A 57,036-nucleotide genomic window follows, 5' to 3' on the forward strand; every position below is an offset into this window, starting at 1 on the left:
CAGGGCGTTCTGGAGCGAGCCGGGCTATCTTGGCCATGATGAACCGCAGTTCGTCGAAAATGATGTGATTGATGTGGAGGCAACGGTCGCCCGCGTACTCACCGCGAGGGATCTGCAGGAAAATACGGAGTTCGCCGATCCAGCACTGCAGGCTCTGGCCTATCCATCGATTTTCATCGCAATGCTCAATCAGACCATGGATCTGCCGATGGCGATCCAGTTGGAAGGGGTCGGCAGCGGGTATCGGCGCGGCGCGGGCGTCTATGTCCAGACCGGCGAGGCAGCCGGCAGGCGCCTGTATGCGATGGGAGAATCGAACGACATCTTCTTCCTGGATGGCCGGGGTGAGGCGAACCTGCTCCGCGCGACCGGCGTCAAGGCCGGCGACAAGGTGCGGGTCGATAATCGACCCTTCCTTGCATTCTGCTATTATTATCGTCACCATATCAGCGACGATCCGATCTGCGATTTCCTGCGGATCGACGGAAAGCCGATCTACCCGCAGCATGCCGTGCCACTCGCCTCTCCGTTGATGGGAGTCCCCTATTGCGGGCAGTATGAGGGCAAATTGATGTGGATTCACGCGACCCACGATTCGTCGCTGTGGCCGCCCCAGGGACTGACCTACAAGCGCGCGGTCGAACAGGCGCAGGGGCTGGAGGGCGCCCAGGAGAATTTCCGCATTCGCTGGACCGAGAATGCCGAGCATACGCCCCCGATGATGGTGCCGATGCAACCCAACAGATCGGCCGCGAACTGGCTGATCACCTTTCAGGGGCTGGTCGAACAAAGCCTCAAGGATCTAATCGATTGGGTGGAGCAGGGCATCGACCCCGCCAGCACGCAATTCACCTTCTCCGACGGCAAGATCAACCTGCCGAAATCCGCCGGAGAGCGCGGCGGCATCCAGCCGGTCATCGCGGTGACCGCGAACGGGGCCGCCCGGATTGAGACGGCTGTGGGGGAAAAGATAACGCTCGAGGTGATCGCGGAGGTTCCGCCCGGCGCTGGCACGATCATCGCGCTGGAATGGGACTTTGACGGGAAGGGCACCTATCCGGTCAAGGAAGAGGTCACTGGCACCGATGCACGGATGCGGAGCATGGTCACGCACGCCTTTGACACAGCCGGAACCTATTTCCCGACGGCGCGGGTGACGTCCCATCGCGATGGCGACTGCGCTGCCGTGACGCGACGCATCGAAAATCTCGCTGCCGCCCGTGTCATAGTATCCTAGGCGCATGACGCGCGTGCAGGAAGGACGCGGCCCGATGGCGTCAAAATGGATCCTCCTCCTCGTTCTGCTGGCCATTCAGGCCATGTCGACAGGAGCCGTTGCCTATAGTTTCGGCCTGTGGGTGGATCCCGTCGCCACAGAGTTCGGCGTAGAGCGCAAGGCCGTGCTGGGGATATTGGCGGCCTTCGGCATCGCCTCATGCGCGGCGTCTGCAATATTCGGCCGCATGCTCGATCATGGCGCGCCGCGAACCTTGCTGCTGATCGGAGTGGCTGCGCTCGGGGGCGGGCTTATCCTCGCGTCCGTCGCTCCCAATCTGTGGAGCCTCTATCTGGTCTTCGCGATCATATTTCCAGCCTCGGTCGTGTTTGCCGGATCGCTGATCGCGATCAGCTTGATTACGCGCGCATTCGAGCAAAGACGCGGACTCGCCCTGGGCGTCGCATTGACCGGAGGGTCCATCGGCGGGGCGATCATCCCCAATATCTTCGCGGCGTTGCTGGCGGATCATGGATGGCGCGGCGCCAACCTGTATCTGGGCGCATTCACGATCATCGTGCTTCTGCCGGTCATTCTGTTGGTGGTGCCGGCGGGCGGCGCGGTTGCAAGAGCGCCACGCGGCACCGAAAGCTTGACGGCGCGCAGCATCTTCGGCGCCCCGCAATTCTGGCTATCCGTGTTGAGCGTTCTCGCCTTCCTGGCCGTCGCCGCAGCCATCCAGCCGAATATCGCGCCCTATGCCGCCGACCTGAACGTCGGCCTCAAGCCGGCGGCGCTCCTGATAACGACCTTCGCCTTTGCCATCATCGTTGGTCGCGTCCTGAGTGGCTATCTGTCGGACAAGGTGGCGCTGCCGACGCTTTGGATGGTTGTGGCAGTCATCCAGATGGTTGCGCTGGCATTGCTTTCGAACGAACCAGGCCTCCCACGCCTTCACATGGCTCTGGTTCTGGTTGGTTTGGGGTCCGGTGCGGTGGCGCCCATGCAGGCGGTCCTTTTCACACGCCTGTTTGGCGCGCGATCGGTGGGAAGGGTGATGGGGCTCGCCGTCCCCTTCTTCGCGGTCGTTTCCGTCACAGCGCCGCTGGCTGCATGGGTGAGGGAACGGACGGGAAGCTACGACCCGGTTTTCTACGCCGCGATCGTAATCACCCTGCTCACGATTCCCCTGATCATGATGATGGGGCGACCCAACACACGGTTGCAGACTGCGGAACCCTCGGGCTGATCAGCACGGGGGGCACCTATCATGCCGGGTGAAAGGCGGCCCTGACGAGCATCGTCAATTCGTCATGCAACCGGTCCGCGAGCAGGAGGTCTCCTTTCTTCGCGGCCTCGATATGATCAGCCAGCCCGCGCTGTACCCCCGGCATGCCTTCCATCGGGACCGCACAGACGTCGTTGGAGAGGCGGACCTGGCAGCCGGTCAGCGCCTGGGCGAAGATACGCAGGATGGGGTTGTCGATAATCTCCCAATCGAGGCGGACCCACTGGGAAAACATGTTGATTCCGCCCCATGTATGACCGCAATCGACGAGACGTTCATATTCCTTGAAATGCTCAGGCCCTGCCTTGGCCGCAACGAGAATCCGGGTCAAACGGCCCATGGCCGAACATGCCGCCCGAACATTCGCTTCGTCGATCCGCATCGATGACAACAGCGCGACGACGGCTTCAGCCGCGACTGTGGACTCTGGATCGGTCACGGATATCCCATGCGTTCGACCGCGTCTGCTCTCGACGGTTCCCTGCGATTCGAGAATACGCACCGCCTGGCGAACGACCTGGCGACTGACCCCCATGCGCTCGCCGATCTCAGCCTCGGTGCCCAGCCGCTGGAGATCATGACTATCTCCATTCCTGATCTCCTCGACGATCCGTTTCGCGACAAGGCTCGCCAGGCTCGTCTTCGGCCGGTTCGCGGGAACGCGAATATTCATCTCGTCGCTCGCCGCAGGAGCATCGGTCAGGGCAACCAGCCGAGAGAAGCGATCGAGAGAATCGTTTAGGAAATCGATGATCGGATCGCCCGGCGGTGCGGGGTCCTGAATGGCGCCAGCGGCGACAATATTTGCAAGTGGATCCTCACGGCGCGTCGTTGCCAATCCGCGCGTGAAATAACCGTTGAAGACTTCAAGCGCTGCCGGACCCCGGCGATGAAGACGGAGATAATCCGCGATAATGCGGATAACGAGCCGCGCTTCCCGGATGTGCGCCACCGTCGTTCCTGCCGCAACGAAATGCTCGTTCAGCAACTTCAACGAACGGCTGCGACACACTTCAAGAACGATCAAACCACCGCCAGGGCCTCTACGCATTCGCGCAATTCCCCGGTCCTCCAGCAGGCGGACGGCTTCCACCAGCGTCCTTCGGCCGAGTCCATAACGTTTCGCCAGTTCCGGCCGATCCGCAAATACCCGCCCGACCAACCAGCCGTTCAGTCGGATATCCCTTTCCAGCAGCCGCGCAGCCGCGATTCCGCGCTTTGTCTCCCTGTCGGACATCAAGTCCGAATAAAGTTCAGACCAATCGATCTGGACTGGCATATTAGCCATCCTCACCCTCCGCATTGCCGACCTTGCCCGACATTCTGAAGATGTCTGTCGTCGGATTGCTGGCAACAGAGTGTGTCAAGTAGATCGGAGAATCAATGGGGGAGTCTGAAAGTGTGCGAAACTCAAGCGACAGTGCGCTTTAAGTTCCAGCCAGTGTTTCGGCAATTACGCATATAGGCGCTCGCATTAAGTCACTGGATCAAGCCCTGTTCCAGCAAAGCCCAATTCCCACCGAAACCGCTTTTCAGGCCCTGCCGGTAGATTGATAATGTTGAGGAGGATTGCGTGACGCCAAGCTAAGGACACCATAGGCCGGGCCTTCATCCAGCAATTGGTTCAGCATCACTTCGCCGCTTGGCGTGACAAGTGGCGTAAATGCCTTGCGTAATACGCCGGTGATATCGACAGATTGGTCATTGCCATACAACATGCCGAAAACGATCGGTTCATAGGCCGTCACGGCCATGATCGCATATGCCAAATTATCGCTGCCCAGCGGCCGGAGCAGATTGTGCTGCACGCACGCATCAATCTGTGGTTCCAGAATCGCTATCACTTTGCCACATTGCTGCTCTGCCAGATGATCGACCAGCGTCCGGGCGGTGTCTATCTGACCTGAAATGGCGCGAACCGCGCCGCGCACGACCGGGCTGGACAGACTCCGGACCCGCGCTTCTGCAAAACTGACAAGTCTGCAAAGCGCCGATCGGTTATTGAGTCTGACTTCGGGCACCTGGGTTTGAAGCAGATGAGTCATCGCTTCCAGAAACAGCCCCTCCTTGTTCCCGAAGATGGCATAGATGGTGGTCGTGGAGCATTGCGCCGCTTGGGAAATCTCAGCAACGGTGACTTCATTGAATTTTCGAAATGCGAAAGCCCTTGCGGCGACCTCTACAGCTCGTTTGACCGAATGCACCTTCTTGTCAGACATATGTCAGAAACTCTCCTCCCCCGGCTTTTATTATCGAGATCCGCCGATTGCTAAAGCCTAAGGACGGCACCTTGCTTTGGCAAGATTGCTACAGCATCCCGCTTTCGCCTGGCCCACTGACGTCTTTGTCCAATCCTGCTCCTTAGCGAAACGGGACGAAAATAATTGCCCGGTTCTCCGTAGGGAAGCCGTCTTTTAAATCGCCGTTTCAGCTTGTTCCCGCTTCAATCGTCCAACTGCGCCTGCAGCGCGGCGCCCAGGCGCTTGACCAGAAGCTCTTCGTCACCCTCGGCAAATCCCGGCATGAGGATGACGTTACGCAGCAGGTCGAAACCCACAAGGATTGCCAAAATCATCTCGGCCCGGATCGCCGCATCGCAACCACCCAGTTCGCGGGCAAGCGGAGTCAGCCACAGCGTCATGCGCTCGCGCAGAACCGCCTGGGCGGCTGGCTGGCCCGCCGAGCGCAACACCACCAGCATCGGATCGAACGCGAAATTGGCTTTATTGCGTCGCGCGTTCAGCACTCGGCGCGCAAGATGCATACCGAAATTGTCACGATCCGTCATCAAAGCCTGCAGCGAGGAATCACTGGCCTCCGCATCGACCGGCCGTGTTTCCAGCACGGTGCGGAACAGCATTTCCTTGGTACCGAAATAGCGGTTGATCAACGCAGCGGTGACCCCGGCCTTCGCGGCAATCTCACGCAGGCCGACATGCTCATAATCATTGGCGACGAAACATTCGCATGCCGCCGCCAAAATGGCGTCGCGCGTCGCTGCGGCGTCGCGTGTCCGCTTGCCCTCTTCCTGCATCATAGCATCGGTCATTGGCCCATCGTCCCGTTCATGAGTAAACGAGTGTTGACACTCCTCTGCACACAGGTCAAATAAACACCTGTTTACAACCGCGGGGGTTGATGTGCTGTTTTGTCCTGTATTGCCCCCGCGCGTCGGTCGGAGGGGCCTCATCGTGATGGTCCTGACGGCGTCGGCCCTTGGCGGATGCGCGGTGCATCCCGTCCGCACGCCCGCCATCGCCCTGCCACCTGCCTATGAAAGGCCTGCGGCTTCCAACGCCGCCCCATTTGCGCTCGACCGCTGGTGGACCTTGTTCGGCGATGCCCAGCTTTCTCAGCTAATCGATGCAGCCCTGATCGCCGCGCCGGACGCACGCCGTGCGCTCGCCGTGCTCGCAGAAGCGCGGGCAGAACGCAGTCGCGCCCTGGCAGCCTTCGATCCGCAAGGCTCGCTTACGGCCTCGGCCAAAGGGCAGCATCAGGAGATCAGCGGTATCGGCTCTTTACCGGGGGCCGGAGTCCAGCTTGGCGCAGGCGATTCGACCACGCTCGCCGGGGGCTTCAGCCCCAGTTGGGAAATCGATCTGTTCGGACGGCGCGCCGCCACCGCGCGCATGGCACAGGCCGATGTTCAGGCGGCCCAATTCGACTATGAGGCGTCCCGCCAAAGCCTTGCCGCCGATGTCGCGCTCAACCTTTTCGAAGCGCGCGGTCTGGCTGTACGCATACAGCAGGCGCGCGACACTTTACACATATTGCGGGGGCTCGCCGATCTGGGTGCCCGCCGAGCAGCGGCAGGCATCGGCGCACGGGCGGATGCCGACGCGCTTGCCGCCGACGCGGCCACGGCTGCGGCGGATTTATCCGCGCTTGATGCCGCCTCGGCCGTGTCCAGACGATCCCTGCTCGTCCTTGTCGGTCGCGGTGCCGATCCTCTCGATTCGCTTCCTATCGCCGCGGATCTGGGCACGCCTCCCGCGATTCCGGCGACGGCGCCCGCCGAATTGCTGGTCCGCCGGCCCGATTTACGGGCGGCGGAAGCCAGGCTCGCCTCGGCCATAGGACGGCTCACGCTGGACCGGTTGGCGCTTTATCCTACCATGAACCTGCTGCCCACGGCATCCGCCACCCGCAATACAGGACCGGTCGATTATAATACCAGCCTCTGGTCGATTGGCGCCGGACTTACCTTGCCGATCCTCGATCGAGGTCGCCTGCTCGCCCAGATCCGTGCACAGGATGCCCGCACCGAACAGGCGGTGATCGCCTATGAGGCTGCGGTCCAGCGCGCCTATGGCGAAGCCGAAAACCGACTGACGACCCTCGCGGCTGATCAGCGACGGCTGACGGATCTACAAACTGCCGAAGGCCGCGCGCGCGCGGCGTTCGGCGCGCAGCAAAAGGGTTATCGCGTCGGCATCATCGATCTGACCGCGCTGTTGACCGCCGAACGGACCTGGCGTGGCAATCTCGCGGCGCTGACCGGGCTTCAGGTCACGACGCTTCGCGATACCGTCGATACATTCAAGGCGCTGGGCGGGGGCTGGACACCAGATACCGCAGGCGCCGCAGACAAGGACATGCCCTGATGCGCCGCCTGCCCTCAACCGCTCTGGCGATGCTGTTGCCGATCACCATTGCTGGATGCAGCAAGAGCGTGCCGGAGTCGCCAGCCGCGCAGCCCCGCGCCGTACTGGTGGCGCCAGTGGCGCTGCGGCCGCTCGCAAGCGACAGCATGGTGTCCGGTCGACTCGTACCGCGTGAGGAAGCCGTCGTCGCGAGCCAACTTTCCGGTTATCAGGTCGTGGCCGTCCTGGTTGATCAGGGCGACATGGTGCGTGCCGGCCAGGTTCTTGCCCGGTTGGATGACAGCCTGTTGCGTGCCGACATCGCCGAACAGCAGGCCAACCTCGTCCAAAAGGAAGTCGCCGCGAAAAAGGCCGAGCAGGATGCCGATCGTGTCGCCGGACTTGACGACAGCGGCGTCCTCTCCGACGAGGCGATCGAAGGGCGGCGCATGGCCGCCCGATCCGCACGCGCGGCGGTCGCACAGGCGCAGGCGCTGCTCGATGCACAACGGGTCCGTGCACGATTAATGGAAGTCCGCGCACCGGTCAGCGGTCGTATTCTCGAACGGTCGGTGCGGCCGGGCGACGTATCCTCGCCCTCCACACCCATGTTCCGTATCGCACGCGGCGACCTGATCGAACTGGATGCCGAGGTGCCTGAACGAATGATCGGCCTGATCCGGCCGGGCCAGACGGCAGATGTCGTTCTGCCGACGGCGACGCGGATTAGCGGGACGATCAGGCTTGTAAGTCCAGAGGTGAACCGGGACACCAATCTTGGCAGGGCACGCATCCTGCTGCCGCCACGTCCCGATCTGCGGCCCGGCGGATTCGCTCAGGCGATATTGGGTCAGGCGCAGGCCCCGCTTGTGTCGTCGGTTCCCACCGCGGCAGTCCAATATGGCGCATCAGGCGCAACGGTGATGACCCTTGGCAAGGGCAACACCGTCACCACGCGAACGGTCAAGACCGGCCGCAGCGGCGGCGGCTATATCGAACTGGTCGACGGGCCGCCGCCGGGCACCCGCGTACTGCTCGGCAGCCAGGGCTTCCTGCTCGACGGCGACAAGGTGACGCCGCGCCTGGCCGGAACCGCCCAATGAGTATCAAGGTCTCCGCCTGGGCGATCCGCAACCCTATCCCGGTCGTCCTGGTGATGATCGCGCTCACCATTGCGGGCTTCGGCGCCTATGCGGTGCTGCCGATCAAGCAAACGCCGAACATTGAATTCCCGCTCGTGGTGATCTCCGTCACCCAGAATGGCGCCGCGCCCGCCGAGATCGAAACCCAGATCACGCGCCCGATCGAGGATAGTCTTTCGGGCATTTCAGGCCTTCGCCACATCAGTTCGACCGTGGTGCTTGGTGCGTCGACCACCACCGCCGAATTCGAAATCGGGGCCGACATGCAAAAGTCGGTCGACGATGTGCGGACCGCGGTGGAAAAGACCCGCGCCATCCTGCCTGCGGGGATCGACCCACCCAGCACACGGCGGATCGATGTCGCCAATGCGCCGATCCTCACCTATGCGGTCAACAGTCCGAAGATGAGCGACGTCGAATTGTCCTGGTTCGTCGACGACACCATCGCCCGCGCGATACAGGCGCAGCCGGGGGTCGCCCAGGTATCGCGCGTCGGCGGGGTCGCGCGGGAAATAAACGTCACGCTCGATCCGCAGCGGCTGACCGCCTATGGCGTCACCGCCAGCGCGGTCAACCGTGCGCTTGCGCTCTATAATCGAGACGATCCCGGCGGCCGCGCCGATATCGGCCGACGCGAGCAGGTAATCCGCGTCCTGGGTTCGGCCGCGACGGTCGAGGAACTGCGCGGGATGATGATTCCCGTTTCAGCCGGCCGTTATGTCCGCCTGGACGATATCGCTACGGTAGCCGACGGCACGGCGGAGCAACGCTCCTTCGCGCGGCTCGACGGGCGGCCCGCAGTCGCATTTCAGGTCAGCCGCACAGCCAACGCCAGCGAGGTCAGCGTCGAGGACGAGGTCGACAAGGCTATTGCGAAGCTGATGGCCGACCATCCCGAGGTCAAGATCACCACCATCGTCTCGACGGTCAAGCAGACACGCATGAGCTATGTCGCGACGGTCCATGTGCTGATCGAAGGCATGATCCTCGCCGCGTTGGTCGTGTTGCTGTTCCTGCGTAACTGGCGCGCGACCGTCATCACCGCGCTGGCGATGCCGTTGTCGCTGATCCCTACCTTCGCGGTCATGAAGGTGATGGGCTTCAGCCTCAACATCATCACCCTGCTGGCGCTCACTCTGGTGATCGGCATCCTGGTCGACGATGCGATCGTCGAGATCGAAAATATCGAAAAGCGCATAGAACGTGGCGAATCGCCCTACCGCGCCTCGCTGATCGGCGCCGACATGATCGGCCTTGCCGTCATCGCCACCACGGCGACCATCGTCGTCGTGTTCCTGCCTGTGTCCTTCATGTCCAGCCAGGTTGGCCAGTTCTTCCGCGAATTCGGCCTGACCGTCGCGGTCGCGGTTCTGTTCTCGCTCCTCGTCGCACGCTTCGTGACGCCGCTGATGGCCGCCTATTTCCTGCGACCGGTCGCCCACAGCAGGCCGCGCCCACCAATCAACCCCCTTTATGAAAAGGCGCTGGACTGGGCGCTAGCCCACCGCTGGCGTTCGGTAATCCTGGGCGCCCTCGCCTTTTTCGGCGCCCTCGCCATCGCCGCGACGATGCAAGTGGGTTTCCAGCCCGTGCGGGATGCGGGTTTCCTGTACCTGACGGTCGAAGGACCACGCGGCGCCACCACGCGTGACATGGATGCGGCCTTCAGGAAGGCCACCACCTTGCTCCAGGCCCGGCCGGAGGTGACGCGTGTGTTCGCGCAGACCGGCGTCGCCAGTTCCAGCCTCTTGCAGGCCGGGCCGAGCGATGTCAGCACCGGCACGATCACCGTGTTGCTCGATCCCGATCGGAGCATGACGACAGAGCAGTTCACGCGCTCCATCGCCCCGATGCTGCGCAGCATTCCGGATGCGCGCATCACCGCCCAGTCCGAATTCGGGCGGGCGGGCATCGAAGTCGTGCTGACCGGCGACGATTCGGCCGCACTCGAAGCGGCGCAGCTTCGCCTGTGGCGCGAAATGCGTACCCTGCCGACCTTGATCGAGCCGCGCCCCTCGCCGCCGCCGGCTTCACCCGAACTGGTCATCCGTCCCAAGGCCGACGCCGCCGCCCTGCTGAACGTCTCTTCCGCCGCGATCGCGGAAACCGTGCGGGTCGCAACGATCGGTGACATCGACGCCAATGTCCCCAAATTTTCGGCCGGTCGCCAGCGCCTGCCGATCCGCGTCCGCTTGCCGGAAGATGCGCGTGCCGATCTTGAAACGCTCGCCAACCTGCGCGTTCCCACGATAAACGGCGGCGTCACCGCGCTGTCGAACGTCGCCGACCTGTCATTCGAAGCTGGCCCGGGCGAAATCCGCCGCTACGACCGCGAACGGCGAGTTTCGGTGCAGGCCGACATGAACGGCGTAACCCTGGGCACCGCGCTGCGGGATATTCACACCTTGCCCTTCTTCAAGAATATACCGGCCGGCGTGCATGAAACCCCGACCGGCGATACCGAGGCGTTGGGCGAGCTTTTCACCGGCATCATCGTCGCCATGGCATCGGGCATCGCGCTCATCTATGCGGTGATGGTCCTGCTGTTCCGCAGTTTCTTCAAGCCCGTGACGATTCTTTCCGCGCTTCCGCTGACGATGCTGGGCGCGTTTCTGGCGCTCAAGATCGCGGGGCTCGCCATCACCCTGCCGGTGCTGATCGGCATGCTGATGCTACTGGGCCTTGCCGCCAAAAATTCGATCCTGCTGGTCGAGTTCGCAATCGAGGCTGAACGCGCCGGCCAATCCCAGCGTGACGCGATCGTGGAAGCCTGTCGGGAACGCATGCGTCCCATCGTCATGACCACGGTCGCCATGGCCGCTGGCATGTTGCCGACGGCGCTCGGCATTGGCGAAGGATCGGATTTCCGCCAGCCCATGGCCGTGGCGGTAATCGGCGGCCTTATCAGTTCGACCATCCTGTCGCTGCTGCTGGTGCCGACCGTCTACGAAATCCTCGATGATATCGAAATGCGCCTGCGGCCCCGCCTAGCCAGATTACTGACGCCCAAGGCTCCGGGTGACGACGCGCCGATCCCCGAAAGCTGACCCGGCCTTTTGGACCGGCGCGTCGCTGCATATCCCGGCGACCAGGAACAAGGCGAATCTTCTTTGGCGCGAAATGTCGTCGCGATGGAAGAACCGCCGGGTGCCTATGCGACCGTGGAGCAGTGCTCTCGCTTGTTCGAGAATGGTGCACCCAAGATGATGAAGATGAGAACTGGTTGATCATCGTGTGATGATCGGAAATTGAACGATAAGGGCAGATTTACGCCCAGTTCCTACCATTCGCAAACAGCAACGACCAAAAGCGATCGCTCCGCCACCGCGATATTCAAACTAGGCGTCGTGGACGAAGGGTATCCATAGTTTGATTGAAGCGAGAGTGACGAAGCCGAGGTATGATTCCTTGGTTTTGTGGTAGCGGGTTGCGACCCGCCGACGAGATTACACCAACGGTATTTCTCACGATCGTGCGGGATGGGTATGCGGCCGACGACGGATATGACCGAAGAGACCGCCAGCCAGGCCGGCAGCTCCGTTACCCGTCTGGTCAGCTGCGCGGCAGGAAGCCGTTTCCACCTCCATTTCGATGCTCGGCAGGCGACTTCTTCAATGCGCTCTTCCCGCATCTCGTCGTCGAAACCGAGAATCCGATCTGCTGGCCCGGCCAAAATGGCCGACGGCTTTCGGATCGAGGCTGGCTCGGCTGGGTTCGCCGAATCCTGATCCTGTTCCAACCGCTATCTTGTCACCGTGCCTTGCCAAGCCCCCGTGTCACGATCGGGCCGGGATAGCCCTCCAGCAATTGCAGGCGACGCATTGTGGAAGCATGGAACAGACGGATGAGCGCGGCTTCGTGCCGTTCCCCCTGTGCCAGCACAAACGCTTCCAGCGCGGCGTGTGCCTCTTCGATCGATCCGGGGGTATGGCCTATCAGTGACGCGATCTCCGCGATCTCCAGACGATCGATCGCAGGGCCGATCTCGTCAGCGCGCTTTGCATAGCGCGCGAGCGATAGCACCCTGTCTTCGCGCAGGAGTCCGTCTGGCGGACGCTGCTTTTCTGCGACGGCAACCAGATCAGCGAGCGCCTCGCCATGACGTGTCAGCTGCGGCGTGAGTGACGCGACCGGATCCAACGCGATCCCCTGGACTTCCGCCAGCGTTTCGATCGCGGCGCGCGACGCACCCAGATCCCAGGAAAGATATTCCACGAAGGCGGGATGCGGATGCATGCCGCGCAATGTCGCGCCGGTCATCATCGGTACCGCCATGAACGAAACGATGGTGTGGAATTGGAGCACCGACCAGTCGATGGGCTCGCCCGATGCGATGCGATAGGCCTCGATCAAGGTAGCTATACCGCCAATCGGCTCGTTGATATCGCGGACGCGGATCGAAGCAAGATCCATCATCGGATCGCCGACATGCGCCATTTCCAGATCATAGATCGCCGTGATCGCCGTCCCGTCATGGAAGAATTGCGGCGCATCAGCCACCAGCAGCACGGCTCGCGTGCGATGCATCGGGACATTGCGTGTAATCCAGCTGCGGAAAAACTCGATCATCGGCTCCGGCCCAGCCTTGCCTTTCAGATAGGCGGCATCCGCCAGACGAAAATAGGCAAGGGCAATATCCTCGGCCGTCTTAGGGATCGCCAAGCCGGCCGCCGCGGCCTTAGCCGTATCTATGCAATGAATCCGCGCGAGGATCGCCATATACGCTTCGATCATTGCGTGCAGCGCGGGATCGATATCGGCCCCGCCATGGAACGGATGATCGTCGAGCGCGGCCATCACGATCGCCTCGGGATCCTCGCACCAGCCATAGATTTTGGGAACAGGGACGCCTTCCTCATCAAGGAGGCGCAAGACTTCATATTCCGCGCGTAGCGGTCGAGTCTCAAGCCCCGTGCCGCGATCCGATCGGAAGTGGAGCTTGATCTCTCCTACGGGCGTCTCCGCCGCCACGTTCCATGAAGGGCGCCAGCGTTCGAGACGGACGATGTCGCGGACGGTCCCGCTCAGCCTTTTCTCCACCCAGCGGGCGATGCCGGCGCGGATCGTGGCTTCGGATGTGTCGGTCATGGGCTTAGAACCGGTAGGTTGCGGATGCGCCATAGGTGCGAGCCTGACCGGGGAAGCCGGTAGTCACGCCTGCCGCGGCATAGAAATCAAGGATGTAGGAATTATACTTCTTCCCGGTGAGATTGCGTCCCCACAGCATGAGTTCGATCCCCGGATCGTCGAGCGTCAGCCCGATTGTGGCGTTGAGCAAGCCATATCCGGGCTCGCGCGACCGCTCGTTCGGGAAGAAATATTTGCGCGACTGATGCCCGTAATCGGCGTGCACGCTGTATTTCCCGTAGGAGGTCGGAAGCGAATAGGTTCCCGCAATGCTCCAAGTAACGTTGGAAACCTGAGTGAACGGCTCACCGGTACGGTCGCCGGTAGCATCCGTGAAATCGACATATTTCGGATCGATCACACCAATCGTGCCGGACAGTTCGAGGCCGGCCGCGGGCAGCGCGACAATCTCCAATTCAGCGCCGGGAATACGCGACTTGCCAATTGATTGGGTGAGCGCGACAGGCGTACCGGCGGCATCCGATGTGATCGGGCGCTGCATATTGCGGTAATAGGCGATAAACGCGGCGGCATTGATGCGAAGCCGCCGATCCAGCAGATCGGCTTTCACGCCGATCTCATAATCGGTCACCTTCTCTGGCTCGAAGCTTTCCAGATCGGCAGTCGTCTTATTGAAGCCGCCGGACTTGTGCGCCATGCTGGTGCGGGCATAGCCGAACAGCGATGGGGTAAAGCGATAGTCGGCGCTCAACGTGTACGAGAAGTAATTATGGGATTTCTCGCGATCCGCCTCGCAAGTCGCCGTGTTCGTTACGAGCGCGGGGTTGGTGGCGCAGACGCCTCCGGCCAGGTTATGTGTGTTCACGGCGCGCTTATCGTGGGTGTAACGCAGTCCGGTGGTGACGCGCAGTTCAGGGGTCATATCATAGTTGATCTGCGCGAACGGCGCGAATGACTTGTGATCGATCCGTCCGTTATAATCGACCGCGCCGCCAAACACGTTGAAGCGTTCGATGCCATATTCATGGAAATAGAAGAGTCCGGCGATCCAGCCGAGATCGCCCTTCTTGCCGAAGATTTGCACCTCCTGCGAGAATTGCTTGATTTGCCCGATGCTATTATTTGTGAAGAACGGGATCGGCGTTGTATCGAAATCGTCGAGCGTGTTAAGTTTGTAACCACGATAGCCGGTGATCGTCTTGAACGTCACGTTACCCAACGGGACTTCCAATGTCGCGCTTGTTCCCCAGGATTTGAGGCGCGCATAGCTCCTGAGATCCGATGAGGTGGTGTAAAACGGGCTGTCGAGAACCGCATCCTGATTGCCGAGCAGGGTTGGGTCATAGGCCAGCAGATGCTCAAGCGGGCCGTTATTGTCGCGATCGAAATAATCGCCAACGATGATGAGCGACCACCCGTCCGACGGCGCAATCTTCAGCGAGCCACGCACATAGTCCGTGTTGTCATCGCCGACGCGGCGGCCAAGATTGATGTTGCGCCCGAACCCGTTATTCTCCGCGTGACGATAGACGATCCGCGCCGCGACCGCGCCATCCACGATCGGTACGTTGAGCAGACCCATTACTTCCCGGCTCTCGTAATTGCCGATACCCGCCTTGACCAGGCCTTCGAAGATGTCGGTCGGTTTGTTGGTGGTGATACTAACTGCGCCGCCGGTCGTATTACGGCCGAATAACGTGCCCTGAGGACCGCGCAACACTTCGACCTGGTTGATGTCGATCAGATCGAACCCGGCCGCAATTTGCCGCGCGATGTACACACCATCGACATAGAGACCAACCGACTGGTCGACGCTGCCATCGCTATTCGACTGAACCTGGCCGCGCAACGTAATTGCGACGCCTGAATGGCTTTGCGCCATCGACAGGCTGGGTGCGGCCTGCTGGATTGCGGTCACGTCTACGATCTGCTGACGCACAAGCGCGTCCGAGGTAAGTGCGGTCACCGCAAGCGGCGTGATCTGCAACTTCTCGGATGTGCGACGCGCGGTCACGACGATATCCTGAACCCTGGTTTCCGCCATCGTTTCGGGCTGGCCTTCTTGAGCAAGCCCGATCCCCGGGGACATCGCGGCAACCACGGTAATCATTGCTGCACAGGTGCACAGGCCGTGTCGGGTATTCATACATCCTCTCCTGTATGCGCCGCATCGTCAGCCTTCGGACTGGTCGTGCGACGCTTCATCTCAAACCGTCTTTGGTGAAGCGATCAGCCGATCGACGCCTCCATCTCCATCCGGGTGACGCCCATCTGGCGAACGATCTCCTCTGAATCCCAATATTCCCGCCATGATATGATCAGCCCATCGCCATCGAGCTCAAACACCGCCGACAGCCGCGCACTTACTGTCCTGTCGTCATGGTGGAGGACGACGTGATCGGTGCGCTCGGTGAATACGTGATTGCCGCCCGATCCGATGGCATGCACCTCGCAGGTACAATCGCGATACATGCCGAACTGCCGCACGATCCCTGCACAGATCGCGTCGGCACCGTGGATCGGCGCCGCCGATGGCACTAGCGGCCAATAAACCGCGTGAGGTGCGAGATAGCGCTTGAGCGTCCCGATATCGGGAGGGTTGCCTTCGTGGAAAATCTTCAAATAGGCCAGCACCGCCGCTTCGTTTGACGCGCTCATAATATTTCCCTTCGAATCGCCGGTTCGGCCGTTAGCATATTATGTGACCGGTGTTCACTTATTATGATAACAGCGTTTACGCAAATAAAATCCGCGCGTTCGTCGATTTGCCTCGTCGCGATGGAGAGCCTAATTCTCATCTTCGATTCGCTTGCCAAGGTTGCGCTATGTCCAAACTTCCATCTCCCCCCGCCAAGTCCGGGGAAAACGCCTCGCAGCCTCGCCGGGGAAGACGCGCACGAACCTCCGAAGCGAAGGATCTCGTCCGCACTAAGTTGATCGAAACGGGCCGCGAACTCATCGCGCAGGAAGGTGAGACGCCCGTTTCCCTGCGCATGATCGCCAAACACGCGCATTATTCCGCAGGGGTGATCTATCGTTATTTCCCGAACCGCGCGTCACTGTTCCTCGCCATCCGGGACGCCGAACTCGACGATTATGTCGAACGCCTGCAGGCCGTATTCGATACGCATGCCGATCCTGAAGCGCGGCTTCGCGCGGTCGCCGACGCAGGCTTCACCTATGCGTGTGAACAGGCGAATGTGTTCGGCATGAATATGCTGACGCTGCTATGGGCGCGCTCGCCCCAGCCGGACGGGGTGCCGGCACGAATCCGCGACATGTCACCGGCAGCGGCGCGCGTCCATGCCTTGTATGAGACTGCTATCCAGGCCTTCTTCGCTGATATCGGCTGCAGCGCGGTCCCGGCGGAAATGGCCACCGCGAGCGTGATGGCGGTCATCACGGGCGCAGTCTCGTTACCTGAAGGTAGCGTGCACAAAGATCTGCCTGAACGGCGCGCGGTGATGGCCGGGACGTTCGATGTCCTGATTGCAGGATGGCGCGCGGTTCAATAGGTCGTTCATCGTCACCCGTTTACATTTAAATATATGCCCTCATTCTTTCATCGATGCCGAAAGTCTTGTTGAGGCAGATACCGCGCGCGGGCAACTCTGAGCGTTTGCCTCGAATAACATGCGAACTTCGCCCGCTGCCTCGACCGAGATTGCTCGATCTTCATCAGTATTGATCCGCTCTTTAAGCAAGGCCTTTGCTAACCTGTTCTATCGAGCCTGCGGCATCACGCGCGTCCAGTGCGAGATCAGCGAGGTCCAGCAGCAACACCCAACTTCGCTGTCGCTCTTGCCAGACAGGGACAATATGGCCACGCCGCACCGCGACAAAGCCTCTTCGGTTGGAAGCCTTCAGAAAACCTCGTAAAACACGAATCGTCCAGGCAGATGGACGAAAAAAGGCCGCCGACGTTTATATGGAAAGGATGAGTGGCGTCCCTCTGACCGCTCGGCTCGATGCGATATAAACGTTCATAATCGGACTGTTCAATCAGATCGGCCGTGCTCAGGTTTTTTGGAATAGGCATGTGCTAGCCCTTGGCCATGTTGACCGGCGCAGTATCGCTCCCACGACCTCGCCTACAAGGACATTCCCGAACTGGGAAGATCTGTTGAAGATGATCGACGGCTGGTTGCGCCGTCGAGACTGGTGATGTTGGTGATACCCCAGACCTGGCGATCCGCCGCAACCTTTAATCTACTGCCGTCATTGGCCAGATCGTTTGTCACCTTGAATGGACCATTGGCCCTTTGTTGCGCGGCCAAGCTTGCAAGATCCACCTCATAGGTTGCTGCATCCGCCGGCGTAAGACTGAAGCCGCCAGCTAATATCGCCGTTAGCACACCGACATTGTAGCGATAGGGCACTTCGGCGGCGGGCTGCTCGCGTACGCGAAAATAGTCTAAGATCAAGATATTACTGAGATTTTCTGTGGGTTGAAGCTGCAGCGACGCGCGAAAGCTGAATTGGTTGATGTCGTCGAGGTCAGGATTGCCGGGCGTCAAATTCTTCGTGCGGCGGTTGCGATATTGCGCCGCGACGCGTAGCGCGGCGACCTCCTTGGCGAGTGGTATGTTGAGCGCCCCTTCCAGCTCCTTATAGTCCAGATTGCCATAGCCCGCCTGGACATGGCCTGTCCGCCGTCAGCACCGATGGCACAGATTTGAGGTTGTGATTTAAGGAGGATCTGGGCTTCGTCGTAGTGACGAAGGAACGAAGATGAAGCCCAGATCCTCCAATGTAAAATCGCCCGCCAAGGCCCCAGCAGAGCGGGTAGTGAAGGACATCCGCCGACAGACCCGGCGCCACTTTTCGGCCGAGGACAAGATCCGCATCGTGCTGGATGGCCTGCGCGGGGAAGACAGCATCGCCGAGCTATGCCGCAAGGAAGGCATTGCCCAGAGCCTGTATTACACCTGGTCGAAGGAGTTCATGGAAGCTGGCAAGCGCCGCCTGGCCGGCGACACCGCCCGTGCCGCGACCACCGGAGAGGTCCAGGACCTGCGCCGCGAAGCCCGGGCCCTGAAGGAATGCGTGGCCGATCTGACACTGGAAAACCGTCTGCTCAAAAAAAGCATGGTCGCGGATGGGGGCAACGACGAATGAGGTATCCCGCATCCGAGAAGCTCGAGATCATCAGAACCGTCGAGCAGTCGCACCTGTCGGCCAAGCGCACGCTGGACCAACTCGGCATCCCTCGTCGGACATTCTACCGCTGGTATGATCGCTACCTCGAAGGCGGGCCGGAGGCGTTGGAAGATCGGCCATCGGCGCCGAGCCGGGTGTGGAACCGCATCCCGGCGGGCATCCACGACCAGATCATCGAGCTGGCGCTGGAACAGTCTGAGCTGAGCCCCCGGGAACTGGCCGTGCGCTTCACCGATGGGCAGCGCTACTTCGTGTCGGAATCCACGGTTTACCGCCTGTTGAAGGCCCACGACCTGATCACCAGCCCGGCCTATGTCGTGATCAAGGCTGCCGATCAGTTCCACACGAAAACCACGCGGCCGAACGAGATGTGGCAGACCGACTTCACCTACTTCAAGATCATCGGGTGGGGCTGGATGTATCTGTCGACCGTGCTCGACGACTTCTCACGCTACATCATCGCCTGGAAGCTGTGCACCAACATGCGAGCCGAGGACGTCACCGACACGCTGGACCTCGCCCTGGCGGCTTCTGGTTGCGACAGCGCCACGGTGCTGCACAAACCCCGGCTACTCAGCGATAATGGCCCCAGCTACATCGCGGGTGAGCTGGCGGAATACATCGAGGCCCGGAAGATGAGCCATGTCCGCGGCGCCCCGTGTCATCCCCAAACCCAGGGCAAGATCGAGCGCTGGCACCAGACCCTGAAAAACCGCATCTTGCTGGAAAACTACTTCCTGCCCGGCGACCTCGAAGCCCACATCGAGGCCTTCGTCGAGCACTACAATCACCAGCGATACCACGAGAGCCTGGCCAACGTGACGCCTGCCGACGCCTACTTCGGCAGGGCTCCGGCAATCATCAAACTGCGCGAAAGGATCAAGCGACAGACCATCGAACATCGGCGCTTGCAGCACCGCAAGTTCGCCGCCTAACATCAACCCCCTGACGAGGTCCGCACTCCGCTAATCTACGCCGCGAGTTGTGCCGAATGTTCTGACGACGGACAAGCGTGGCGACGTCGCTGAGATCCTGCACCGATTTCTGTTCGAGCGCTTCCGCGGACAGGGCGGTGATCGACACTGGCACCGATCGGCGCGATTCTTCGCGGCGTCGAGCCGTCACGACGATATCTTCCGTTCCGGCACGAGCCGAAGACTGGTCGACCGTGTCTTGCGCCGTGGCAGGAATAGCGGTGGTGATCAGAACGAGCGTACTAGTGGCGAGTGCCCAGGATTTGGCGGATGTCATCAATTTGTCTCCACATTGCACCTTTTTATTTCCGATCCTGGCCGCGAGGCAGGGCCCATTGAGTGGGTCAATCGGATGAGGTGTCGGGCTAGACTAGGACAGTTGTCGAGCTGACACGACGATCTTCGCTATCGCCGGTTGCAAATACGCTATCGTTGAATCTCGCACAGAAGCGATTGGCGACGACCGTACCCGGGCCAGGCCACTGGGAGCAAACCAAGTTAAAAAATCTCGTAGACTGATCGAAAGATCAATAAAACTGATCTATTTTCCAACCCACTCGTGGCGAGAGCCGCAAGGTTTTAGGATCGCGCGGCCGGATCGCGAAATGCGATCCTGCAGAGAACCTAACATGCTGCAGGCGCGATCCGGCGCAGGGAAGCGACAACGACAATTGCCTATTTATAGGCGACAAGGGGACGGTGCATGAGAGGACTTCGCGAAAAGGTAGCGTTCGTCTCCGGCGGGGCGGGCGGGATTGGAACCGCAGTGGCCGAACGGCTGATCGAGGAAGGGGCGCTCGTCGCGGTGGCGGACCTCGATGAAGACAGAGCAATAGCACTCGCAGAGCGGCTAGGCGCAGGCACGCTGGGCCTCGGCGTCGACATTGGCGAGGAAGCGTCGATCAACCGCGCAATCGACGCGGCCTATGTGCATTTCGGCCGGATCGACATCCTCGTCAACAACGCGGCCCTGACCAGTCCCGCGGTTATGTCGCTCGACACCGACGTCACCGACATTCCGCTCGAGACGTGGAACCGGACGCTGGAGGTCAATCTCACAGGTTATATGCTAAGCTGCCGCCGCGCGATACCGCTGATGGCCGCGGCGGGCGGTGGTACGATCATCAACACCGCTTCGGGCTCGGGGCTGTTGGCAGACGCCTCGCGGGTGGCCTACGGGGCATCCAAGGCCGCGATAATCTCGCTCACCCAATATATCGCCACCCAACACGGCAAGGACGGCATTCGCTGCAATGCCATCGCGCCCGGCCCGGTGAGCGCACCACATCTGCGCGAGTTCGCGGGCGAAATCTTCGCGATCATTGAACGCCACATGCCGATGCGCAAGATGGGCGAGCCGCAGGATGCGGCGGCGCTCATCGCGTTCCTCGCATCGCAGGATTCGCGCTACATCAATGGGCAGGTCATCGCCATAGATGGCGGGCTGACCGCGCACCATGCCCATGTCGTCGATTTAGCCGAGCACATGGGCCTGGCCGCCCCCTGATCGGCCAGGCAGGCTAGCGCCCTGCCACCGCTGCACACAGCGGACTCCCCTTTGCTGCCCGTCCGCGTTACACTCTACCATACCCCCGCCGCGCACCTGCCCGCAAAGGCCGGGGAGAACAATGAAAAGCGGGCACTGGTGGGATTGGAAAGCGTGGACACACAGACCTGGTCGAGGTTCGAGGAGGACCGTCCGCAACTCAACGCAGCGCAGTCGTTGATCCGCGATCACACGGTCCTGTCCGATCTGCTGGAGGGCATTCGCGTCGAGCAGACGTCCTACCGGCTGCTCAGAAACGGTGACGGAGTATTGGACGGCCGCAGGGCGCCGGACGAGCTCGTCGGTTTCTATTTCCTCACCGGTGAAGTCGAGTTCACCTCTCCCGGCGCTGGACCCATCCATGCGCGCAAGGGCGATTATCTGCTGCTGTGCCATGGCACGCGCTACTGTATAAGGCCGACATCCGAGAACGGGAAATGCTCAATTGGCCACCTCGTTTTCAGTCTCGACGGGCTGCGCGCCCGGCTGCTCTTCCGGATCCTGCCGAAGGTCCTGTTCATCAGCGGCCTCTCGCAGGAGGAGATGCAGTGGCAAATGCAGTTGGAACATCTCATCACGCACCACCCCAGGGCATTTTCCACTGCCTCGCCGGCGATCAACCACCGGCTGATCGAAGCGTCCATCATCAGCAACATACAGACGTTTTTCTATCGCGAAGGATCACAGGCCTACCAGATCGACAGCCCCGATCTCGTCCGCGTTTACGCCAGCGTTAAGGCATTGCACGAATGTCCGGAACGAGCCTGGACCATCGCCGCCCTCGCCGATCTATCGAGCATGTCGAAGACGCTGTTCGTCGCTAAGTTCAAGGATGCCACTGGCATGCCGCCCGCCCGGTATCTCAGCATGCTGCGGCTGGACCGGGTAAAGGAGTTACTGCGTGCGCGCTCGCTCTCGCTCACTCAGATTGCTCATCGCACCGGATACAGCACCGACATGGCCCTGATCCACGCATTCAAGCGGCAGTTTGGGATAACGCCGGGACAGTTCCGCAGCGCCCACCAATGGTCCTGAGAGCGCATGGTCAGGTCCGGGACTGATCCAAAGATCAATAAAATTGTTCCAGCTTCCGGCGCTCTCGCTACGCGCGCTGCGCGGCAGTAATTTGCCTCACAGAACGAACGAGGGTCACACCCCCGGGAGAGGCAATTGAACCATCAAGACCGACGCGGCATATCGCCTCCGTCGGTCGCGCTCCTCCCCGGCGATCATCGATAACGAGGAAGCCGATATGCTGAATGCACGCCTTTTGTCCATTCGCGAGGACAGCGAACGCGAAAGCGGCCGCGCCGACTATCCCCAAGACTTTCCCGCCCTGCCACCCGTCCCGGTCGGGCGATATGTCGAACAGGACTTCTACGATCTGGAAATGAAGCATCTTTGGCCGCGCACCTGGCTGTATGCCGGCCATGCCAGCGAGATCCCCGAACCCGGCTGCTACAAGCTGTTCGAACAGCTCGGCCAGTCGGTCATCGTCAGCCGCGGCGAGGGTGGCGAGATCCGCGCCTTCCACAATATCTGCCGCCACCGCGCCTCAGCCCTGGTGGTCGAGGATTCGGGCAAAACCCGACGGTTCGTCTGCCCCTATCACAGCTGGTCCTACGATCTCGACGGCGGCCTGATCGGTGTTCCAGAGGAGCGCGACTTCAAGTGCCTTGACAAGGCGGAGCGCGGGCTGAAGCGCGTCCACTGCGAGACGATGCGCGGCATGATCTTCATCAACCTCGACGGCAATGCCCCGCCGCTGGAGGAATATTTCGCATCGACGCTCCGCGAACTGGAAGGCTTTCCACTCGAGGACATGGTGGTGAACGCAGTCATCTCGGTCGAGATGGAATGTAACTGGAAGGCGGCGCTCGACAACTTCCTCGAGGCCTACCACATCAACACCATTCATGCGAAATCGATCGCGCCCTACCTCGACAGCCGCAGCTTCAACATTTCGCTGTTCCGCGGCGGTCATGCTCGCTTTGCCACGCGCAAGCGCGGCGCCGGCACAATCTTCGGCAAGGACCTCGCCATTCCGCAAGGCCCGTCCGAGATATTCAGAACGCACACGATCGCGCTGCCGATGTTCCCAAACAGCTTCATCGCGGTCGATCCGGTCGGGTTCGGCTGGCAAAGCTGGTGGCCAGTCGGCATGAACCGCACGGTCATGACCTTTACGCTCATGGGCTGGCGCGATGACGTCAATCGCGGCCCCGGCTTTCGTGAAGCCATGGTCGAACAGGTCAAGGCCATTGCGAACGAGGACGTGCACCTCTTTCCCCGACTGCAGCGCTCGCTCGAAAGCGGGGCGGTAAGCAGCCTGCTGCTCGGGTATCAGGAGCGCGCGCTCTACTGGTACCAGGAAGAAATTGACCGTCGGATCGGCCCCCAGAACATTCCGCAGCATTTGCGCATCGAGCAGATCCTCGCGCCCTTCACCGCAGACTGAACCGCGTGCCGGCCGGTCCTGCGCCGTCCGACACGCCATCACCCCTGCGAAGCCCGCACTATAAATTATAAGAGGAGAAGAAAATGCCGTATCGGATCGATGTGCCGGAGGGTCAGGAAGCTCTCGACGTAATTCTTAATCATCTCGGCACGCCTATGCTCGTCGATGCACGCAAACGCATGTTCCGCATTATCTACGACGCGCCCGAGACGACGCTTTCGCCGCGCGAGCGCGAAGTTATGCGCTTTCCGGGCACCGCGATGATCGGCTGCCCGATCTGCAACAGCCTGCGCATGTGGCGCGACTGGCCGGGCTTCTCGGACGAGCCGATCGAGGAAGCGCTCTACACCGCCGCCGAGGCCTTCGACTACGGCTGGCCGGGCTTCAGCGCGCGCGAGCGGCTGCTGCTCGAATTCACCTACCGCTTCTACAACGAGGTCGACGGGCTGAACGGCGATGATGCGTTCTGGGAGCGTATGCACGCGAACTTCTCGCCCGCGGAAATCGGCGACGTCTGCATCATGGCCGGGACCTGGCTGGGCGTGGGCCACGGGCTGAAGACGCTCGGTATCGGCAGCACCTGCCCTATGCCGGTGAACGAGGAAATGCTCAGCCGCCTGCGCAGCGACGAACTGAGGTCGGCAGCGGAATAATCGCAAGCCGCGGAACCTGGCGAGGAAACAATGTACGTACCCAAATTATGCCGTGTGGCGCTGGCGATCGACGACCTTGCTGCATTTGAGGCCGATGCCAGAGCGCTGCTGAAGCTCGATCTGGTGAGCCCGCTGCTCGACGAACAATTCACCGAGTTCTCGGTGCTGTTTGGCGAACACGGGATCATGGGCATTCAGCCCCATGTCGAGGTGCCCTTCGCAAGCCAGGGCAAGCTGATCGAGGTCGCCATCGACGTCGAGGATGCGCCGGCCACGCGCGCGCTTCTGGCGGCGAGCGGCTATGAGCCCGCGGTGGTCAACCACTTGCCCGAGCCCAACGCCGACGAATATCTCTATGGCAAGGAGTTTGCCGGCGTTCCTTTCATGGTCTGCACGCGCGGCGATAACGAGGCGCAGATGCGGGTGCAGGGGCCGTTCCGCGAACTCGAGGAAGCCCCGTTTCCCAAGCTCGCATCGGTCGTGCTCACGGTCGAGGACATCGAACGGACCGCCGCCGACCTCGCGCATCATTTCGGCATGGAGTCCACCGAATGCGCGCCGCGCGGCTTGGGCACGCGCGCAGTGACGGGCCACCACCGGATCACGCTGGTGGAGGGCCCCTCGGAGCTGTCGGAACATTTTGCTTCGCCACTCGCCGCGCTAGTCATCGCCGCCGACGCGGTCGAGGCGATGCGCGCCCGGCTCGAGGGCGCGGATATGCCGGTCATTCACTCCTGTTCACTCAGGACCGGCGGCACCGCTTATTATTTCGGCAGCGCATTCCACGGTATCCCGCTGCTCATCCATCCCGCTACGGCAGATGGAGAGATGATCAGCGCGCAGGCCGCCACCGAAACCGCAGACTGATTTCACGAGAGGCCACATCTTCATGACCAGCACCGCCCAGTCGTTCCTCGACGCGTTCCATGCATCCTCGACACCCGATTTCGCCCAGCTGACCGAGCGTTATTTCGCACCGCAAGCGCAATATCAGCCCCTCGTGCCGATGTGCACGCCGGCCATAGGCCGCGATAATGTGCGCCGTGAGCTCGAACGGCAGTTGCCGACCTGCTGACGTTGGACCTTGCTCGCCTTCACGGACGTAGCGGCAATCAAAGGCCAAAGCCTGGCCAGACCGTTTCGCATTATGAAGATTTACGGCTCTCCCAAGATCTCGAGGCCCACCTCCATGACTTCATCGACGCCTACAATTACGGCCGCTGTCACAAGATGCTCAAGGGCCTCACGCCCTTCGAATACATCTGCAAAATGTGGATACCCTAGTCTGAATGACTCGCACTCAATCCAACCCATCAAATGCCCGGACTAAACACCTAGCGGATGCTGATATTGCAAAGAACTCGTGTCCGATCCGAGATAATATGTCCGATACAGAATATATATTTCTCTTCAACATCTGGTTTGTCGGTCATATCGGCGACTGGATAAAAAAGAAGTCGGGAGAGATAATAATATGCTTCGAGAAATCATGTACTCTGCTTGTATCGTGACAGCAGGCTTGTCTAGTTCCGCCATGGGTAACGAGGCAACGACGCCTGCAATGGCGCCGGATTCATTTTCCGAATGGAAGGAGTTTGCAAGCGGCATCGACAGAGCTGCACAACGCATGGCGGCAAAATTGCCGGAGCGGCTCCGCAACGATCCGATTATGCTGGAGCGCGCGCAGAAGCTGTTGATCGCCTCGACTGTTCGCAATGGCCTGAAATCGCTTGCCGGCAATCGAAGCTACCCGTCCTTCACACCGGAAATCGGGCTGCTCATCAATTTGTTCCAACCCAACGCGGACACCATATACAAGAGCGCGGATATCGACGCGCGAGGCGTCTACCGGCTGCGAGGGCGGCTTGGGACGGTCGATATTTTCAAGCTGGCCGAACTCGGCCCCGATATGATCCGCACCAACAAGCCATCCGGCGCACGAGCGCACCACGACTTCAAAACTCTCAAGCGCGATGCCGAGGGTCGCTATGACGTCATTCTCTCCGCAGAGAAACCGGCTGGTTATACCGGCGAATGGTGGAAGCTGGACGCCGGCACAGTCAAGCTGATGACGCGGCAAATGAGTTCGGACTGGGCGAAGGAGATCGATCCGACGATCTCGATTGAGCGGCTCGACGTGCCCGCAGCGATGCCGCAGCCCACAGTCGAGGAGATGCGCGCGTCCCTGGCAGAGCTTCCCGATATGATCGGCAATGCCGCGACCTTCTTTGTCGACCATGTTGAACAATTGCGGCAGGATGGCTTCATCAACAAGATGAAGATCTTCGATCTGACCAACATGACGGGACTGGAAGGGCAATTCTATTATGAAGGCGCCTATGATCTTGCCCCGGATGAAGCCCTCATCATTGAGGCCAAGGTCCCGGAGAAATGCGTCTACTGGTCGATCATTCTTACTAACGACATCTACGAGACGACCGATTGGTATAACCACCAATCGAGCCTCAATCGCGCGCAAGCGCACGTCGATCGCGATGGTGTGTTTCGCGCGGTCATTTCCGGGACGGATCCGGGCGTTCCGAATTGGCTGGACGTTGCCGGCTATCAGAGCGGCGCCGTTCAAGGCCGCTGGACGAACTGTTCGGCAACGCCGATCCCAACGACGCAGGTCGTGAAAATCAAAAATATTCGCAAATATCTTCCAGTCGATACGCCAAAGGTGACGCTTGCCGAGCGCGACGCCACCGTCCGCGCGCGCCGCGAAGCATATCAGCAGCGACCGCTCTGGTAGCCACCGCGCGCCAACTATTCGGTTATTCTTATATTCTGGAGCTATTCAATGAATCCGCTGACAATGTCGTCGTTGGCTGCCCTTGCTGCTGCCAGCGTCTCGCTTCCGAGCGCCGCGCAGCCACCGGCCCCTACGACCATGCAGACAACTACCGAGGCGGATGGCGCCATTCCCGACATCATTGTCCAGGCTCGCCGACGCGATGAAGGACTGCAATCGGTGCCATTGGCGATCACCGCTTTAAGTGGTGATGCTCTGCGGAGCCAAAGCGTGGTGACGGTGCAGGATCTGGGTCAGCATATCCCCAGCCTGACCGTTAGTGGCAACCTGGGGCGCCGCGACACAGTCGTTATCGGCATACGCGGCCAACGCAACCTGCTCCCACGTCTCAGCTACGATGCTGCTGTCGGTGTATATTTTGCGGAGGTGCCGATCGCACGCCCCTACGGCCTCAATGCATCATTGTACGACATTTCCTCCGTTCAGGTACTGAAGGGCCCGCAGGGCACGCTATTCGGCCGCAACACCACCGGAGGCGCAATGCTTTTTGAACCAAATCGGCCAACCGATGACTTTGGTGGCTCGGTCGAATTGGAATACGGTAACTACGATCATCGCATGGTGACGGGTATGTTCAATCTCCCGGTGAGCGATACGCTGGCAGTGCGAGTAGCCGGACGGATCGCCAAACGCGATGGCTTCACCAAGAATATCCTGACCGGGAAGCGGCTCGACGCCGTGGATAACCAATCCTTCCGCGCCTCGGTGAAGTTCAATCCCACGCCGGATATCGAGAACCTGCTCGTCTATGACTTTTACCACAGCAGCACATCCGGCCAAAGTGTCTATCTAAGAGCGCTACGTCCCGGCGGGGTGGTTTCCCGGTTGTTTGGACCGGGCGGGACCTTCGGCGACATCGCTAGCGAATTGGCCGCTCAAAAGGAAAGAAGCCCTCGTCGCGTGGCGCTGGACGGTGTCGGACCGTCCAAGGTACGCAACCAAGGCATCTCCAACCGTACCACCATCACACTTTCGGACGACATTTCCCTGAAGAACGTGCTCGGCTGGCGCAAGGTCAAGAGCCAGGACACGACCGATCTTGACGGCAGTCCCTTGCCGATCTCGCGTCCGTTCCAGACCGCGAACATCCAGCAGCTGAGCGAGGAGCTCCAACTGCAGGGCAAGGCATTGGACGGCGCCCTTAGTTATATTGTTGGCGGATTCTATTTTCGTGAGTGGGGCGATGACATCACATATGGCACATCGCTCAACATCCCCATCCCGCTTGGTCCCGGTGCGCCCATAAATACCCTTACAAATCCCCGCAGCAGCGGCGGCTACGGAAGAAGCGAAAGCGAATCCCTATTCGCTCAGCTCACTTATGAGATCCCGGGCGTTGCAGGCCTGAAGGCGACCGCCGGATTCCGCTACAGCTGGGATAAGCGCCGCGTCGAAATTTCTCCCGCGGACTCCCTCGGTTGTCGATTTGAACGGACGGCTGCGACGCCGGCCGGGCTTACGCCATGCTTGGCGATTGGCCGTGCGAGTTTCAGCGCCCCAACCTGGACCGTCGGCTTGGACTATCAGGTTTCACCGAAGACGCTCCTCTATATCGTGTCCCGAAGAGGGTATCGTTCTGGTGGTCTGAATATCGGAAGCGAAAGTTTCGCCGAGTTGAAGCCATTCCTGCCGGAGACTGTCACCGACGTCGAAACCGGTATCAAGAGCGATTGGCTGCTTGGGTCCGTGCCGGTCCGCACGAACGCCGCCTTCTACTATTCCAGCGGCAAGGATGTGCAGCGGACGGCGCAGATCATTCCCGAGCGCGTTACCACGACAACTCTGAATGCCGCCTCAACCGAAATCTATGGCGCAGAGCTGGAAGTGATCGTGCGACCAACGAGCGGCCTTAGCCTCTCCGGTTATTTTAGCTGGGACCATGCACGGTATAAGAAGTTCATCACAGTCAGCGGCGATTTCAGCAACAACCGTTTTTCATTCACCCCGGAGGTCAAATACGGCCTGACCGTGCGCTATGAAACGGAGCTTCCTTCGATCGGCGAGGCCGCCGCAACATTCGATTACAGTTGGCAAGGACGCGTCGAGTTCGGCGACATCAACGAAGTGGAATCGTATCAGTCGTCATACGGCCTCGCCAATGCGCGGCTGGAACTGAACAAGGCAGGCGGATCGCCTGCTGATATCGCGCTGTTCGTGCGGAACATTTTTAAGAAAGAGTATGCGAACTCGGGAACCGCATTCCAAAACGCGCTGGGCTTCACCTCGATTTTGCCGGGTGAACCGCGAATGTATGGCGTGCAGGTTCGCTACAGCTTCTAACCTTTTGAATTGAAGGCTTTTGACCTGCTTAATGTTCGGGGATTCGCTGCCAACTGAAGACAGTGGCGGCGAACTCTCTCATGGCGGAGAACTGCACCTGCACAAGGCCGCTGAGGCGAGGACAGTTTTCCTTGCCCTCCGATACTCCGACATTGCGGCCCTCGTAGATTTCATCGGCACGCGCACAATGGTGTATTTTGGGGATGTCATTAGAACGGCGGTGAGCGACGCCCTACCGTCCCGTCCAATCGACACTACCGACGCGAGAAAATCGATTTCGGCGCCGCAGGACGTGCCTCATACAGACCAGTCCTTCGGCTATAGCATCCTCTGCCTGGATTTCGGCGATGAGGAGGTCAGCCAGCGCATAACGGATGTTGTTGCACCTCTCGTCGAACGCCTGAGCAAGATCTTGCCGATGTTCCGGCACCGTCGCCGTGGACTATTACGAAGCGCTGTGCACGCTGGATCGAGGGAGCGACCTCTTGCCGCCTATCGCAGTCGAGGGCCCGAATGAAGTCGGCATCATCGGAACCACTATCCTCGTTGTTCGCGAGGGACAGGCCAAGGGCCGCGTGATGCTGAGCTCCCTTGCTGCCGACTACCTCTTGCGCGACGACCAGGCTGCCATCGGCTTGGGGATCATATGGGTCGCTTCATTTTCACACAGTCTGGACCCTTTGTCGCCGTTTTGAGACGGATTTCGCTTTCCCATTTTCCGCCATCCATTTACCCAGCGTTTCGCTTAGGCGTCGGGGGAGGAGTCAGTCATTAACCGGCAGCTTTGCGCCGACGAATGGAGGCAGACCGCCATTCAGGAAAGCTTGTGAATAGCATGCAATGATGACCGCTGGCACAATCGCAACGGCATGCACATGACGGTGACTATCTGCTCCATCGTGTCTTCCAACGCATCCTCAAACGTCTCGCCAAACGCCATCTCATCCGCGCCATGATGCCGCACCAAAATATTAAGGAACATGAGACTGATACTGATCAGGCGACGTTGCGCTACATACGGCGGCAGATAATCGACCCGTTCCCGCAGCAATTGCAAAGCCCTGGTCAAATAGGGCGGCTCTGATCCGCTAAAATCGCCAAATTCCGGCGATCTGCTCTGCAACAGATATTGACTGAGAAAGCTGGCATAGGAATGATTGCCATCGTCGTCGTGCAGATCGAGCTGCGGCAACAGGATGATCTCCAGAATAGTGCGGGCATCCTTCAGCCGCCCGTCCGCTTCCGCATTCCATAACATCGCGCGGCGTGTGTCCTCCATCTGTTCCATGCGATAATCGAAAATGGCGCGGACAAGCCCTTCGCGCGACCCGAAATGATATTGCACCGCCGCATGATTGCCCTGTCCTGCCTGCGCTGCAATCTCGCGCATCGAAACGCCTTGAATACCGCCCTTCGCGAACAATCTTTCGCCAGCCAGTATGAGGCGCGTTTTTCCGTCAAGATTATCGAAGAGCCCTTCGTCGGTCAGTGTATCGTCCATCGATGCCGCATATCCTGATTATTACAATCGTTTTAGATTCTTCGTCTCGCAGCCGCAAAAATGATGCAGGCGGTACATTGGTCACCCTTCCGACACCTGTGGCATGCCGACAAATTGTAAGATATTCTACATAATTCAAGGGGAGACATATCTTGATTCTGCACGACAGGGGGCGCCAATCCAAATCAGTTTGCTGTGAAGCACATTTTACACTTGACTTAAATTCCGCCATTCGCCTATTCCCTAATCGTCGTTAGCCGATCTCTGGTCTGAACGCCGCATCAAGACGGCAGCCACGCTTGCATTGATAAAGGAGAGAATTCATGGCGATGGAAACCGGCCTCATCTTCCACCCCTATATGCGACCGGGGCGCACGGCCCGGCAAACATTCGAATGGGGTGTGCAAAATTCAATAGCCTGCGACAAGGCGGGCTTCACCTCGATGATGATCTCCGAACATGCATCGCAGATTTGGGAGAATATCCCCAATCCCGAACTGATCATGGCGGCCGCTGCTCTGCAAACCACTCAGATCCGTTTCGCCCCGATGGCGCATATCCTGCCGCACCAGCATCCCACAAAGCTGGCGATCATGGTCGGCTGGTTGTCGCAAATTCTGGAGGGACGTTATTTCCTGGGGATCGGCGCGGGCGCTTATCCTCAAGCGTCCTACATGCATGGCATCAGAGACGCTGAACCGCAGATGTTAAATGAGATGGTTCGCGAATCCTTCATGATCATGGAAAAGATCTGGAAGCGCGAACCCTTCTTCCATGAAGGCAAGTTCTGGAATGCCGGCTTCCCCGAGGAAGCCCCCGCCGAAACGGAAGAAGATGAGCAGCACATGCTCGCCGATTTCTCGCCTTGGAACGGCGCTTTCCCGGAGATCGCGGTCACCGGCTTCAGTAGCAATTCCCCGTCGATGAAGCTGGCGGGCGAGCGCAATTTCAAGCCGGTATCGATCTTCTCCGGCCTCGATGCGCTCAAACGCCATTGGGAAATCTATTCCGAAGCCAACATCAAGGCAGGCTTTACGCCCGACCGCCAGCGCCATGCCGTGTCGCAAACGGTGTTTTGCGCCGACACCGATGCGGAAGCCAAGCGCTTGGTGATGGATGGCCCGATCGGCTATTGCTTCAATCGCTACCTGATCCCGATCTGGCAGCGGTTCGGCATGATGGATGGCTTCGCCAAGGATGGTGGCGTCGATCCGGCCGATGTGGATCTGGAATTTCTCGTCAACAATGTCTTTGTCGTCGGTTCGCCCGATACCGTCGTCGACAAGCTCAACACCCTGTTTGAAGCATGTGGCGGCTGGGGAACACTACAGGTGGAATCGCATGATTATTATGACGATCCTTCGCCCTGGTGGAACTCGCTGGAACTGATCGCCAAGGAAGTGGCGCCACGGGTCAAGCTGCCTGGCGCGCGGGAAGCCGTAAGCAAGGCTGCCGTCGCCTGATTTCGGGAGGCGCTGGAGAATGAGAATGGCGGAAGATCATCGATCTCCCGCCATTCTCCTTTCCCAAAATGCCGAGGGAATGTCAGGGACGCTCCGTCGCGAAACCATATAACAGCAAGTCTGCCGCCTGCTCCGATATCTGGGCCGGTCCCAACTTGCCGGGACGATACCAGGATGAGCAGGAATCGAGCATCGCGATCAGAAATTTGCGGACGACCGTGGCATCCAGGGCTTTGCTGGCGCTGCCATCCTTCTGAGCTGCCACGATGAGATCGCGCCAATAATTGTCAAAGCTGGAGTAGGCTGCCAGCACGCGCTTACGCATTTCATCAGGCAGATCATCGAATACACGTGCAACCGCCGATGAATAATCGTCGCCAGCCAGCAGGAAGTCGACATGGGCGACGATCGCCGCGCGTAGACGCACCAAGGGGGAAGCCCCAGACCCCAGCCCTTCGACCCGCGCCATGATGTGCCGGTTGTTGTGATAGATGCCCTCCATCATCACTTCCTCAACCAGATGATCCTTGGATGGAAAATGATGATAGATGCTCGGGGCAAGCATCCCCGCTCCCCTGGCAATATCACTTAACTTGGCGCCAGCCAGCCCCTTGTGCCGGAGTATCGCGGCTGCCGAATCCAAAATGCGGGTTCGGCCACTTTCTACTTGTACCATGAGTCCCCATAACCGGATTCTGGCTAAAAGACAGCCCTTGGTCGATACAATCCCTATCCGGCGAAAGGCGTATTAGGCACGCCGGCAGCAGGCGGATCGAGAATTTCGAACAAACCGCCGGCAAGAGGTTGCCGCGCGAACACGTCGGGTGTGAAGCCTTGTGAGCCAGTGATGAGGAATAGACGGGAATAGTCCGTTCCGCCAAAAGCCGGGCGCAGGCCGCGCCGCACTGGCAAGCGGCGCTCCTCCAGCAGCGCGCCATCCGGCGCAAACCGCCGCAGCATCCAGCTTTCATAGAAAGCCATCCATATGCATCCTTCCACATCGACGGCCATGCCGTCGGGGTAACCGTCTTCCGGTTTGAAGGTCAGAAAATCGCGCCGATTGGAGAGGGTGCCGTCGTCCGCGAGATCATAGGCCCAACTGACCAGCGGCATGGAATCATTCACATAAGCCGTCTTGCCGTCAGGGCTGAAAGCGGGACCGTTAGCGGTGACGATATTGCGTTCCTGGGTGCTGACGGTCCCGTTCGCGTCCAGACGGTAAAGCTCGCCCGTATTGCGGACATCGAGATTGCCGAGTGTGCTTTCCTTGTCTTCCGCCGTTGTGCTCTCATCCCACTGACTGGAATCGCATGATCCCGACCAATAGCGCCCTTTCCGGTCCGTCACGCCATCGTTCAATCGCGCGATCTTCGGGTCGGGGATCGGCTGAATGAACGGATTATAGATTTGCCGTTTGGGATCGACATGGGCGAAACCATCGGCGCAGGAGGCCACGAAACCTCCGCTGGCGCGCGGTGCAATGGCGCTAATCCAGACCGGCGTTTTCCAAGTTCCTTTTTCCCCGCTGGCCAGATGATACCAATGGATGCTGGGCGCCTCGATATCCACCCAATAGATGCAGCCATCGCGGTCGTCCCAGATGGTGCTTTCCCCCAGGATCGCCTTTGCATTCCAAAGGCAACGCCAGCCTTCACCTGCCATCATATCCTCATCCTCATTTTCAGCTGGTTCAAAGCTTCACCACCGGATCGCCGAAAGGTTCGTCGCGTTGGCGCACCGCTTCCTTGAGTCCTTCGGTTCGAACCGTTTCGTTGAAGCGGGTCCGGCTCGCGGCCAGATGCCCGCGGGCATCCATTTCCGCCGCCATGCGCTGCAAGGTGCGGGCGCCCATCATCTCAAGGCCGATATTGACGATCCGCTTGTTGGCACTGAGCAGATCGGCATCGATCATCGCCAGCCGCGCCGCAAGGGCGGCTACCTCCGCGTCCAGTTGATCGGCGGGCACCGCCTTCAGCGCCAGTCCGATCCGCGCCGCATCGTCACCACGGATCGAATCCCCTGTGAGGAGCAGGCGCTTTGCCCATTGCGGGCCGACCAGATACAGCCACATATGGCTGGGCAGCGATCCTTGCGACCGGGCTGGGGGAAAGCCGAACAGCGCATCTTCCGCGCAGATCACCATGTCGCATAGCAGCGCCAGATCAGTTCCTCCCGCAAGGCAGCGGCCATGGACCTGTGCGATGACCGGCTTGTGCATATCGAACAACGCCATGCGGAGCCGCTGCGCTCGTTCTTGATGCCAGCTATCGTCGTCAAACTTCGCTCGACCTCTGCGATGATCAACCTGCCCTGGAATAGGCTGATCATATTTCTGGAGGTCATAGCCCGAGCAGAAATCCGGCCCGGCAGCTTTAAGAACAACCGCATGGACATGATTGTCTTCATCGGCCTCCCACAGCAACGCGTTGAGTTGCTCCTGCAAGGGTTCACTCAGCGCATTGCGCTTTTCCGGGCGATTGAGCGTGATCCAGGCAGTGCCATCCCGCACCTCGTAGAGAAGCAATTCCGCCATGCTCATTCCTCATCCTTCCTGCGCGCCGGTCTATCGCAGCGTTCCGCCTAATGATCTGCTCAGGCGACCGGCTGCAATCCCGAAGGGGCCGTCGGCGGGGTCGAAACATCGATATCCTTGAGATGCGGCAAAACCTTGCGGGCGAACAGCTCGTAATTCTCCCGCCCGACTTCGAACGGCATGTCGCCAAACTGGGTGTAGATGATGAAACTGCCGACGCCGAAACGTTCGACCATGGACTTAAGCTTTTCCACAACTTCTTCCGGGCGGCCCCAGATTTGGAGATCGGCCAGGAAGTTATTGAATTTTTCGATACCGTGCTTCTCGACGCTGTTCGCAAGCGCGCCATAATATTCATAGCCTTCGATCGATGCGAATTCCTTGTTCCCGAACTGATAGAAGGATGAGGTCGATCGCGCATATTCGAGAAGATATTTGTCGCGCATCTCCTGTGCCTTGGCCGCATCTTCGTTGACCGCCACGAATGCGACGACGACCGGCTTGGGCGCTGGACGGCCCTGCATCGCGAAGAAGCGTTCGCGATAACTCGCAATATCTTCCTCGACCCTGTCCCAGGGCTTTTGCGCGATGATCATCAAGCCGACGTCAAGATTGGCCATCAGCTTCACCGATTCCGGGGATACGGCAGAGGCGAACACGCGTCCACGGTAGCTAGCATAGGGGCGAGGGCGCAGTTCCACACGCGGCTGCTTCAGATAATCGCCGTCATATTCCATGACGCCGGTTTCAAGGGCATCCAGCAACGCTTCCGCATATTCGCGAAAGCGCTTTCGGGCCTCGCCCATGGGCACACCGAAACCGTCGAACTCTTCCTTTCCCAGACCCCGACCAATGCCCAGAATCGCACGGCCTTCCGAAAGCTGATCGAGCAGCAGGAAGCTTTCAGCGATCCGGACGGGATTTTGCCAGGGCAGCACCGTTACCGTCGTGCCCAGCTTGATGCTTTTCGTCTGTCCGGCAACCCATGACAGGAACTGGGGAACATTGGGCGTCATCATATAGCCGGTGAAGTGATGCTCGGGCGTCCAGACGGAATCGAACCCCTGGCCCTCCGCGCGGGCCGCGAGCGACAGCTCGTGGCGAAACACTTCGATATCGCTGACGCTGTCCTTCAAATTCTGGAACGTCAGCCCCAAGCCCACTTCCATATATACCTCCAAATCCGCTTCTTGAAAATTAGACTAATTGAAATTAGGTTGCTTTGGCAACCCTCTCTCATATTTTTATCTTTTCCATCGAGCTCTGGAAGCCGTCCCGGAAAGCGGAAGATCGTCAATATTTACAATATTATCCTTTTTTTATAATATATTATTTAAATATGAATTTTGCATGGACTGAGTAACTCGCGCGGCAAGCATGGAGGACAATATTCGAACCGTCTTGACGAAAATCAAGGAAGCGCTCAGTTTAATATCAATTAGGTATAGGAGACACATAGCGGTGAGTGAGTCCGTTGCAGCGCGCCGGCAGGCCATGGCTGATCGACACCCTGCCTGGCAGGAAATGACCCTTGATGCCTATCTGACGCGATCGCTGGATCATTTCGCCGATCGGCCGCTTGTCATCACGGACGCCGAAACGCTCGATTATGCGACCGTCGACGCGCAATCACGGCGCATTGCCGCGGGTCTGTGCGCGATGGGCATACAACAGGGGGAACGCGTCGGCCTGCTCATGGCCAACTATCCGATTACGGTCCCCCTCCTCTTCGCGATCTGGCGAGCGGGCGCTGTCGCTGTCGCGATCAACACGCTCTATGGCCCCAAAGAGCTGGAATATGTTGTGCGTGAGGCGGGATGTAACCTGATTGTCAGCATGGCGGGCTTCGGGTCGCGCAGATACGACCTCGAACTCGACGCCCAGATACCCGGATGGCGAACCGGCCGCTGCCTCGCCTTGCCAGAATTACGCGGCGGGCTTGTATATGACGCGAACCTTCCCGAGGATTTCCTCGCAGCCTTGCCGGCTGGCGAACCGCCCTTGCGGATGGCGGCGGCCCATGATCCCGCGGTTATCATGTTCACGTCCGGTACGACGGGCGCGCCAAAAGGGGTGATGCAAACCCATGACAATCTGCTTCGCGCTGCCTATGCCGGGGCCTATCATCAGGCTTTTGATGAAGGCCGCCGCGCCGTATTCTCGCTTCCGCTCTATCATGGGTTCGGGCTGGTCGTGGGCCTGCTCTCCGGCATGATCGTCGGTGGCGCGATCATTCCATTGCTGCGGTTCAACGCTGACGCTCTGCTGACGGCTACGGAGCGCCATCGCGCCACCTATCTGATGGGTGTCCCGACCATGACCATCGCCATGATGGAGCAGGCGAAGATTAAAAGCTACGACCTCTCGTCCCTGACAGCCGTGCATAGTGCAGCCGCGCCTACGCCCAGTTGGGTATGGCGGGATATTCAGAAGACATTCGGGTGTGAGGAGATCTTCACCAGCTATGGCCAGACCGAGGCGACGGCCACCATCGTCTGCACGCAACCGGGCGACCCGATCGATGTCGTTGCCGAGACGCAGGGCTGCATTGTCCAGGCGGGCGTCGCGGGCATCCCGGAACAGGATGGTCGGATTTGCGAATTCAAGACGATCGACCCGGTCACCGGCGCCGATCTGCCATCTGGCGCCGCTGGCGAGCTTTGCACCCGGGGACCGATGAACAGTCTGGGCTATTTCCGCCGTCCCGACGAAACCGCGAAGATTTTCCTTCCAGGCGGATGGCTAAGGACGGGCGATCTCGGGCAGTTTCGCCCCGATGGCAATCTGTTCCTTACGGGCCGCTCCAAGGAACTCTATAAAAGCCGGGGCGAGTTGGTTTCGCCAAAAGAACTGGAGCAGCTTGTCACCACCCATTCTGCAATCGCACAGGCTTTTTTTATCGGCATGCCCGACGATCGATGGGGGGAATGCGGCTGTGCATGGGTCGTGCTGGCCGAAGGATCGGATCTTTCGGCGGAAGATATGCTGGCATGGCTTGCGCCGCAGGTGGCCGGATACAAGCTGCCCCGCGACATCTGGTTTATAGCCGAAACCGAATTGCCCAAGACCGGCACGGGCAAGGTTCAGAAAAATATTCTGAAGGAAATGGCATTGGCCCGCTTGGCCGCGTTGCAGGGCGCGCGCTGACATTGCGGCCGGATTGACAATGGAAAGACATGAACATGGGCAGCGAAGGCATCTCCTCCATAGAGGACATCATCCAGGACGCGATCGACGGCATCCCCTATATATTGGTTGATGCGGATGACCGTGAAAATGAAGGCGATGTCATCATTCCGGCGCAGTTCGCCACACCGCGTCAGATAAACTTCATGGCCAAACATGCGCGCGGGCTGATTTGCCTCGCGATGACGCAGGCGCGGGCGGAACAGTTGAAGCTCCCGCCGATGACGGTCAACAACCAATCCGGCCATGGCACCGCCTTCACGGTTTCGATCGAAGCGCGCGAAGGGGTCACGACCGGCATTTCCGCGCAGGATCGCGCCCACACGATCGCGGTCGCCGTAGACCCGACAAAAACCGCCACGGACATCGTGTCGCCGGGTCATGTGTTCCCCTTGACGGCGCGGGATGGCGGCGTGCTGGTGCGCGCGGGCCATACGGAAGCGGCGGTGGACATTTCCCGGCTCGCTGGCCTGACGCCCGCCGGGGTCATCTGCGAAGTGATGAATGATGACGGGACGATGGCCAGGCTGCCCGAACTGCTCGTTTTTGCGAAGGAGCATGGATTGAAGGTGGGGACGATAGCCGACCTCATCGCCTATCGCCGCCGGTCGGAGAAGCTGATCGAGAGGGTCGCGAGCGCGCCCTTCCACAGCTTCTATGGCGGCGACCTCACCATTCATGTCTACCGTAATCTGGTGGACGGCGGCGAGCATGTCGCACTGGTCAAGGGCGAGGTGCGCCCGGATCGCGAAACACTGGTCCGCGTGCATCAGGTTGATCTGACCGCCGACATGCTGGGCTGGTCGCAGGCCCATCCCGAATATGTTCCCCAGGCGCTTCAGGCGATCGCCGCACATGACGGTCAGGCCGTCGCCGTGTTCGTGCGAGATCCAAGCCCGGATTCCATTTCAAAGCGGATACTGGGCGGCCGTAAAACCTATCACGACACCAACGCGACGCGGGACTACGGCATCGGAGCGCAAATCCTGCTCGATCTCGGCGTCCGCAAGATGACCTTGCTGACGTCCAGCAAGGCGAAACTGGCCGCGCTGGAAGGTTTCGGCCTGGCAGTTGTCAATCGCATGCCTCTGCGGGATACGCAGGCTGCGGCGGGAACACCTTCGGCTGCATGAAAAAGGACGGCACCAATCGCCGTCCTACCCGCCCGTTAATGGTTTCAGAGCATAGAGGCGACCTTCCCATAGCTGCCCTTGTGAAAGAGCAGAGGCGCGCCCGGATGATGGATGTCGAGGCCATGGACCTCTCCGATGGCGATATAATGATCCCCCGCTTCATGGACCGCATGCAACGAACAGTCGATCCATGCCAGCGCTCCATCCAGAACAGGCGCGCCGCGGGAGGAAAGATGATGCGGCACGCTGTCGAATTTGGCGGGGTCCTTGGAGGCGAGCGTCCTGCACAGCGATTCCTGATCATCCGCCAGCACATTGACGCAGAAGCCGCCGCACGCCTCGATCTTCGGCCAGCTCGATGACGCCTTGTCCGGAAAGAAGGCGACCAGCGGGGGAGCCAGCGAAACCGATGTGAAGGAACCGACGATCATGGCGGCAGCTGTTCCGTCAGCCTGCATGGCTGTTATGGCGCATACACCTGTTGGATAATGACCCAGTATCCGTCGGAAGGTCTCAGGGTCCGCCTCTACCGTCATGATGTCGTCAGACCTCCCAGACCAAGGGGACATTTTCCACGGCCGCAACAATGCCGGCATGGTAGATGGGCGAAGCGCCCTCTGCCAGGGTGAAGCGCGGGATGCGGGCCAGCCATTCCTGCAAGGTGACGAGCACCTCCATCCGGGCCAGATGCATTCCAGCGCAGCGATGCGGCCCCTGCGCGAAAGTCGAATGAGCGACATTGCGACGCGACAGATCGACCGTCATGGCGTCTTCATGCTGCGTATCGTCCAGACCATGGAGAACCGTCGGTAGCAGGACCAGATCCCCGGCCTTGAGCTTGGTGCCCTGAAATTCCATGTCTCTGGCGACATAGCGGGCGTCCGATACAACACCGAAGCGGCGGAACATCTCCTCGACGCCGCGCTGGAGCTTCATAGGGTCGGAACGCAATTCCTCGACCGTCTCGGGATGCCGCGCGAGATAGATCATCATGAAGCTGAGGAAATTGACGACAGTGTCCAGCCCGCCCAGCAGCAACAGGGAGACGAGGCCCAGCGCCTTGTCCTGCGCCATGGGCTGACCGTTGATCTCACTGTTCACCATCTGGGTGATGAGATCGGCTCCGGCGCTACCGCGCCGCGCCTCGATAATTGGAGCGACATAGGCGAAAAAGCCTTTGTTGGCGGCTTCCAGCGATTTGCCCTGTTCTTCAGGCGTGTTGCCAGACGGCCGGGTCATCTCGTTCGCAAGCAGGTTGAGTTTGGGGGCATCTTCCATGGGAAGACCGGCAAGCGCCAGGAACACTTTCACGGGGAAGACGCCCGCAAAATCCTTGGCGAAATCGCAATGTCCCTTCTCGGCGAAACCTTCGATCAGTTCGACCGCCACGGCACGGATATCGCTTTCCACCTTGCGAATCTGGGCCAGGTTCAGCCCCTTGTCGATGGCCTTGCGATAGGGCGTATGTTCGGGCGGGTCCATCTTGGTCGGGACCATCTCATAAGCTTCACCAGCTTCGCGGGGCACCCAGATGACCCGGCTGGAGAAGCGATCCGGGCTGCGATAGATTTCATCGATCAGAGCGCCGCGCGTGGCGATCCAATGCCCGCCGGTGAACGGCGTCCAGATCAGCGGCGGCGTGTCGGGTTGCTGCACGCGCTTCCAGGCTTCGTGGAAGCCTTCCTCGATGCCATCCAGCGCATAAGCATCCACCTCGCGCACCAAAGCCGCCGGAACATGATCCGGAACAGGGACGCGATGTTTGGCAGATGGCGGAGACAAGCTATCCGTATTCATCCCAATGTCCTTGCTTAACTGATGGTAGGATCGATGACCGCCTTGGTCGCGACCCCGGTCTTCGTAACCTGAAGCGCCTCGGCGGCCTGGCTAATGCCGAAGCGGTGGCTGACAAGCTGCGCCAGCGGCACATCGCCCTGCACGCGCGCCGCGAACTGCATCGCCTGATAATAGTTTTTAGGCGCGGGAAAGGATGCGCCGCCCACGGTGAGATTCTTGAGTGTCAGATCACGCGGCGAAATCGGCTGGGTGCCGATCGCGCCCCACAATCCCAGGATGATGTAGCGGCTGTGTATGCCGCTGATATCCACGCCTTCCGGAAATGCGGACAGTGCCCCGGCGGCTTCTATGACGATATCCGGGCCTTGCCTGCCGATACGATCATAGATCATCCGCTTGCGTTCTTCCGGGGACAGGTCGAGTGAAACCGTGGCGGTTGCGCCCAGCTTGACCGCCGCTTCGAGACGGGCTGGCGCTCCATCGATGACGATGACTTCGCGTGCACCAGCCTGAGCGGCGACAAGCACGGCCGACAGCCCTACCGGCCCGGCCCCCTGGACAACCACCGAATCGCCGAACCGGACGGGACCGCAGCGGTCGAACCCGCGCAGCACGGTCGGCAGGGCGCAGCCCAGAGCCGCGATAGCTTCCGGCTTTGCATGATCGGGCAGGCGATAAAAAGGCATGTTGTTGGGCAGCCAGGCATAATCCGAATAGCTGCCCCAATTGGGTTTGGAGGCATCTTCGAAATACTGGCTGTTTTCGCATGGTGTTTGTTCGAGGATAGTGCAGGAATAGCAACGATGGCATAAGGCGATGGGCGACCAAATGACCAGATCGCCCGGCTTGACGGGAACGCCCGCATAATCCGTGCTGACGCCCGCCCCCAATTGGGTGATTTCGCCGACCCCCTCATGGCCCAGGATGATGGGGAATGGCATTTCTCCCGCTTCGCCTGTCAGGATATGCACGTCGCTGCCGCAAACGCCGCCCAAAATGGTACGAACGAGCGCCCCGCCCGGTTCCGGCGCGCGTACCTCCACATCCCATGTTTCGAGACGGTTTTTTTCGACGAGCACTGCGGCTTTACCGTGCATTGCCTATCCTCTCATGCTGGCTGCGTAAGCAGCTCCGTGTGATTATCTTATGCCATTTTTTACATCGGGCGCCGCTGACGCTTGCCCACCATTTATTTAATCTAACTGAAATTAGCCTTGTCTTGCAACCGCGAATTTGACCATCTTGCACGGCCATAGCACTGCCGCATCAGGCATATGTAACATAACATACTAATATTATAAGATATTATATTGTTATAGCAGTCCGTCATACCACGGTAAGCAGGCCATGGACAAGGCAGTGGTTGACTTTGCATCTGACTATCTATTGTATAACCACCATTAGGTTAAGAGCCGATTTGAAAGGAGAGCATATGGGACGCCTCAATGGAAAGGTCGCCATTATCACGGGCGCCGCCCGCGGCATGGGGGCTTCTCACGCCCGCATTTTCGCGCGCGAGGGGGCCAGGATGGTTCTCACCGATCTGAATGCCGAAGGTGGCGAGGCGCTTGCCAGGGAACTGGGTGAAGCGGCGATATTTGTGGAACATGATGTGACCAAGCCCGATGCCTGGGATCATGTGGTCGCCAAAGCGCTGGATGCATTCGGAACCATCGACATCCTCATAAATAACGCTGGCATCCTGGGGCCTATGGCGCCGACCGTCGAACTAACCGAAGAAGGTTATGATCTGGTCTGCGCGATCAACCAACATTCGGTATTCTACGGCATGAAGGCCGTTCTTCCAACGATGGTCAAAGCTGCGAATGGCTCCATCGTGAACATCTCTTCCATTGCGGGCATGGCGGCGAATTACGGCTTTCCCAGCCTTGCCTATGTGGCCAGCAAATTCGCGGTTCGCGGCATGACCAAGGCCACCGCCATGGAATATGGAAAATATAATATTCGGGTCAATTCGGTCCATCCCGGCTTCATCCAAACCCCCATGATGGTGGAGGCAACCGACGAAGTCGGCGGTGAGGCTCTCGCCCAGATCCCATTGGGACGTATCGCCGATCCTGTCGAGGTGTCCAATCTGGTCCTGTTCCTTGCATCCGATGAATCATCCTACATCACCGGATCGGAGCATCTGGTCGACGCGGGCATGCTGGCCCATTGATTTCAGAGGCTTCCCGGCGCCATGGCATTGATCGAATATCGCCGCCGCGGCCATACGGCCGAAGTCAGGCTTAACAGGCCGTCGTCACTCAATGCCATCAATGACGAGATGGATCTCGCTCTTGCCGATGCCTGGGAACGGATCGATGGCGACCCTGATATCCGGGTCGCCATTCTGACCGGTGCTGGCGAAAAAGCATTTTGCGCGGGCGGTGACATGTCTGACCCGCCCACCGGGCACAATGGCCTCTCCTTCGGGGGAGGGATGACAGGCATAGGCGGACGCCTGAAACCTCTTCGAAAGCCGCTGATCTGCGGGGTGCATGGTTATGTCCTTGGACTGGGTTTCGAATTGGCCCTGTGCGCGGACATACTGATCGCGAGCGATGATGCCCATTTTTGCCTGCCGGAGGCGCATGTGGGCGTAATCGACCATTGCGGGGTGGTTCACCGTGCTATTCGGCAATTGCCCCATCATATCGCCCTGGCCATGATTATCGCCAGCGAACCGCTCGATGCCATCGCCGCGGCGCGTTATGGGCTGGTCAATCAATGTGTTGCGCGCGCGGATTTATCCCATGCCCTTTCGGAGTGGGAAAATAAGGTTCTTGCCTGTTCGCCATTGGTATCCCAGGCGGGAAAGCAGGCCGCCCTCGATGGACTGGAGCACAGCCTGCCTACGGCATTGACGCGAAGATATCCGCTTATCGAATCCTACGCGCAAACACGCGACAGGAACGAGGCCGTCCAGGCATGGGATGAGAAACGTGCGCCGCGCTGGGACGGTCGCTAATGGCTCATGTGAAATGATTGTAGCCTAACAATGATTTTATGTCTTGCCGTAGGATTACGCGCTCATCTGTGTCGTTAGCCGACGATGACGCGCATGACGCATCCGACGAAATGAAATTCGATCTAAAATTTTTACCATTTTATATCAATATTTTACCCATAAAATAATCTTCTTTTTAAAAGACACTCCCTCAGCATCGCCGACCTCCAGGGCATATTGATGGTTGGCTTGCAATTCCTCTTGCACTGAAACCTAATTATAGTTAGGCTCAAAAATAGAGACGTCCAAGGAATGGGCGCGCGATTCTGACAGGGTCGTAACAATGTCATGAGGCGTTGAGGAGGGAATGGATGAAAAAGCGCATTCATGCAGGCATGTCATATCCCGATATCAGCACGCGCATTCCGGACCTTCCCATAGTGGCCGGTGAGGCGCGAGGGTCCTCTGCCGGGAATCAATCACAACACAGGTGAGGAGTGGATAATGTCGAACGGCGAGTTTTTTCCAAACATTAGCGAGCAAGCGATCTCTAGGCCGATGTTCGGCCCCAAGTTCCGACTTGCGTTACGGATGTCATCTGCAACCGCAGCGATCGCTATGCCAGTCCTGCTCGCCGCGGGCGCTTTCGCGCAGACCGCACCGAGCACAGAACAGGCAAACACGGCCCCCCTTCAGGCCGTCGACAATGCGGACATCGTCGTGACCGCGCAAAGGCGCGAGGAGTCGCTGTCCAAGGTTCCGCTGTCTGTCGCGGCGCTCAGCGCGGATACGCTGCAAACGCGCGTCGTGACCAAGGAACAGGATCTTGCATCACTGGTGCCGGGCCTCGTGGTCAAGAACGGTCAGAACCAGAACCAGCTCAGCTTCACCATGCGCGGCCAGACGCTGGACCCCTTCTCAGGCGCCAGTCCCGCCGTTCTCACTTATCTCAACGAGGTGCCGTTTACCGGCGGCAATTCGGCCTCCGCCTTCTACGACTTCTCATCGGTTCAGGTTCTCAAGGGACCACAAGGCACGCTCTTCGGCCGCAATGCCACCGGGGGCGCCGTCCTGTATGCATCGACCAAGCCGGGTGAGGATTTTGGAGGATATGCGACAATCCGGGTCGGCGAGCGCGACCTGATCCAGGCGCAGGCCGCCATCGATATTCCCCTCGTTCCCGACAAGATTCTCATACGCATCGCGGGTGATCTGCAAAAACAGGACGGTTATGTCCGCAATATGCTGACCGGCAATACCATGGGCGATGTCGATACGAAATCCGGGCGCCTCACCGTCGTGCTGCGCCCAACAGAGGGAATTGAGAACACTACCGTATTTTCCTACAGCAAGTTCGGCGGCACGGAAGCCAACGGTCAGCTCTATTCCTACTATCCCTTCGGATCGACCAATACATCCACGCAAACGGGCATCACCTATGACCTGACGACGACGCTGGATACTTTATACGGCCTTGGGCTGTTCCCGGGCGTGGGCGACGGTCCTCCGGGACCGGGCACGTTCCCGGGCGGGGTTGCCGGCTATCTCGCCTGGCAGAAAGCGCATCCCTACCAGACCTATCTCAGCTATGATCTTCCCCATAAAGCGCACAGCTATTTCCTGTCGAATACGACCACGATCGACCTGAGCGACAGCCTGACCTTCAAGAATATCTTCGGCTATCAAAAGACCTTCGCCCGCACGCCGGGCATCCTCAGCGGCTCACCCTTTGCCTCGCTCGATCTCTATAACTCAACGGGTGCATTCAGCGGCCCTCCAGGTGGCGAAGTTTTCCGGAACAAGAGCATTTCGGAAGAAGCCCAGGTGCAAGGCACGACTGCGGATGGAAAGCTCGAATTCATCGTCGGCGGCTTTTATAACTATGCCACCAAGGAAGAGGCTATCCCCGTCATCGTCGGCGGCGAACTGGCGACGCCGGCGGGCGAAGTCCTCTATCATACCCGGGGCACGACCCGATCGCGCGCCGTCTATGGACAGGCAACCTATGATCTGTCCGATGCCGTCACCCAAGGGCTAAAAATCACCGCTGGGGCGCGCTATACTTGGGAAACGGTCGGCATGACGGCTTATGATGACCATGCCTTCGCAGTCGGCTTCACGCGCCAGAAGCGCACGCTCAAAGCGCCCAGCTGGAATGCCAGCCTTCAATGGCAGTTCAATCCACAGAACCAGATCTATTTCACCCAGCGCGGCAGCTTCCGTGCCGGTAACTTCAATGGCGCGGTCGTGCCCTATAACGATACCAATTTCTTCGGGAACGAATATACCCACGATTTCGAACTGGGTTATAAGTTCAACGGCATCGTCATGGGTCGGCGCACGCATTTCAATATCGCGGCCTATAAGCAGATTGTGAAGAAGGCCCAGCACTCGCTTTATGCGGTGGTCGCAGGCGCGCCATCAGCCTTCACCGTCAATGTGCCCCAGGCCACGGTCAAAGGCGTGGAGGTAGACGGTGACATCATGCCGACGGATTGGCTCAAGCTGGGCTTTTCGGGCGCTTATACCGACGCGAAATATACCAAGAACCTCGTCGATCTGTCGGTCCAGACCGGTACGCCCGGTTTCATCGTGCCGTTCGATTCCTACCCCGATGCGCCGAAATGGTCCGGATCGCTTTATTTCGACCTGACGCTACCGGTGCCATCGAATGTGGGCGACGTGCATTTCCGGATGGACAGCTATTCCCAGACCTATTCCTATTTTTCGAACAACGAATTCTCGATCACGCCCGGAACCCGGATCAAGGGTTACACGACGGTCGCGGCTCGGCTGAGCTGGAATGAAATCATGGGCAGCGACGTATCGCTGGGCGTTTATGCCAAGAACCTGTTCAAGGAAAAATATTATCAGGCCGGTTATGTCGAAGGAGCGTCGGGCGGTTTCAACACGGTCATCCCCGGCGAACCGCAGACGTTCGGCGCAGAACTTACGATGAAATTCTGATCGATGATGCCGGTCGATATTCTCGGATACCGACCGGCATGACTGTCTCTAGCAAGCAGTGTCTCTCCACGATTGTTCCATGCCCGAGGCATGCAAGAGCCTGAAAGCATGGCTGAATTGGCGCTGCGGTGAAACGCGAATTGGTTGCCCAACCCTTCGGGTTTTTCAGCCTCTTGCAAACCTAGGCCAGCAAAGGATCGAAGCGACTACACGCTGCAACCTCTTCTCGACGAAGCGCACCATCTTTCGATCGGCCGTCGAAGGGTGGCGCCTGGTATCTAACGCCAAACGGCAACTACACGAGCGCGTCGATCGCCGCTGCCGCAGCGTCCAGCGATCTCAAGACGCTCGTGTTCGTACAGTCCACGATTTTGGCAGAAGCGTCGATGAAGGACTTTCCGAATTTGCTGGACACGCCCCAGGTCAAACTCACCGACGAAGAGCTTGAATGGCATCGGCTGCCTGCGCCAGATGCATCAGGATCACAAGGAAGCTGAGGCAGGTATCGCTCGGTTGCTGGAACTGGTCGAGAAGGGCCTGATGGACGCCGAGGACGCTTCGATGTGCGAGCGGTGGGTCAACCTGCGGTTTCCGACGAGACGAACTTGCCGAGCAGATTGTCGATCTTACCCGCCGCCTCGCGATGGCCGAGCCGATGATCACCCCTGCCAAGATCGAGAAACTGGCGGTGCTTCTGCGCGACAAGCTGCATCATGGTTCGCCCGATCTACGCCAAGCATACGTGCAACTGCTGCTCAACGAGGTCCGCGTCGACGACCGGCAAATCCGTATAAGCGGCTCGAAAGCCGTGTTGGCCCGAAGTGCTGCAGGGGGCGTGGCCAACACCACGCCCGCAGTTCTCTCTTTTGTTCGAGAATGGTGCATCCGGCGGGATTCGAACCCACGGCCCTCAGATTAGGAATCTTATTCTGACGCTACGGAAACATGGCTTTCTGCCGCCCATGTTGCATCCATGTTGCATCTAGGAAAGTAGATCGGCCTGCGCTGCGGCAATCAACGCGGCGTCCCCGGAGGCATCCGCCATGAGGTGCCCATATGTGTCGATTGTGATCTGGATCGAGGAATGCCCCATCCAGACCTTGAGGCGTTTCAAGTCGATCCGCTGTTTTATCCAGGCGCTCGCAGCGGCGTGGCGCAAGCTGTGGAACCCATAGCGCGGCTCCATGACCGGCCTGCCGTTCGCGTCGAGCTTGGGTTCCCCCTTCTCCATCACTGGATCGCAGACCCCCGCCGCGATCTGGAGCGGGAAGAATTTGCGGCGGAGCATATGGCTATACTGCTGCACCCCTCCCCGGCTGTTGGGGAACGCCAGCCCAAACTCGCCTTTCGGACAGCGCAGTTTCCAGGCGCGCAATTCAGCAACGAGCGCGGGCGGTATGGGGATAGTCCGGTGCCCCGCTTCGGATTTGGGCCGCCCTATTTCTCCAAACCTGTCGGCCCTCTGCGCCACCGTGACAACGGCGGCCTTCAGGTCAATGTCGGCCCATCGCAGCCCGCGCAATTCGGAGGCGCGCAAGCCCGTGAAGATCGCCGTCATGACCATGGGCTTTAGATCGTCGGGCGCGTGATCGATAAGCGCCTTCAATTCGGCTTTTGCAGGAATCTCGACCTTTCCCTTTTCACGCGCCGACCGAATAACCCGCACCTCTTTGGCGACATTCTGCGCCACCAGGCCACGCCGCTGCGCTTCCGTCAGGATGCTGGATAGGGCGCGAATGGCCTTGCCAGCCATCGCCTTCGATCGCGTCTTTACCAGTTCGTCCCTGAACGCCTCCACAGACGGGCGTGTCAGGCGCGTTAGCCGCTCGCCACCGATCAGCGGCAGGATATGGAGGTCGGCAAGCTGGCGATACTGCTGGACGGTCCCCCGCTCCCTCCCCTCCCCTTCGGCCTTGTCGATCCAGAGCTTAGCAGCGGCCTTCACCGTGACCGATTGGCTATCGGCGGTATGGACGCCCTTGGACACTTCCCAAGCGGCTTGCGTCAGCCATGTCTCAGCATCCTTTTTGCGGGCGAAGGACTTGGCGCGGCGCTTTCCGCCCTGGTCGCGATAATCGACCAGCCATGCCGTCTTTTCGGTGCCGTCAGGCGCGAGCCAGCTACGCTTGCGGATGCTGGTCATGAGACCTCGCCCACTCAACCAAAGCAGTAGCGAACGCTCGCTCGGCGAAATCCTTGAAGCCCGCAGGGATGGAGGACGAGAGGGATTCACCAATCCCAACTAGCAGCCCGCTGATTGAAATCATGGCCAGCCGGGTGTGCTTAGCGAAGAAGGAGGCGGTGAGATCCTTCAAGTTTTCTGTCTTCCCAAAGAGGACAAGAACCTCTTGATCAGGGATAGTGGTCAATTGTGCAAGCGCGCCGGGATCAAAGAAAATTGCTGTAGGCGACCAGTCACTGCCGAATCCTTCCGGTTTCGTGGAAATGCTATCAAGAACCGCAAGACTAATCCTGCCGATGTTGTTCTTGATCAATTCGACCGATCTTTCGGGCGCAACGCCCATCTGAGACAATTCTAAGCCCAGAGCCAAAAGCAAGATGTGGTGAGCCTCATACTTGGCCGCTTTGCCGCGCCCCGCCTTCACATCATCTAGCAAGCCCAATCGTAGAAAATTCTTGAGACGAGCTTGGAAGGCTGTCCGCTTGTGGCTGGCAATGCCGTGCATGTGCGCCAGCGCCGCCTCGACACCACCGAAGGGAACAGAAAACTGCACAGCGCCTCACTTGAGAAAAGTTGCTCAACACCGTTGACAGGGGAATGTCGCGGAGTCTAGAGGAAATAAAGAGCAATGTTGCTCAACTTAGTTTCTCAAAGGAGGTAGGCGTATATGCTGTCTAATGATCTGATCGTCGGGGCGAAAGCTGCGGCGGCCTTCTCGGGGCTGTCTGAAAGGCAGGTCTATCATATGGCCGAAGCGGGCACGCTACCCTGCTTCAAGCGCGGAAAACGCCTGTTTTTTAGAAAATCTGAGCTGGAAGCCGCTTTCCGTTCGGAGGCGGTCAATGGCTGAGCGGCCCAAGCTGTCGCTGCTGCGCTCTGACCGGCGCATCGTCATCACACAGGACGCCGATCAGTTTCGCGTCTGCGTCGATCCCGCGCCTGATGGCCCGGACCTGACAACCACCTTTCCGACCTATCGCAGCGCACGCGGCCATGCTGGCGGGCTGCGGCTGGTGAACCGCTGGCCGATCATCGACCAGACCTGCGGTGAAGGACTGAGCAAGTGAAAAAGGCGGTCGAGGTGACGGCGGCCACCGTCATCCCCGACCTGTTCAACTCGGAGCATACCAAATGAACGACACCACCTTAGCAAACAATCACGCCCTTGTCGCGTCCATCGACACAGACGAACTGGAACGGGCGATCGCTGACATGGAGGTCGCCATGGCCTTCACGGACGCAATCGAAACCTTCATCGAACAGGCACGCGGGTTCACGTCCGGGCGCGAGTTGTGCCGCGAGGCGAAGAGCGCCCTTGTGATGCTGACCGAGCTTCACGACCGCCTGCGCGTCACAGACGACCGCCTGATGACCTTGCTGCGCCAGATTGCGGCGGTGCAAGCGGCAGCGAGGGCATGAGCATGGGAGTGATAAACCATCCTGCGCGCCAGCCTGCGCCGCCTGCGGCAATCTCCCGCATCCTGTCACGCTACAGCCGCTTCGAACTGGAAGCCTTTGTCGAGGTCGCCATAGGCCTGATGGATGCTGCGGACGGTGACTGTGACCTAGAGGACGACGATCCCGCTGGTGGCAACGTCGAGGACGAGGGCGAGCGGGAGGAAGGTGACTGATGGCGGGCGGCGCCAAGAAGTCTAGGCGGGGCCATGAGCCTCGCCACATTCGGCTCTATCACTCTGTGACGGGCTGCGCGGCTTGGCGCGATCTTTCCGGCAATGCGATCAAGGTTCTGGTCGCGCTGCTGCGCTTCGACAAGGGCGGCGACAATGGCGAATTGTTCATGTCCGTCCGCATCGCAGCGGAGGAAACAGGGCTGTCGGAAAACACGGCTTGGAAGGCCCTGCGCGAGCTGGAGGATCACGGCTTCATCGCCGCTACCGAGCGCGGACACTTCAAGCGGAAGCATCGCCCGGCAACGCAATGGCGCGTCACTTGGCAGGCTGCGAACGGCAAGGCTCCGACCCGTGATTTTGAGAAATGGGAGCCGAGCGGAAACAAAACACGGTCGCAAAATTTGAGGTCCACGGTCGCAAAAATTGAGACAGGCGAGGAAACGTTTCCAGCCACGGTCGCAAAAATTGGGACCGCATCAACGGAAACGAGCCATTTTTCAGCCCCCGCCCCTGTCTCAAATATTGCTACACAAGTAGTTAGCCATGGGCAGGGAGCTAATCATGCTCATGCTGGCACTGGAAACATGGATGGGCCATCGCAGCACGTGCCCCCCCCCAAAGGGGGCGACGGGCAGAGCGCAACGGTCATTCGGGACAAGCTGAAAAGCCTGCTGCGGACATGCCCTGCGGGAACGCAGTCACGGCTTGCCGAGGCTGCCAAGATACCGGGCGGCACCCTCTCCAAATTCATCAACGAGGGCAAGGCGCTGTCGGTCCCGCAAAGCGTGCGGCTGCATCTCAAACTGGCGGAACTGGAAAAATCGGCGGGCGCATCGCGTGCCGCGTGAAAGGAGGAATCATGACTGAGCATCAAGTGACCATCACCGGCCTGACCCGCGTTCGCGCTCCAAAGCCGAACAAGGGCGGTAGCACCGTGATCGCCTATTTCGATTGCGAGGCGAACGGCTTTGCACTGGCTGGCTGCGCACTGGCCCGCACCATTAAGAACGGGCTGACCGTCTGGCCTCCAAAACTGGAGGGGCCAGAATCTGCGCGCCGTTCCCTGACCATCACCGAGGACTCCCTGCGCCATGCCATGATGATCCAGGCGCGGGAAACCTACCGGGCCTTGGGCGGCACTGATGCGGAATGGATAGGGCGGTCTATCCCGGCTGGGCCGAACCCGGATTATGAGTTGGGCGGCATCATGCACGCTCCACCTACACGGGAGGTCCGCAAGATCGAACGCACTGTGACGCGCATCAACAGCGATGATGAGGGCGAACAGCGCGAGGGCCTGGCCACCTTCCTGAAAGGGGCAGAGGGTGGCTGATTGGCCCTACAACACCGTGCAGTGGAAGCGCCTGCGTCTTGCTCACCTTGCCATCGAACCCATGTGCAGGGGCTGCGCGGATATGGGCAGGCTCACCGTCGCCAACACCGTGGACCATGTGCAGGCGATCAGCGACGGCGGACCAGCCTTCCCCGGTCATGATGGGCTGAGATCATACTGCCCTGCCTGTCACTCCGCAAAAACCGCACGAGGCACAGAGGCGGGCGCGATCAGGTCGACCAAACCCCGACGCGGCTGCAACCCGGACGGCACGCCGCTCGACCCGGCGCATCCATGGGCTGGAAAATCGCTCAGGGCTGACGGGATAAGACCGGCGCGGAACCCAAATATAGAGTTAGTTGCAAAAGGAAACCGAAATGGGCGCTAGGGGTCCGGGCGCATCGCGCATGAAGAAGGCTGCTGAGGCGGCGCTGGAGCAAGGTCCGCACCCTTGGGATGCCGAGAACCTGACCCGCGCGGAAAAGGTCATCGCCTTTATCGAATCCATGCCCATCACCAAGGGCTATGGCGCTGGCGAGAACGTCAAGCTGCTCCCGTTTCAAAAGAACTGGCTGGAGGCGGTCTATGCGACCGATGAGGCAGGAAACCGCGAGGTCCGCACTGGACTCATGAGCGTGGCGCGTGGGCAGGGAAAGACGGTTCTCGCTGCCCTGCTATGCCTTGCGCACCTGGCTGGTCCGGAAGCTGAAATGCGCGGGGAATGTTATTCTGCTGGTGCCACGAAAGATCAGTCGGGTTTGATCTTCGCGGAAATGGAAGCGGTCATCTTTGCGGTGCCTTGGCTGGCTGCGCGGTTGAACGTGCAGCGGTTCCACAAGCGGATCGAGGATATGGAAACCGGGTCCATCTATCGGGCCTTGGCAAGCGATGGCGCATCCGTTCACGGCCTCGCCTCCAGCTTCATTGTCTGCGATGAACTGGCGCAATGGAAAAAGCGGGAGCTGTTCGACGTGTTGCGGACCAGTATGGGCAAGCGGAGAGAGCCGTTGCTGCTGGCGATCGGCACGCAGTCCCCCAGCCCGATCAACATCATGAGCGAGCTGGTGGACTATGCCGCACGGGTCAATTCAGGCGAGATAGACGATCCTTCCTTTCATGGCGCGCTCTATGCCGTGCCAGAGGATGCCGATCCCTACGACCCGGCAAGTTGGCCGCTGGCGAACCCGGCGCTGGGGGTATTCGTGTCTGAGGAACAGATTGCGCGCGAAGCCGAGCGGGCGCGACGGATGCCGACCTTTGAACCGGCTTTCCTGAATCTTCATTGCAACATGCGCGTCGATGCCGAGCCGAAAGCAATCAACCCGGCTGAATGGGAAGCCTGCGGCGAAGCGGTGGACCCGGCCATGCTGAAAGGCCGTCCCTGCTATGCAGGCCTTGACCTTGCCAGCGTGCGCGATCTGGCGGCGTTGGTTCTATACTTCCCTGATGATGGCGGCGCGGTCCTACCGTTCTTCTGGTGCCCCAAGGCAGGCATCACCATGAAGGAGGAAATCGACCATGTGCCCTACCGGACGTGGGCGCACCAAGGGCACATTGAACCGACCCCCGGCGCGGCTATCGACAAGGCTTTCATCGTCCGCCGCCTGGCACAGATTGCAGCCGACTATGACCTTCGCGGCATCGCTTATGACCGCATGTTCATGAAGGATCTGCAAGTGCTGCTCGACCATGAGGGCATCGCCCTGCCGCTGGTCGAATGGGGGCAGGGCTTTGTCAGCATGGGGCCTGCGGTCAATGCGTTTGAGACGGCGCTGCTGGCTGGCGATCTGCGTCACGGGATGCACCCGGTCCTTCGCTGGAACGCCTCTAACCTCATTCTCGACACGGACGCGGCCGGAAACCGCAAGCCGAACAAATCTCGCTCCATCGACCGCATCGACGGCATGGCGGCGCTGATTATGGCCTGCGGACTTGCGGCGACCGATGAGGGGCCGAACGTCTATCGTGGCGAGGGAGCCTTTTGGCTCTAGGGCTTGAAGGTGATCGTGCCCTTGACCTTGAAGCTGTTCATGCAACCTTGGCCACGCTTGCGACCGGCAGGCGATCCTTCATCGCCATTGCACGGATAGCTGTTTTCAATCTCCAGCGTGCCTTTGCCGCCATACGAATAGTTCGCAAGGAAATCGCCGAAGTTGAAGCCGCCCCTTTGGCACCTTCGATTGGGACAAGCGACGAATGACTTTGGCGATACGCGGGTTATCCGGATTGGGTGGTGCCCTAAGCGGTCGTAATGCCCCCATGGGTTATTGTCGATTTCGAAGTCGATTGCCTCGATGTTCGGAAACGCATCTTCAAAATTAGATGTTGGTTTCGCCAGCCAACGCTCATTGTTCACCATCGGGAACTCCTTTTCCTGACCATACGGCGAAGCCTCAACTCTTTCCATCCAAATAATAGTTCCGATCCGGTCCTATATAGAGTAAGCTATGCTGTCCTAATTTTGCATGGAGCATAGCAAGTGAAAACCAATGATTTGATCGAACAGCGGGCGGGGATCGTCGCTCGCATGAACAGCGCCCATGAGGCGGACGACAACACGGCTTTCGAAGCGGCAGAAACCGAACTTCGCGGCTTGGACGCCAAGCTGGAGCGCCAGCGCAAGATCGACGCTGCCGACCGCACAGAACCCGGCACCCCGCTCAATGGCAACTCGACCCCTGAGTTTCGCGGTTACTCGCTGGCCCGTCGCATCGCTCACCAGCTCGACCCGTCGATTGACGCGGGCAAGGAAATCGAGATTGAGCAGGAGCTGGCCCGCCGCTCTGAAAAGGCTGCAAAGGGCATCCGCGTGCCGCTGGAATATTTCGAAACGCGCGCCACGCAGACGACCAGCAACAGCGCGGGCATCGTCGCTGAGAGCTTCCGGCCTGACCTGTTCACGTCTGCCCTGACGGCTTCGACTGCGTTGCAGGCGCTTGGCGCGACCGTGCTGACCGGCCTGACCGGCAATGTCGTCATCCCCCGCGAAACCGGCTCGCCTGCTGTCGGCTGGGTATCGGAGGACCAGGCGCTGCCGACCGGCAATGCCAGCTTCGACAATGTGACGCTTTCGCCGCATCATGTCGGAGCCATCACCGAGCTTTCGCGCCAGCTTATCATGCAGGCCAGCCCTGCGGCTGACGCCATCCTGCGCCAGATGCTTTCGCGCAATATCGCGCTGGAGATCGACCGGGCGGCTATCAACGGCAGCGGAACCGGCGCGGAGCCGCGTGGCCTGCTGAATGATCCCGATGTGGACAGCGTGCCTTTCACGACCGATCTGTTCATCACCACCGCCGATATGATCGCTGCGGCCGACCTGGCGAACGTCGCCAGCAATCGCGGCTTCCTCGCCACCAATGGCGTGAAGGCGACCGCGATGAAGCTGCGGACGGTGGACGGCCTGCCGATCCCTTACAGCGCCACCTTCCATGACGAGCCAGTGCAGTTCAGCAATCAGGCACCGTCCAACCTTGGCGTGGCCGATGACGAGCACGCGCTGATCTATGGCGACTGGCGCGACTTCCTCGTCGGCATCTGGTCGCAGCTTGACATTCTCGTCAATCCCTTCGCGGAGACGGCCTATAGCAAAGGCAATATTCTCATCCGCGCCATGGCGACGGTGGACTTTGGCGTGCGGCGTCCTGCGTCGTTCGTGAAGGCTTCCGGCGTGACGGTGGCCTGATGAGCGGGGCGGCATCCCTTGAGCGGCGCGCGGTCACAGAGCTGCGCGCCGCTGGGCGCAAGCTGGAAGGCTATGCCGCCCTGTTCGGCAGCGAGGCGCGCATCGGTTCCTTTGTGGAGACGATCGCGCCTGGCGCTTTCCGTTCGGCCCTTGCTGGCGACGTGCTGGCCTTGCTCGACCATGACCAGGGCAAAGTGTTGGGGCGCACCCGTTCGGGCACCCTGCGCCTGTCGGAAGATAGCAGGGGCTTGTCCTTCTCGCTCGACCTTCCCGAAACGGCGGCAGGGCGAGACGTGCTGGCGCTGGCCGAGCGTGGCGACCTGGGCGGTATGTCCTTCGGCTTCATCGTGCCCAAGGGTGGCGATAGCTGGCAGGGCGAGAAGCGGACCTTGCGCACGATCGGCCTGAAAGAGATCAGCGTCGTGCAATCCTGGCCTGCCTATCCCGACACAGAGCTGGCGCTTCGCAGCCGGCTTTCGCTCAATAATGAGCAAAACCGCCGTCGCCGGTCCCTCATTCTCGCGGAGGCTGGCGCATGGTCCTGAAAGACTGGCTCGCCCGCATCACGGGCTTTGAAAAGCGCAATGATTCCGCCGATCCGTCCTGGGCAGCACTGGCCCCCGGCATCGGCTATATGGCTGGCGTATCGGCCCGCGCCGCCGAGAACCTCTCGACCGTGCTGGCCTGCACCAACGCCATCGCCACGGCGCTCGCCTATGTCCCTGCGCTGGTTTACCGCGTGGATAGCGACGGCAACCGGGTGGAGGCTATGTCTCACCCCCTGCGCCGGATCGCGCGCGGCGGCGCCAACCCGCAAATGACGTGGCCGGACTGGCTGGAGCATCTGGTCGCATCGGCCTTGCTGACCGGCAACGGCCTTGCCGAGATCATCCGCGCGGGCAACGGGCAGCTAAGCGGCTTCCGGTGGATACCGTGGGGAATGGTGACTGTCGTTTATCTGTCGAGCGGGCGGCTGGCCTATGACGTGACGGACGGACGCGGCGGCACCCGCCGATTGCTGGAAAGCGAGGTCCTGCACCTGCGCGACCGCACCGACGACGGCCTGGTGGGCCGCTCGCGCTTATCTAGGGCCGCTGACACCGTTGCAGGCGTTCAGGCGTCCAATGCCTTCGCCAAGAGCTTCCTGGAGCGCGGAGCCCAGCCTAGCGGCGTTATCCGTCACCCCGGCGCGATGACGTTAGAGCAAAAGGCGAGCCTGCGCGAACAGTTCAATTCCAATTATTCCGGCGCGGCCAACGCGGGCAAGACGCTGATCCTCGACGGCGGACTGGAGTGGCAAGCGGCGCAGATTTCACCCGAAGACGCCGAGCTGCTCGAATCCCGCAAGTTCGGCGTGGTCGAGGTCTGCCGACTGTTTCAGGTCCCGCCGCCGATCGTGCAGGCATACGAAAACAACACGTTCACCAATGCCAGCCAAGCGGGCCTGTGGTTCGCGACATTCTGCCTGGCCC

Annotated in this window: 52 protein-coding genes and 1 pseudogene (2 of these 53 running past the window's edge); 34 read left to right on the forward strand and 19 right to left on the reverse strand. The window is 59.9% G+C overall.

The window, feature by feature from the left end; translation table 11 throughout:
* On the forward strand, nucleotides 1–1,237 hold the 3' portion of the coding sequence (locus ATN00_RS18715) for a PKD domain-containing protein (RefSeq protein ID WP_197413625.1). It extends 863 nt beyond the left edge of the window; 1,237 of the gene's 2,100 nt are visible here — the last part of the coding sequence; its start codon lies beyond the left edge, outside the window; it ends in the stop codon at nucleotides 1,235–1,237.
* A 34-nt stretch (nucleotides 1,238–1,271) separates the two neighbouring features.
* Nucleotides 1,272–2,465, forward strand: coding sequence for an MFS transporter (locus ATN00_RS18720; RefSeq protein ID WP_197413626.1), 1,194 nt, complete (start codon nucleotides 1,272–1,274; stop codon nucleotides 2,463–2,465).
* A 19-nt stretch (nucleotides 2,466–2,484) separates the two neighbouring features.
* On the opposite strand, the gene ATN00_RS24045 is transcribed toward ATN00_RS18720, so the two are convergent.
* The 3 genes from ATN00_RS24045 to ATN00_RS18735 all read right to left on the reverse strand — a co-directional run bounded on the left by ATN00_RS24045 (nucleotide 2,485) and on the right by ATN00_RS18735 (nucleotide 5,553).
* Nucleotides 2,485–3,792 (reverse strand): GntR family transcriptional regulator, encoded by a 1,308-nt coding sequence (locus ATN00_RS24045; RefSeq protein ID WP_231746333.1) that lies wholly within the window; start codon nucleotides 3,790–3,792, stop codon nucleotides 2,485–2,487.
* Nucleotides 3,793–4,036: 244 nt separating this feature from the next.
* Nucleotides 4,037–4,723, reverse strand: coding sequence for a TetR/AcrR family transcriptional regulator (locus ATN00_RS18730; protein WP_062067618.1), 687 nt, complete (start codon nucleotides 4,721–4,723; stop codon nucleotides 4,037–4,039).
* 224 nt (nucleotides 4,724–4,947) lie between these two features.
* Entirely contained in the window at nucleotides 4,948–5,553 is a 606-nt protein-coding gene (locus ATN00_RS18735; protein WP_062067621.1) for a TetR/AcrR family transcriptional regulator, read from the reverse strand.
* Nucleotides 5,554–5,698: 145 nt separating this feature from the next.
* Between ATN00_RS18735 and ATN00_RS18740 the strand changes: the two genes are divergently transcribed.
* The 3 genes from ATN00_RS18740 to ATN00_RS18750 are packed head-to-tail and all read left to right on the forward strand — an operon-like array spanning nucleotide 5,699 to nucleotide 11,279.
* A complete protein-coding gene (locus ATN00_RS18740) occupies nucleotides 5,699–7,111 on the forward strand; it encodes an efflux transporter outer membrane subunit (protein WP_062067624.1) in 1,413 nt (470 codons plus the stop codon).
* Entirely contained in the window at nucleotides 7,111–8,193 is a 1,083-nt protein-coding gene (locus ATN00_RS18745) for an efflux RND transporter periplasmic adaptor subunit (RefSeq protein ID WP_062067627.1), read from the forward strand. Before ATN00_RS18740 ends, ATN00_RS18745 begins: the two co-directional genes overlap by 1 nt.
* Nucleotides 8,190–11,279, forward strand: coding sequence for an efflux RND transporter permease subunit (locus tag ATN00_RS18750; protein WP_062067630.1), 3,090 nt, complete (start codon nucleotides 8,190–8,192; stop codon nucleotides 11,277–11,279). The genes ATN00_RS18745 and ATN00_RS18750 overlap by 4 nt, the downstream gene beginning before the upstream one ends.
* A gap of 703 nt (nucleotides 11,280–11,982) precedes the next feature.
* On the opposite strand, the gene ATN00_RS18755 is transcribed toward ATN00_RS18750, so the two are convergent.
* From ATN00_RS18755 to ATN00_RS18765, 3 genes are all read right to left on the reverse strand, one after another.
* Entirely contained in the window at nucleotides 11,983–13,320 is a 1,338-nt protein-coding gene (locus ATN00_RS18755) for a phosphotransferase (protein ID WP_062067633.1), read from the reverse strand.
* A 4-nt stretch (nucleotides 13,321–13,324) separates the two neighbouring features.
* Nucleotides 13,325–15,466 carry a TonB-dependent receptor gene (locus ATN00_RS18760; protein ID WP_082635258.1) on the reverse strand — a complete coding sequence of 714 codons (2,142 nt, stop codon included), beginning with the start codon at nucleotides 15,464–15,466 and terminating at the stop codon, nucleotides 13,325–13,327.
* An 83-nt stretch (nucleotides 15,467–15,549) separates the two neighbouring features.
* Nucleotides 15,550–15,978 (reverse strand): nuclear transport factor 2 family protein, encoded by a 429-nt coding sequence (locus tag ATN00_RS18765; RefSeq protein WP_062067641.1) that lies wholly within the window; start codon nucleotides 15,976–15,978, stop codon nucleotides 15,550–15,552.
* Between the two features lie 167 nt (nucleotides 15,979–16,145).
* Here ATN00_RS18765 and ATN00_RS18770 point away from each other — a divergent pair, with 167 nt between their 5' ends.
* Complete coding sequence (locus ATN00_RS18770) at nucleotides 16,146–16,835, forward strand: TetR/AcrR family transcriptional regulator (RefSeq protein ID WP_082635259.1); 690 nt, start codon at nucleotides 16,146–16,148, stop codon at nucleotides 16,833–16,835.
* A gap of 576 nt (nucleotides 16,836–17,411) precedes the next feature.
* Here the strand turns inward: ATN00_RS18770 and ATN00_RS18775 are convergent.
* On the reverse strand, nucleotides 17,412–17,837 hold the full coding sequence (locus ATN00_RS18775; RefSeq protein WP_062067658.1) for a hypothetical protein: 426 nt from the start codon (nucleotides 17,835–17,837) through the stop codon (nucleotides 17,412–17,414).
* Nucleotides 17,838–18,051: 214 nt separating this feature from the next.
* Between ATN00_RS18775 and ATN00_RS18785 the strand changes: the two genes are divergently transcribed.
* The 11 genes and pseudogenes from ATN00_RS18785 to ATN00_RS18840 all read left to right on the forward strand — a co-directional run bounded on the left by ATN00_RS18785 (nucleotide 18,052) and on the right by ATN00_RS18840 (nucleotide 29,898).
* Nucleotides 18,052–19,415, forward strand: a protein-coding gene (locus tag ATN00_RS18785) for an IS3 family transposase (RefSeq protein WP_373886176.1) whose coding sequence is annotated in 2 segments (ribosomal slippage) — nucleotides 18,052–18,399 and nucleotides 18,402–19,415 — 1,362 coding nt in all. Because the reading frame shifts where the segments join, the coding sequence is not laid out codon by codon here.
* Between the two features lie 742 nt (nucleotides 19,416–20,157).
* Entirely contained in the window at nucleotides 20,158–20,961 is an 804-nt protein-coding gene (locus tag ATN00_RS18790; RefSeq protein WP_082635261.1) for an SDR family NAD(P)-dependent oxidoreductase, read from the forward strand.
* Nucleotides 20,962–21,012: 51 nt separating this feature from the next.
* A complete protein-coding gene (locus tag ATN00_RS18795) occupies nucleotides 21,013–22,035 on the forward strand; it encodes a helix-turn-helix domain-containing protein (protein ID WP_156415308.1) in 1,023 nt (340 codons plus the stop codon).
* A 355-nt stretch (nucleotides 22,036–22,390) separates the two neighbouring features.
* Nucleotides 22,391–23,458 (forward strand): aromatic ring-hydroxylating oxygenase subunit alpha, encoded by a 1,068-nt coding sequence (locus tag ATN00_RS18800; RefSeq protein ID WP_231746334.1) that lies wholly within the window; start codon nucleotides 22,391–22,393, stop codon nucleotides 23,456–23,458.
* Nucleotides 23,459–23,541: 83 nt separating this feature from the next.
* The gene (locus tag ATN00_RS18805) at nucleotides 23,542–24,111 is read left to right on the forward strand and encodes a carboxymuconolactone decarboxylase family protein (RefSeq protein ID WP_062067667.1); all 570 of its coding nucleotides are present in this window, start codon (nucleotides 23,542–23,544) and stop codon (nucleotides 24,109–24,111) included.
* A 54-nt stretch (nucleotides 24,112–24,165) separates the two neighbouring features.
* Entirely contained in the window at nucleotides 24,166–24,978 is an 813-nt protein-coding gene (locus ATN00_RS18810) for a VOC family protein (RefSeq protein ID WP_062067670.1), read from the forward strand.
* A gap of 22 nt (nucleotides 24,979–25,000) precedes the next feature.
* Nucleotides 25,001–25,186, forward strand: a complete 186-nt coding sequence (locus ATN00_RS18815) for a hypothetical protein (RefSeq protein WP_062067673.1) — start codon at nucleotides 25,001–25,003, stop codon at nucleotides 25,184–25,186.
* Between the two features lie 95 nt (nucleotides 25,187–25,281).
* A pseudogene (locus ATN00_RS23015) lies at nucleotides 25,282–25,395 on the forward strand (IS3 family transposase); the annotation flags it as partial.
* A 277-nt stretch (nucleotides 25,396–25,672) separates the two neighbouring features.
* Complete coding sequence (locus ATN00_RS18825) at nucleotides 25,673–26,863, forward strand: DUF1214 domain-containing protein (protein WP_062067680.1); 1,191 nt, start codon at nucleotides 25,673–25,675, stop codon at nucleotides 26,861–26,863.
* A gap of 48 nt (nucleotides 26,864–26,911) precedes the next feature.
* Nucleotides 26,912–29,203, forward strand: coding sequence for a TonB-dependent receptor (locus ATN00_RS18830; protein ID WP_062067683.1), 2,292 nt, complete (start codon nucleotides 26,912–26,914; stop codon nucleotides 29,201–29,203).
* Nucleotides 29,204–29,640: 437 nt separating this feature from the next.
* Entirely contained in the window at nucleotides 29,641–29,898 is a 258-nt protein-coding gene (locus tag ATN00_RS18840; RefSeq protein ID WP_156415311.1) for a hypothetical protein, read from the forward strand.
* 119 nt (nucleotides 29,899–30,017) lie between these two features.
* Here the strand turns inward: ATN00_RS18840 and ATN00_RS18845 are convergent, their stop codons facing one another.
* Nucleotides 30,018–30,704, reverse strand: a complete 687-nt coding sequence (locus tag ATN00_RS18845) for a TetR/AcrR family transcriptional regulator (RefSeq protein ID WP_062067692.1) — start codon at nucleotides 30,702–30,704, stop codon at nucleotides 30,018–30,020.
* Nucleotides 30,705–31,027: 323 nt separating this feature from the next.
* On the opposite strand from ATN00_RS18845, the gene ATN00_RS18850 reads away from it, so the two are divergent.
* Nucleotides 31,028–32,167 (forward strand): LLM class flavin-dependent oxidoreductase, encoded by a 1,140-nt coding sequence (locus tag ATN00_RS18850; RefSeq protein WP_062067695.1) that lies wholly within the window; start codon nucleotides 31,028–31,030, stop codon nucleotides 32,165–32,167.
* An 82-nt stretch (nucleotides 32,168–32,249) separates the two neighbouring features.
* On the opposite strand, the gene ATN00_RS18855 is transcribed toward ATN00_RS18850, so the two are convergent.
* From ATN00_RS18855 to ATN00_RS18870, 4 genes are read right to left on the reverse strand one after another with little or no spacing between them, the layout of a single operon-like run.
* Complete coding sequence (locus ATN00_RS18855; protein ID WP_062067698.1) at nucleotides 32,250–32,843, reverse strand: TetR/AcrR family transcriptional regulator; 594 nt, start codon at nucleotides 32,841–32,843, stop codon at nucleotides 32,250–32,252.
* A gap of 53 nt (nucleotides 32,844–32,896) precedes the next feature.
* Nucleotides 32,897–33,832, reverse strand: coding sequence for an SMP-30/gluconolactonase/LRE family protein (locus ATN00_RS18860; protein WP_062067701.1), 936 nt, complete (start codon nucleotides 33,830–33,832; stop codon nucleotides 32,897–32,899).
* A gap of 25 nt (nucleotides 33,833–33,857) precedes the next feature.
* Nucleotides 33,858–34,700, reverse strand: coding sequence for a crotonase/enoyl-CoA hydratase family protein (locus ATN00_RS18865; RefSeq protein ID WP_231746335.1), 843 nt, complete (start codon nucleotides 34,698–34,700; stop codon nucleotides 33,858–33,860).
* Nucleotides 34,701–34,759: 59 nt separating this feature from the next.
* Nucleotides 34,760–35,869, reverse strand: coding sequence for an LLM class flavin-dependent oxidoreductase (locus ATN00_RS18870; protein ID WP_062067707.1), 1,110 nt, complete (start codon nucleotides 35,867–35,869; stop codon nucleotides 34,760–34,762).
* Between the two features lie 208 nt (nucleotides 35,870–36,077).
* On the opposite strand from ATN00_RS18870, the gene ATN00_RS18875 reads away from it, so the two are divergent.
* Both ATN00_RS18875 and ribB read left to right on the forward strand, forming a co-directional pair.
* Nucleotides 36,078–37,847, forward strand: a complete 1,770-nt coding sequence (locus ATN00_RS18875) for a class I adenylate-forming enzyme family protein (RefSeq protein WP_197413627.1) — start codon at nucleotides 36,078–36,080, stop codon at nucleotides 37,845–37,847.
* A 35-nt stretch (nucleotides 37,848–37,882) separates the two neighbouring features.
* Nucleotides 37,883–39,019 carry a 3,4-dihydroxy-2-butanone-4-phosphate synthase gene (ribB, locus tag ATN00_RS18880; protein WP_062069008.1) on the forward strand — a complete coding sequence of 379 codons (1,137 nt, stop codon included), beginning with the start codon at nucleotides 37,883–37,885 and terminating at the stop codon, nucleotides 39,017–39,019.
* A gap of 44 nt (nucleotides 39,020–39,063) precedes the next feature.
* On the opposite strand, the gene ATN00_RS18885 is transcribed toward ribB, so the two are convergent.
* Genes ATN00_RS18885 through ATN00_RS18895 form a run of 3 tightly spaced genes read right to left on the reverse strand, consistent with a single transcriptional unit; the run spans nucleotide 39,064 to nucleotide 41,913 of the window.
* Nucleotides 39,064–39,555, reverse strand: coding sequence for a flavin reductase family protein (locus ATN00_RS18885; protein WP_062067713.1), 492 nt, complete (start codon nucleotides 39,553–39,555; stop codon nucleotides 39,064–39,066).
* Between the two features lie 7 nt (nucleotides 39,556–39,562).
* Nucleotides 39,563–40,816, reverse strand: a complete 1,254-nt coding sequence (locus tag ATN00_RS18890; protein ID WP_062067716.1) for a cytochrome P450 — start codon at nucleotides 40,814–40,816, stop codon at nucleotides 39,563–39,565.
* A gap of 14 nt (nucleotides 40,817–40,830) precedes the next feature.
* The gene (locus ATN00_RS18895; protein ID WP_062067719.1) at nucleotides 40,831–41,913 is read right to left on the reverse strand and encodes a zinc-binding dehydrogenase; all 1,083 of its coding nucleotides are present in this window, start codon (nucleotides 41,911–41,913) and stop codon (nucleotides 40,831–40,833) included.
* Nucleotides 41,914–42,248: 335 nt separating this feature from the next.
* Between ATN00_RS18895 and ATN00_RS18900 the strand changes: the two genes are divergently transcribed.
* From ATN00_RS18900 to ATN00_RS18910, 3 genes are all read left to right on the forward strand, one after another.
* Nucleotides 42,249–42,995 carry an SDR family NAD(P)-dependent oxidoreductase gene (locus tag ATN00_RS18900; RefSeq protein ID WP_062067722.1) on the forward strand — a complete coding sequence of 249 codons (747 nt, stop codon included), beginning with the start codon at nucleotides 42,249–42,251 and terminating at the stop codon, nucleotides 42,993–42,995.
* A gap of 21 nt (nucleotides 42,996–43,016) precedes the next feature.
* Complete coding sequence (locus tag ATN00_RS18905; RefSeq protein ID WP_062067725.1) at nucleotides 43,017–43,787, forward strand: enoyl-CoA hydratase-related protein; 771 nt, start codon at nucleotides 43,017–43,019, stop codon at nucleotides 43,785–43,787.
* A gap of 570 nt (nucleotides 43,788–44,357) precedes the next feature.
* A complete protein-coding gene (locus ATN00_RS18910) occupies nucleotides 44,358–46,733 on the forward strand; it encodes a TonB-dependent receptor (protein ID WP_062067728.1) in 2,376 nt (791 codons plus the stop codon).
* A gap of 577 nt (nucleotides 46,734–47,310) precedes the next feature.
* Here ATN00_RS18910 and ATN00_RS23485 read toward each other — a convergent pair.
* The 3 genes from ATN00_RS23485 to ATN00_RS18925 all read right to left on the reverse strand — a co-directional run bounded on the left by ATN00_RS23485 (nucleotide 47,311) and on the right by ATN00_RS18925 (nucleotide 49,468).
* Nucleotides 47,311–47,448 (reverse strand): hypothetical protein, encoded by a 138-nt coding sequence (locus ATN00_RS23485; protein ID WP_156415312.1) that lies wholly within the window; start codon nucleotides 47,446–47,448, stop codon nucleotides 47,311–47,313.
* 267 nt (nucleotides 47,449–47,715) lie between these two features.
* The gene (locus ATN00_RS18920) at nucleotides 47,716–48,876 is read right to left on the reverse strand and encodes a tyrosine-type recombinase/integrase (protein ID WP_062067731.1); all 1,161 of its coding nucleotides are present in this window, start codon (nucleotides 48,874–48,876) and stop codon (nucleotides 47,716–47,718) included.
* A complete protein-coding gene (locus tag ATN00_RS18925; RefSeq protein ID WP_062067734.1) occupies nucleotides 48,854–49,468 on the reverse strand; it encodes a hypothetical protein in 615 nt (204 codons plus the stop codon). Before ATN00_RS18925 ends, ATN00_RS18920 begins: the two co-directional genes overlap by 23 nt.
* A 114-nt stretch (nucleotides 49,469–49,582) precedes the next feature.
* Between ATN00_RS18925 and ATN00_RS18930 the strand changes: the two genes are divergently transcribed.
* The 8 genes from ATN00_RS18930 to ATN00_RS18960 all read left to right on the forward strand — a co-directional run bounded on the left by ATN00_RS18930 (nucleotide 49,583) and on the right by ATN00_RS18960 (nucleotide 53,870).
* On the forward strand, nucleotides 49,583–49,765 hold the full coding sequence (locus ATN00_RS18930) for a helix-turn-helix domain-containing protein (RefSeq protein WP_062067737.1): 183 nt from the start codon (nucleotides 49,583–49,585) through the stop codon (nucleotides 49,763–49,765).
* Nucleotides 49,758–49,982, forward strand: coding sequence for a hypothetical protein (locus ATN00_RS18935; protein WP_062067740.1), 225 nt, complete (start codon nucleotides 49,758–49,760; stop codon nucleotides 49,980–49,982). Before ATN00_RS18930 ends, ATN00_RS18935 begins: the two co-directional genes overlap by 8 nt.
* 64 nt (nucleotides 49,983–50,046) lie before the next feature.
* A complete protein-coding gene (locus ATN00_RS18940; RefSeq protein WP_062067743.1) occupies nucleotides 50,047–50,334 on the forward strand; it encodes a hypothetical protein in 288 nt (95 codons plus the stop codon).
* Nucleotides 50,335–50,336: 2 nt separating this feature from the next.
* Nucleotides 50,337–50,546 carry a hypothetical protein gene (locus ATN00_RS18945; RefSeq protein ID WP_062067746.1) on the forward strand — a complete coding sequence of 70 codons (210 nt, stop codon included), beginning with the start codon at nucleotides 50,337–50,339 and terminating at the stop codon, nucleotides 50,544–50,546.
* The gene (locus tag ATN00_RS18950) at nucleotides 50,546–51,394 is read left to right on the forward strand and encodes a helix-turn-helix domain-containing protein (protein WP_062067749.1); all 849 of its coding nucleotides are present in this window, start codon (nucleotides 50,546–50,548) and stop codon (nucleotides 51,392–51,394) included. Before ATN00_RS18945 ends, ATN00_RS18950 begins: the two co-directional genes overlap by 1 nt.
* An 11-nt stretch (nucleotides 51,395–51,405) precedes the next feature.
* A complete protein-coding gene (locus tag ATN00_RS18955; RefSeq protein WP_062067752.1) occupies nucleotides 51,406–51,879 on the forward strand; it encodes a hypothetical protein in 474 nt (157 codons plus the stop codon).
* A 61-nt stretch (nucleotides 51,880–51,940) separates the two neighbouring features.
* Complete coding sequence (locus ATN00_RS24410) at nucleotides 51,941–52,267, forward strand: HNH endonuclease signature motif containing protein (protein ID WP_420496700.1); 327 nt, start codon at nucleotides 51,941–51,943, stop codon at nucleotides 52,265–52,267.
* Complete coding sequence (locus ATN00_RS18960) at nucleotides 52,257–53,870, forward strand: terminase large subunit (protein WP_062067755.1); 1,614 nt, start codon at nucleotides 52,257–52,259, stop codon at nucleotides 53,868–53,870. Before ATN00_RS24410 ends, ATN00_RS18960 begins: the two co-directional genes overlap by 11 nt.
* Here the strand turns inward: ATN00_RS18960 and ATN00_RS18965 are convergent.
* Nucleotides 53,867–54,238, reverse strand: a complete 372-nt coding sequence (locus ATN00_RS18965) for a hypothetical protein (protein WP_062067769.1) — start codon at nucleotides 54,236–54,238, stop codon at nucleotides 53,867–53,869. The genes ATN00_RS18960 and ATN00_RS18965 overlap by 4 nt on opposite strands.
* 120 nt (nucleotides 54,239–54,358) lie before the next feature.
* On the opposite strand from ATN00_RS18965, the gene ATN00_RS18970 reads away from it, so the two are divergent.
* The 3 genes in view from ATN00_RS18970 to ATN00_RS18980 are tightly spaced (each overlapping or abutting the next) and all read left to right on the forward strand, a layout consistent with a single transcriptional unit that may run on beyond the window.
* A complete protein-coding gene (locus tag ATN00_RS18970) occupies nucleotides 54,359–55,564 on the forward strand; it encodes a phage major capsid protein (protein WP_062067772.1) in 1,206 nt (401 codons plus the stop codon).
* Nucleotides 55,564–56,109, forward strand: a complete 546-nt coding sequence (locus ATN00_RS18975; protein ID WP_062067775.1) for an HK97 family phage prohead protease — start codon at nucleotides 55,564–55,566, stop codon at nucleotides 56,107–56,109. Before ATN00_RS18970 ends, ATN00_RS18975 begins: the two co-directional genes overlap by 1 nt.
* A protein-coding gene (locus ATN00_RS18980) for a phage portal protein (protein WP_062067778.1) crosses the window boundary here: on the forward strand, nucleotides 56,100–57,036 show its 5' portion. It continues 260 nt past the right edge of the window; 937 of the gene's 1,197 nt are visible here — the first part of the coding sequence; its start codon is at nucleotides 56,100–56,102; its stop codon lies off the right edge, out of view. Before ATN00_RS18975 ends, ATN00_RS18980 begins: the two co-directional genes overlap by 10 nt.

It is taken from the genome of Sphingobium baderi (assembly GCF_001456115.1).
Lineage (GTDB): Bacteria > Pseudomonadota > Alphaproteobacteria > Sphingomonadales > Sphingomonadaceae > Sphingobium > Sphingobium baderi_A.

What these genes read in the sequence shown, in the direction of transcription:
- ATN00_RS18720 (WP_197413626.1), top strand. Translation starts at nt 1,272, where the DNA reads ATGGCGTCAAAATGGATCCTCCTCCTCGTTCTGCTGGCCATTCAGGCC.
- ATN00_RS24045 (WP_231746333.1), bottom strand. Translation starts at nt 3,792, where the DNA reads ATGGCTAATATGCCAGTCCAGATCGATTGGTCTGAACTTTATTCGGAC.
- ATN00_RS18730 (WP_062067618.1), bottom strand. Translation starts at nt 4,723, where the DNA reads ATGTCTGACAAGAAGGTGCATTCGGTCAAACGAGCTGTAGAGGTCGCC.
- ATN00_RS18735 (WP_062067621.1), bottom strand. Translation starts at nt 5,553, where the DNA reads ATGACCGATGCTATGATGCAGGAAGAGGGCAAGCGGACACGCGACGCC.
- ATN00_RS18740 (WP_062067624.1), top strand. Translation starts at nt 5,699, where the DNA reads ATGGTCCTGACGGCGTCGGCCCTTGGCGGATGCGCGGTGCATCCCGTC.
- ATN00_RS18745 (WP_062067627.1), top strand. Translation starts at nt 7,111, where the DNA reads ATGCGCCGCCTGCCCTCAACCGCTCTGGCGATGCTGTTGCCGATCACC.
- ATN00_RS18750 (WP_062067630.1), top strand. Translation starts at nt 8,190, where the DNA reads ATGAGTATCAAGGTCTCCGCCTGGGCGATCCGCAACCCTATCCCGGTC.
- ATN00_RS18755 (WP_062067633.1), bottom strand. Translation starts at nt 13,320, where the DNA reads ATGACCGACACATCCGAAGCCACGATCCGCGCCGGCATCGCCCGCTGG.
- ATN00_RS18760 (WP_082635258.1), bottom strand. Translation starts at nt 15,466, where the DNA reads ATGAATACCCGACACGGCCTGTGCACCTGTGCAGCAATGATTACCGTG.
- ATN00_RS18765 (WP_062067641.1), bottom strand. Translation starts at nt 15,978, where the DNA reads ATGAGCGCGTCAAACGAAGCGGCGGTGCTGGCCTATTTGAAGATTTTC.
- ATN00_RS18770 (WP_082635259.1), top strand. Translation starts at nt 16,146, where the DNA reads ATGTCCAAACTTCCATCTCCCCCCGCCAAGTCCGGGGAAAACGCCTCG.
- ATN00_RS18790 (WP_082635261.1), top strand. Translation starts at nt 20,158, where the DNA reads ATGAGAGGACTTCGCGAAAAGGTAGCGTTCGTCTCCGGCGGGGCGGGC.
- ATN00_RS18800 (WP_231746334.1), top strand. Translation starts at nt 22,391, where the DNA reads ATGAAGCATCTTTGGCCGCGCACCTGGCTGTATGCCGGCCATGCCAGC.
- ATN00_RS18805 (WP_062067667.1), top strand. Translation starts at nt 23,542, where the DNA reads ATGCCGTATCGGATCGATGTGCCGGAGGGTCAGGAAGCTCTCGACGTA.
- ATN00_RS18815 (WP_062067673.1), top strand. Translation starts at nt 25,001, where the DNA reads ATGACCAGCACCGCCCAGTCGTTCCTCGACGCGTTCCATGCATCCTCG.
- ATN00_RS18825 (WP_062067680.1), top strand. Translation starts at nt 25,673, where the DNA reads ATGGCGCCGGATTCATTTTCCGAATGGAAGGAGTTTGCAAGCGGCATC.
- ATN00_RS18830 (WP_062067683.1), top strand. Translation starts at nt 26,912, where the DNA reads ATGAATCCGCTGACAATGTCGTCGTTGGCTGCCCTTGCTGCTGCCAGC.
- ATN00_RS18845 (WP_062067692.1), bottom strand. Translation starts at nt 30,704, where the DNA reads ATGGACGATACACTGACCGACGAAGGGCTCTTCGATAATCTTGACGGA.
- ATN00_RS18850 (WP_062067695.1), top strand. Translation starts at nt 31,028, where the DNA reads ATGGCGATGGAAACCGGCCTCATCTTCCACCCCTATATGCGACCGGGG.
- ATN00_RS18855 (WP_062067698.1), bottom strand. Translation starts at nt 32,843, where the DNA reads ATGGTACAAGTAGAAAGTGGCCGAACCCGCATTTTGGATTCGGCAGCC.
- ATN00_RS18860 (WP_062067701.1), bottom strand. Translation starts at nt 33,832, where the DNA reads ATGATGGCAGGTGAAGGCTGGCGTTGCCTTTGGAATGCAAAGGCGATC.
- ATN00_RS18865 (WP_231746335.1), bottom strand. Translation starts at nt 34,700, where the DNA reads ATGGCGGAATTGCTTCTCTACGAGGTGCGGGATGGCACTGCCTGGATC.
- ATN00_RS18870 (WP_062067707.1), bottom strand. Translation starts at nt 35,869, where the DNA reads ATGGAAGTGGGCTTGGGGCTGACGTTCCAGAATTTGAAGGACAGCGTC.
- ATN00_RS18875 (WP_197413627.1), top strand. Translation starts at nt 36,078, where the DNA reads ATGGAGGACAATATTCGAACCGTCTTGACGAAAATCAAGGAAGCGCTC.
- ribB (WP_062069008.1), top strand. Translation starts at nt 37,883, where the DNA reads ATGGGCAGCGAAGGCATCTCCTCCATAGAGGACATCATCCAGGACGCG.
- ATN00_RS18885 (WP_062067713.1), bottom strand. Translation starts at nt 39,555, where the DNA reads ATGACGGTAGAGGCGGACCCTGAGACCTTCCGACGGATACTGGGTCAT.
- ATN00_RS18890 (WP_062067716.1), bottom strand. Translation starts at nt 40,816, where the DNA reads ATGAATACGGATAGCTTGTCTCCGCCATCTGCCAAACATCGCGTCCCT.
- ATN00_RS18895 (WP_062067719.1), bottom strand. Translation starts at nt 41,913, where the DNA reads ATGCACGGTAAAGCCGCAGTGCTCGTCGAAAAAAACCGTCTCGAAACA.
- ATN00_RS18900 (WP_062067722.1), top strand. Translation starts at nt 42,249, where the DNA reads ATGGGACGCCTCAATGGAAAGGTCGCCATTATCACGGGCGCCGCCCGC.
- ATN00_RS18905 (WP_062067725.1), top strand. Translation starts at nt 43,017, where the DNA reads ATGGCATTGATCGAATATCGCCGCCGCGGCCATACGGCCGAAGTCAGG.
- ATN00_RS18910 (WP_062067728.1), top strand. Translation starts at nt 44,358, where the DNA reads ATGTCATCTGCAACCGCAGCGATCGCTATGCCAGTCCTGCTCGCCGCG.
- ATN00_RS23485 (WP_156415312.1), bottom strand. Translation starts at nt 47,448, where the DNA reads ATGATGCAGCTTGTCGCGCAGAAGCACCGCCAGTTTCTCGATCTTGGC.
- ATN00_RS18920 (WP_062067731.1), bottom strand. Translation starts at nt 48,876, where the DNA reads ATGACCAGCATCCGCAAGCGTAGCTGGCTCGCGCCTGACGGCACCGAA.
- ATN00_RS18930 (WP_062067737.1), top strand. Translation starts at nt 49,583, where the DNA reads ATGCTGTCTAATGATCTGATCGTCGGGGCGAAAGCTGCGGCGGCCTTC.
- ATN00_RS18935 (WP_062067740.1), top strand. Translation starts at nt 49,758, where the DNA reads ATGGCTGAGCGGCCCAAGCTGTCGCTGCTGCGCTCTGACCGGCGCATC.
- ATN00_RS18940 (WP_062067743.1), top strand. Translation starts at nt 50,047, where the DNA reads ATGAACGACACCACCTTAGCAAACAATCACGCCCTTGTCGCGTCCATC.
- ATN00_RS18945 (WP_062067746.1), top strand. Translation starts at nt 50,337, where the DNA reads ATGGGAGTGATAAACCATCCTGCGCGCCAGCCTGCGCCGCCTGCGGCA.
- ATN00_RS18950 (WP_062067749.1), top strand. Translation starts at nt 50,546, where the DNA reads ATGGCGGGCGGCGCCAAGAAGTCTAGGCGGGGCCATGAGCCTCGCCAC.
- ATN00_RS18955 (WP_062067752.1), top strand. Translation starts at nt 51,406, where the DNA reads ATGACTGAGCATCAAGTGACCATCACCGGCCTGACCCGCGTTCGCGCT.
- ATN00_RS24410 (WP_420496700.1), top strand. Translation starts at nt 51,941, where the DNA reads ATGTGCAGGGGCTGCGCGGATATGGGCAGGCTCACCGTCGCCAACACC.
- ATN00_RS18960 (WP_062067755.1), top strand. Translation starts at nt 52,257, where the DNA reads ATGGGCGCTAGGGGTCCGGGCGCATCGCGCATGAAGAAGGCTGCTGAG.
- ATN00_RS18965 (WP_062067769.1), bottom strand. Translation starts at nt 54,238, where the DNA reads ATGGTGAACAATGAGCGTTGGCTGGCGAAACCAACATCTAATTTTGAA.
- ATN00_RS18975 (WP_062067775.1), top strand. Translation starts at nt 55,564, where the DNA reads ATGAGCGGGGCGGCATCCCTTGAGCGGCGCGCGGTCACAGAGCTGCGC.